Annotated in this window: 56 protein-coding genes (2 of these 56 running past the window's edge); 40 read left to right on the top strand and 16 right to left on the bottom strand. The window is 70.2% G+C overall.

The features are described 5' to 3' along the window. The 5 genes in view from ugpA to KTR66_RS15560 are tightly spaced (at most 53 nt apart) and all read left to right on the top strand, a layout consistent with a single transcriptional unit that may run on beyond the window. Positions 1–722 carry the 3' portion of a sn-glycerol-3-phosphate ABC transporter permease UgpA gene (ugpA, locus tag KTR66_RS15580; RefSeq protein ID WP_213614013.1) on the top strand. It extends 160 nt beyond the left edge of the window, so the window shows 722 of its 882 coding nt (coding positions 161–882); its start codon lies off the left edge, out of view; it ends in the stop codon at positions 720–722. Next, entirely contained in the window at positions 722–1,603 is an 882-nt protein-coding gene (gene ugpE, locus KTR66_RS15575) for a sn-glycerol-3-phosphate ABC transporter permease UgpE (RefSeq protein ID WP_213614011.1), read from the top strand. Before ugpA ends, ugpE begins: the two co-directional genes overlap by 1 nt. Continuing rightward, positions 1,603–2,676 carry a sn-glycerol-3-phosphate ABC transporter ATP-binding protein UgpC gene (ugpC, locus tag KTR66_RS15570; protein WP_213614009.1) on the top strand — a complete coding sequence of 358 codons (1,074 nt, stop codon included), beginning with the start codon at positions 1,603–1,605 and terminating at the stop codon, positions 2,674–2,676. Before ugpE ends, ugpC begins: the two co-directional genes overlap by 1 nt. Positions 2,677–2,729: 53 nt before the next feature. Continuing rightward, the gene (locus KTR66_RS15565) at positions 2,730–3,725 is read left to right on the top strand and encodes a tripartite tricarboxylate transporter substrate binding protein (protein WP_213614007.1); all 996 of its coding nucleotides are present in this window, start codon (positions 2,730–2,732) and stop codon (positions 3,723–3,725) included. Between the two features lie 5 nt (positions 3,726–3,730). Continuing rightward, complete coding sequence (locus tag KTR66_RS15560) at positions 3,731–4,024, top strand: DUF1330 domain-containing protein (protein WP_213614005.1); 294 nt, start codon at positions 3,731–3,733, stop codon at positions 4,022–4,024. A 25-nt stretch (positions 4,025–4,049) separates the two neighbouring features. Here KTR66_RS15560 and KTR66_RS15555 read toward each other — a convergent pair whose 3' ends face one another. Further along, on the bottom strand, positions 4,050–4,487 hold the full coding sequence (locus KTR66_RS15555) for a thioesterase family protein (RefSeq protein ID WP_213614004.1): 438 nt from the start codon (positions 4,485–4,487) through the stop codon (positions 4,050–4,052). An 82-nt stretch (positions 4,488–4,569) separates the two neighbouring features. Between KTR66_RS15555 and KTR66_RS15550 the strand changes: the two genes are divergently transcribed. Next, positions 4,570–5,523 carry a tripartite tricarboxylate transporter substrate binding protein gene (locus tag KTR66_RS15550; RefSeq protein ID WP_249732169.1) on the top strand — a complete coding sequence of 318 codons (954 nt, stop codon included), beginning with the start codon at positions 4,570–4,572 and terminating at the stop codon, positions 5,521–5,523. 71 nt (positions 5,524–5,594) lie between these two features. Next, positions 5,595–6,566, top strand: coding sequence for a tripartite tricarboxylate transporter substrate binding protein (locus KTR66_RS15545; protein ID WP_213614000.1), 972 nt, complete (start codon positions 5,595–5,597; stop codon positions 6,564–6,566). Positions 6,567–6,573: 7 nt separating this feature from the next. Here KTR66_RS15545 and KTR66_RS15540 read toward each other — a convergent pair whose 3' ends face one another. The 5 genes from KTR66_RS15540 to KTR66_RS15520 all read right to left on the bottom strand — a co-directional run bounded on the left by KTR66_RS15540 (position 6,574) and on the right by KTR66_RS15520 (position 12,734). Beyond that, positions 6,574–7,551 carry a hypothetical protein gene (locus KTR66_RS15540; RefSeq protein WP_213613998.1) on the bottom strand — a complete coding sequence of 326 codons (978 nt, stop codon included), beginning with the start codon at positions 7,549–7,551 and terminating at the stop codon, positions 6,574–6,576. 58 nt (positions 7,552–7,609) lie between these two features. Beyond that, the gene (locus KTR66_RS15535; protein ID WP_213613997.1) at positions 7,610–8,518 is read right to left on the bottom strand and encodes an outer membrane protein; all 909 of its coding nucleotides are present in this window, start codon (positions 8,516–8,518) and stop codon (positions 7,610–7,612) included. Positions 8,519–8,585: 67 nt separating this feature from the next. Next, positions 8,586–9,860 (bottom strand): DNA polymerase IV, encoded by a 1,275-nt coding sequence (locus tag KTR66_RS15530; protein WP_213613995.1) that lies wholly within the window; start codon positions 9,858–9,860, stop codon positions 8,586–8,588. A 31-nt stretch (positions 9,861–9,891) separates the two neighbouring features. Beyond that, positions 9,892–11,820, bottom strand: a complete 1,929-nt coding sequence (locus tag KTR66_RS15525; protein ID WP_249732168.1) for a PhoX family phosphatase — start codon at positions 11,818–11,820, stop codon at positions 9,892–9,894. 35 nt (positions 11,821–11,855) lie between these two features. Next, entirely contained in the window at positions 11,856–12,734 is an 879-nt protein-coding gene (locus KTR66_RS15520; RefSeq protein ID WP_213613993.1) for an ROK family protein, read from the bottom strand. Between the two features lie 61 nt (positions 12,735–12,795). Between KTR66_RS15520 and KTR66_RS15515 the strand changes: the two genes are divergently transcribed. The 6 genes from KTR66_RS15515 (at position 12,796) to KTR66_RS15490 (ending at position 17,939) form a co-directional block, all read left to right on the top strand. Continuing rightward, positions 12,796–13,032: a sulfurtransferase TusA family protein gene (locus KTR66_RS15515; RefSeq protein WP_213613992.1), complete on the top strand. Its 237-nt coding sequence runs from the start codon at positions 12,796–12,798 to the stop codon at positions 13,030–13,032. Then, the gene (locus tag KTR66_RS15510) at positions 13,029–13,958 is read left to right on the top strand and encodes a histone deacetylase family protein (RefSeq protein WP_213613990.1); all 930 of its coding nucleotides are present in this window, start codon (positions 13,029–13,031) and stop codon (positions 13,956–13,958) included. The genes KTR66_RS15515 and KTR66_RS15510 overlap by 4 nt, the downstream gene beginning before the upstream one ends. 111 nt (positions 13,959–14,069) lie before the next feature. After that, positions 14,070–14,333, top strand: a complete 264-nt coding sequence (locus tag KTR66_RS15505) for an exodeoxyribonuclease VII small subunit (RefSeq protein WP_213613988.1) — start codon at positions 14,070–14,072, stop codon at positions 14,331–14,333. Between the two features lie 14 nt (positions 14,334–14,347). Beyond that, entirely contained in the window at positions 14,348–15,268 is a 921-nt protein-coding gene (locus KTR66_RS15500; RefSeq protein ID WP_249732167.1) for a polyprenyl synthetase family protein, read from the top strand. Then, complete coding sequence (gene dxs / locus KTR66_RS15495) at positions 15,269–17,194, top strand: 1-deoxy-D-xylulose-5-phosphate synthase (protein WP_213613986.1); 1,926 nt, start codon at positions 15,269–15,271, stop codon at positions 17,192–17,194. It abuts the gene before it with no gap. A gap of 7 nt (positions 17,195–17,201) precedes the next feature. Further along, complete coding sequence (locus KTR66_RS15490; protein WP_213613984.1) at positions 17,202–17,939, top strand: TlyA family RNA methyltransferase; 738 nt, start codon at positions 17,202–17,204, stop codon at positions 17,937–17,939. Between the two features lie 3 nt (positions 17,940–17,942). Here KTR66_RS15490 and KTR66_RS15485 read toward each other — a convergent pair whose 3' ends face one another. Further along, on the bottom strand, positions 17,943–18,278 hold the full coding sequence (locus tag KTR66_RS15485) for a hypothetical protein (protein WP_213613982.1): 336 nt from the start codon (positions 18,276–18,278) through the stop codon (positions 17,943–17,945). Positions 18,279–18,348: 70 nt separating this feature from the next. Next, the gene (locus tag KTR66_RS15480; RefSeq protein WP_213613980.1) at positions 18,349–19,014 is read right to left on the bottom strand and encodes a substrate-binding domain-containing protein; all 666 of its coding nucleotides are present in this window, start codon (positions 19,012–19,014) and stop codon (positions 18,349–18,351) included. 69 nt (positions 19,015–19,083) lie between these two features. Here KTR66_RS15480 and KTR66_RS15475 point away from each other — a divergent pair, with 69 nt between their 5' ends. The 15 genes from KTR66_RS15475 (at position 19,084) to KTR66_RS15405 (ending at position 31,848) form a co-directional block, all read left to right on the top strand. Continuing rightward, positions 19,084–19,467: a VOC family protein gene (locus tag KTR66_RS15475; RefSeq protein ID WP_213613978.1), complete on the top strand. Its 384-nt coding sequence runs from the start codon at positions 19,084–19,086 to the stop codon at positions 19,465–19,467. A gap of 23 nt (positions 19,468–19,490) precedes the next feature. Next, entirely contained in the window at positions 19,491–20,903 is a 1,413-nt protein-coding gene (gene rfaE1, locus KTR66_RS15470; protein WP_213613976.1) for a D-glycero-beta-D-manno-heptose-7-phosphate kinase, read from the top strand. After that, a complete protein-coding gene (gene mepA / locus KTR66_RS15465; RefSeq protein WP_213613975.1) occupies positions 20,900–21,721 on the top strand; it encodes a penicillin-insensitive murein endopeptidase in 822 nt (273 codons plus the stop codon). Before rfaE1 ends, mepA begins: the two co-directional genes overlap by 4 nt. 45 nt (positions 21,722–21,766) lie before the next feature. Continuing rightward, entirely contained in the window at positions 21,767–22,555 is a 789-nt protein-coding gene (gene lgt, locus KTR66_RS15460) for a prolipoprotein diacylglyceryl transferase (protein ID WP_213613973.1), read from the top strand. Beyond that, entirely contained in the window at positions 22,555–23,529 is a 975-nt protein-coding gene (locus KTR66_RS15455; RefSeq protein WP_213613971.1) for a class I SAM-dependent methyltransferase, read from the top strand. Before lgt ends, KTR66_RS15455 begins: the two co-directional genes overlap by 1 nt. Next, on the top strand, positions 23,529–24,263 hold the full coding sequence (locus tag KTR66_RS15450; RefSeq protein WP_213613969.1) for a polyphenol oxidase family protein: 735 nt from the start codon (positions 23,529–23,531) through the stop codon (positions 24,261–24,263). The genes KTR66_RS15455 and KTR66_RS15450 overlap by 1 nt, the downstream gene beginning before the upstream one ends. A 62-nt stretch (positions 24,264–24,325) precedes the next feature. After that, complete coding sequence (locus KTR66_RS15445) at positions 24,326–25,192, top strand: hypothetical protein (protein WP_213613967.1); 867 nt, start codon at positions 24,326–24,328, stop codon at positions 25,190–25,192. Between the two features lie 96 nt (positions 25,193–25,288). Continuing rightward, a complete protein-coding gene (locus tag KTR66_RS15440) occupies positions 25,289–26,221 on the top strand; it encodes a ribose-phosphate pyrophosphokinase (protein WP_213613966.1) in 933 nt (310 codons plus the stop codon). Between the two features lie 74 nt (positions 26,222–26,295). Further along, on the top strand, positions 26,296–26,913 hold the full coding sequence (locus KTR66_RS15435; protein ID WP_213613964.1) for a glutathione S-transferase family protein: 618 nt from the start codon (positions 26,296–26,298) through the stop codon (positions 26,911–26,913). Positions 26,914–26,977: 64 nt separating this feature from the next. Further along, positions 26,978–27,595, top strand: a complete 618-nt coding sequence (locus KTR66_RS15430; protein ID WP_213613962.1) for a glutathione S-transferase family protein — start codon at positions 26,978–26,980, stop codon at positions 27,593–27,595. Continuing rightward, the gene (locus tag KTR66_RS15425) at positions 27,592–28,206 is read left to right on the top strand and encodes a glutathione S-transferase family protein (RefSeq protein ID WP_213613960.1); all 615 of its coding nucleotides are present in this window, start codon (positions 27,592–27,594) and stop codon (positions 28,204–28,206) included. The genes KTR66_RS15430 and KTR66_RS15425 overlap by 4 nt, the downstream gene beginning before the upstream one ends. After that, the gene (locus tag KTR66_RS15420) at positions 28,203–28,769 is read left to right on the top strand and encodes a histidine phosphatase family protein (protein ID WP_213613959.1); all 567 of its coding nucleotides are present in this window, start codon (positions 28,203–28,205) and stop codon (positions 28,767–28,769) included. The genes KTR66_RS15425 and KTR66_RS15420 overlap by 4 nt, the downstream gene beginning before the upstream one ends. A 4-nt stretch (positions 28,770–28,773) precedes the next feature. Further along, a complete protein-coding gene (locus KTR66_RS15415) occupies positions 28,774–30,291 on the top strand; it encodes an amidohydrolase family protein (RefSeq protein WP_213613957.1) in 1,518 nt (505 codons plus the stop codon). Positions 30,292–30,627: 336 nt separating this feature from the next. Beyond that, on the top strand, positions 30,628–31,590 hold the full coding sequence (locus tag KTR66_RS15410; protein ID WP_213613955.1) for a tripartite tricarboxylate transporter substrate binding protein: 963 nt from the start codon (positions 30,628–30,630) through the stop codon (positions 31,588–31,590). Positions 31,591–31,674: 84 nt separating this feature from the next. Beyond that, complete coding sequence (locus KTR66_RS15405; protein WP_213613953.1) at positions 31,675–31,848, top strand: hypothetical protein; 174 nt, start codon at positions 31,675–31,677, stop codon at positions 31,846–31,848. Here the strand turns inward: KTR66_RS15405 and KTR66_RS15400 are convergent. After that, complete coding sequence (locus tag KTR66_RS15400; RefSeq protein ID WP_213614092.1) at positions 31,845–32,969, bottom strand: anhydro-N-acetylmuramic acid kinase; 1,125 nt, start codon at positions 32,967–32,969, stop codon at positions 31,845–31,847. The genes KTR66_RS15405 and KTR66_RS15400 overlap by 4 nt on opposite strands. Before the next feature lie 52 nt (positions 32,970–33,021). Between KTR66_RS15400 and tyrS the strand changes: the two genes are divergently transcribed. Continuing rightward, positions 33,022–34,251, top strand: coding sequence for a tyrosine--tRNA ligase (tyrS, locus tag KTR66_RS15395; RefSeq protein WP_213613951.1), 1,230 nt, complete (start codon positions 33,022–33,024; stop codon positions 34,249–34,251). 11 nt (positions 34,252–34,262) lie between these two features. Here the strand turns inward: tyrS and KTR66_RS15390 are convergent, their stop codons facing one another. Then, positions 34,263–39,206, bottom strand: a complete 4,944-nt coding sequence (locus KTR66_RS15390) for a PAS domain S-box protein (protein WP_213613949.1) — start codon at positions 39,204–39,206, stop codon at positions 34,263–34,265. 25 nt (positions 39,207–39,231) lie between these two features. Further along, positions 39,232–40,395 (bottom strand): HD-GYP domain-containing protein, encoded by a 1,164-nt coding sequence (locus KTR66_RS15385; RefSeq protein WP_213613947.1) that lies wholly within the window; start codon positions 40,393–40,395, stop codon positions 39,232–39,234. Between the two features lie 193 nt (positions 40,396–40,588). On the opposite strand from KTR66_RS15385, the gene KTR66_RS15380 reads away from it, so the two are divergent. The 4 genes from KTR66_RS15380 (at position 40,589) to KTR66_RS15365 (ending at position 43,633) form a co-directional block, all read left to right on the top strand. Further along, the gene (locus KTR66_RS15380; protein ID WP_213613945.1) at positions 40,589–41,569 is read left to right on the top strand and encodes a tripartite tricarboxylate transporter substrate binding protein; all 981 of its coding nucleotides are present in this window, start codon (positions 40,589–40,591) and stop codon (positions 41,567–41,569) included. After that, complete coding sequence (locus KTR66_RS15375; RefSeq protein WP_213613943.1) at positions 41,566–42,303, top strand: hypothetical protein; 738 nt, start codon at positions 41,566–41,568, stop codon at positions 42,301–42,303. Before KTR66_RS15380 ends, KTR66_RS15375 begins: the two co-directional genes overlap by 4 nt. 3 nt (positions 42,304–42,306) lie before the next feature. Next, complete coding sequence (locus KTR66_RS15370; protein WP_213613941.1) at positions 42,307–43,284, top strand: tripartite tricarboxylate transporter substrate binding protein; 978 nt, start codon at positions 42,307–42,309, stop codon at positions 43,282–43,284. Between the two features lie 112 nt (positions 43,285–43,396). Then, positions 43,397–43,633 (top strand): hypothetical protein, encoded by a 237-nt coding sequence (locus KTR66_RS15365; protein WP_213613939.1) that lies wholly within the window; start codon positions 43,397–43,399, stop codon positions 43,631–43,633. Positions 43,634–43,696: 63 nt separating this feature from the next. On the opposite strand, the gene KTR66_RS15360 is transcribed toward KTR66_RS15365, so the two are convergent. Continuing rightward, complete coding sequence (locus KTR66_RS15360) at positions 43,697–45,631, bottom strand: AsmA-like C-terminal region-containing protein (RefSeq protein ID WP_213613937.1); 1,935 nt, start codon at positions 45,629–45,631, stop codon at positions 43,697–43,699. Between the two features lie 89 nt (positions 45,632–45,720). Between KTR66_RS15360 and KTR66_RS15355 the strand changes: the two genes are divergently transcribed. Further along, positions 45,721–46,101, top strand: a complete 381-nt coding sequence (locus tag KTR66_RS15355) for a RidA family protein (RefSeq protein ID WP_213613935.1) — start codon at positions 45,721–45,723, stop codon at positions 46,099–46,101. Continuing rightward, positions 46,098–46,541, top strand: coding sequence for a GNAT family N-acetyltransferase (locus KTR66_RS15350; protein ID WP_213613933.1), 444 nt, complete (start codon positions 46,098–46,100; stop codon positions 46,539–46,541). Before KTR66_RS15355 ends, KTR66_RS15350 begins: the two co-directional genes overlap by 4 nt. A 3-nt stretch (positions 46,542–46,544) precedes the next feature. Here KTR66_RS15350 and KTR66_RS15345 read toward each other — a convergent pair whose 3' ends face one another. Further along, positions 46,545–47,090: a histidine phosphatase family protein gene (locus KTR66_RS15345; RefSeq protein ID WP_213613932.1), complete on the bottom strand. Its 546-nt coding sequence runs from the start codon at positions 47,088–47,090 to the stop codon at positions 46,545–46,547. Between the two features lie 44 nt (positions 47,091–47,134). Next, positions 47,135–47,611 (bottom strand): substrate binding domain-containing protein, encoded by a 477-nt coding sequence (locus tag KTR66_RS15340; RefSeq protein ID WP_213613930.1) that lies wholly within the window; start codon positions 47,609–47,611, stop codon positions 47,135–47,137. A 180-nt stretch (positions 47,612–47,791) separates the two neighbouring features. Here KTR66_RS15340 and KTR66_RS15335 point away from each other — a divergent pair, with 180 nt between their 5' ends. Genes KTR66_RS15335 through KTR66_RS15325 form a run of 3 tightly spaced genes read left to right on the top strand, consistent with a single transcriptional unit; the run spans position 47,792 to position 52,121 of the window. After that, positions 47,792–49,489 carry an amidohydrolase family protein gene (locus KTR66_RS15335; RefSeq protein WP_213613928.1) on the top strand — a complete coding sequence of 566 codons (1,698 nt, stop codon included), beginning with the start codon at positions 47,792–47,794 and terminating at the stop codon, positions 49,487–49,489. Next, positions 49,489–51,183 carry an amidohydrolase family protein gene (locus tag KTR66_RS15330; RefSeq protein ID WP_213613926.1) on the top strand — a complete coding sequence of 565 codons (1,695 nt, stop codon included), beginning with the start codon at positions 49,489–49,491 and terminating at the stop codon, positions 51,181–51,183. The genes KTR66_RS15335 and KTR66_RS15330 overlap by 1 nt, the downstream gene beginning before the upstream one ends. Next, positions 51,183–52,121, top strand: a complete 939-nt coding sequence (locus tag KTR66_RS15325) for a tripartite tricarboxylate transporter substrate-binding protein (protein ID WP_213613923.1) — start codon at positions 51,183–51,185, stop codon at positions 52,119–52,121. Before KTR66_RS15330 ends, KTR66_RS15325 begins: the two co-directional genes overlap by 1 nt. On the opposite strand, the gene KTR66_RS15320 is transcribed toward KTR66_RS15325, so the two are convergent. After that, positions 52,118–52,387 (bottom strand): accessory factor UbiK family protein, encoded by a 270-nt coding sequence (locus KTR66_RS15320; protein ID WP_213613921.1) that lies wholly within the window; start codon positions 52,385–52,387, stop codon positions 52,118–52,120. The two genes, KTR66_RS15325 and KTR66_RS15320, sit on opposite strands and share 4 nt — an antisense overlap. Positions 52,388–52,435: 48 nt before the next feature. On the opposite strand from KTR66_RS15320, the gene rfaD reads away from it, so the two are divergent. Then, the gene (gene rfaD, locus KTR66_RS15315; RefSeq protein ID WP_213613919.1) at positions 52,436–53,404 is read left to right on the top strand and encodes an ADP-glyceromanno-heptose 6-epimerase; all 969 of its coding nucleotides are present in this window, start codon (positions 52,436–52,438) and stop codon (positions 53,402–53,404) included. 23 nt (positions 53,405–53,427) lie between these two features. Here rfaD and KTR66_RS15310 read toward each other — a convergent pair whose 3' ends face one another. Continuing rightward, positions 53,428–54,216: an enoyl-CoA hydratase/isomerase family protein gene (locus KTR66_RS15310; protein ID WP_213613917.1), complete on the bottom strand. Its 789-nt coding sequence runs from the start codon at positions 54,214–54,216 to the stop codon at positions 53,428–53,430. Positions 54,217–54,320: 104 nt separating this feature from the next. On the opposite strand from KTR66_RS15310, the gene KTR66_RS15305 reads away from it, so the two are divergent. Next, positions 54,321–54,966, top strand: the 5' portion of a protein-coding gene (locus tag KTR66_RS15305; protein WP_213613916.1) for a tripartite tricarboxylate transporter substrate binding protein. The gene runs 326 nt beyond the window's last position; the window shows 646 of its 972 coding nt (coding positions 1–646); it begins with the start codon at positions 54,321–54,323; the stop codon falls past the right edge of the window.

Below are 54,966 nucleotides of genomic sequence, written 5' to 3'. Positions count from 1 at the left end.
GCTTCGAGAATTTCGTGGATGTGCTGAGCGACCCGACCTGGCTGGATTCCGCCTTCCGCACGCTGATCTTCTCCGCCTCGGTCGCTGTGCTGGCATTGGGCGTCGCCTTGTTTCTGGCCGTCCAGGCGGACAAGCACATCCGGGGTGCGGATACCTACAAGACGCTGCTGATCTGGCCCTATGCGGTGGCCCCGGCCATCGCGGCCGTGCTCTGGCTCTTCATGTTCCACCCCAATATCGGCATTTTCGGGCGGATGCTGAACGCGCTCGGCGTGCCTTGGGACTACAAGCTGAATGGCAACCAGGCGATGCTGCTGATCATCTTCGCCGCCGCCTGGAAGCAGGTGAGCTACAACTTCATCTTCTTCCTGGCCGGGCTGCAGAGCATCCCGAAATCCGTGCTGGAGGCCGCCGCCATTGACGGCGCGCGCCCCATGCGGCGCTTCTGGACGGTGGTCTTTCCGCTGCTTTCGCCGACCGCCTTCTTCCTGCTGGTGGTGAACCTCGTCTACGCCTTCTTCGACACCTTCGGCATCATCCACTCGCTGACCCAGGGCGGGCCGGGCAAGGCGACGGAGACCCTGATCTACCGCGTCTACACGGATGGCGTGATGAACCTGAACTTCGGCTCGAGCGCCGCGCAGAGCGTGATCCTGATGATCCTGGTCATCGTCCTGACCATGGTGCAGTTCCGCTATGTCGAGCGGAAGGTGCACTACTGATGAGCGTCTCGGTCACCGAACTCGCCGACCGCACCCGCCGCCGCCAGCGGCGCGAGGCCTTCGTCACCCATGCCTGCCTCGTGCTCGGCGTGCTGATCTTCGCCTTCCCGATCTACCTGACCATCATCGGCTCCACCCATGACGTGAACACGATCGGCCGCGGCGACGTGCCGCTGGTGCCGGGTGGCGAGGCGGTGGCCAACTACACCCAGGCCTGGGGGGTTGGTGGCGGCCGCTTCATGGGCGTGCCGGCCGGCGTGATGCTGCTGAACAGCATCATCATGGCCATCTGCGTGGCGGTCGGGAAGATCGCGATCTCGCTCACCTCGGCCTATGCGGTGGTGTTCTTCCGCTTCCCGCTGCGCATGCTGTTCTTCTGGCTGATCTTCATCACGCTGATGCTGCCCGTCGAGGTCCGCATCATTCCCACCATCCAGGTGATGGTGGACCTCAACATGACCAATTCCTACCAGGGGCTGATCATCCCGCTGGTGGCGAGTGCCACGGCCACGCTGCTGTTCCGCCAGTTCTTCCTGACCATCCCGGATGAATATGTGGAGGCCGCGAAGATCGATGGCGCGGGGCCCATCCGCTTCTTCCTGGACGTGATCCTGCCGCTCAGCCGGACCAATATCGCGGCGCTCTTCGTCATCCTCTTCATCTATGGCTGGAACCAGTATCTCTGGCCGCTGCTCATCGTGAACGACCGCAGCATGGAGACGGTGGTGGTGGGCCTCACCAAGATGATCGGCAGCGGTGATTCCCAGAATGAATGGAACGTGATCATGGCGACCGCCGTGCTGGCCCTGCTGCCGCCCGTCGCCGTGGTCGTGCTCATGCAGCGATGGTTCGTGAAGGGCCTGACGGAGACGGAAAAGTAATGGCGACGCTGACCCTTCGCGATGTGAAGAAATCCTTCGGACCCACCGCCGTGCTGCACGGCGTGAACCTCGATGTGCGCGATGGCGAGATGATCGTGATCGTGGGCGCCTCGGGCTGCGGCAAATCCACCCTGCTGCGCATCGTGGCCGGCCTCGAGACCGCCACCTCGGGCGGCGTCATCATCGACGGCCAGGACGTGACACCGCTGGAGCCGGCCGACCGCGATGTGGCCATGGTGTTCCAGAACTACGCGCTCTATCCGCACATGTCGGTCTTCCAGAACATGGCCTATGGCCTGAAGATCCGCGGCATGGCGCGGGAGGAGATCATCCGCCGCGTGGATGAGGCGGCGAAGCTGCTGGGCATCGGCCAACTGCTGGAGCGCAAGCCGCGCCAGCTTTCCGGTGGGCAGCGGCAGCGCGTGGCGATGGGTCGCGCCATTGTGCGCAACCCCAAGCTCTTCCTCTTCGACGAGCCGCTCTCCAACCTCGATGCCAAGCTGCGCGTGCAGATGCGCGCCGAGATCCGGCAGCTCCAGCGGCGCCTCAACGTCACCAGCCTTTTCGTCACGCATGACCAGGTGGAAGCGATGACGCTGGGCGATCGCCTGGTGGTGATGCACGCCGGCCATGCCGCGCAGATCGCGACCCCCATGGAGATCTGGGCGCGCCCGGCCGACACCTATGTGGCGGGCTTCATCGGCAGCCCCTCGATGAACTTCCTCTCCGCCACGCTGATGGAGGGCGGCGCCGCCGCGCGGCTCGACACCAACGGGCTCGTCCTGCCCTTCGCCGATGGGCCGCGCGCGGGGGCTGCCGGGCGCAAGCTGACGCTCGGCATACGGCCGGAGCATCTGCAGATCGGTACGGGCGGCCTCGACATCCATGTCGAGCTGGTGGAGCCACTGGGGGGCGAGAGCGTGCTGCATGGCCGCCTGCCGGACGGCACGGCGCTGACGGCGCGCCTGCCGGGCGCGACCTATGCCGATGGGCCGATGGGCGTGATCCTGCCGCTGGAATCGCTGCACGTCTTTGACGGCGAAACCGGCAAGCGGCTCGACCCGCGGGATTGACCCGGGCGGCGGAAGCCCCAATCTCCCGCGCAACCAAACGGGAGACACGATCCATGCTGAACCGCCGCGCCCTGGCGCTATCCGCCCTCGCCACGCCCGCCCTCATCGCGGGCGCCCGCGCGCAGGTCGCGACCGACTGGCCCACCGCGCCGGTGCGCTTCATCGTGCCCTTCGCCGCCGGCGGGCCGACCGACATTCCGGCGCGCATGATCGCCGAGGAAATGTCGAAGACACTGCCCAACCGCATCGTCGTCGAGAACCGCACCGGCTCGGGCATCATCATCGGCACGGATCTGGTGGCGAAGGCGCCGAAGGACGGGCTGACGGTGCTCTACACCACGGTCGGCCACGCCGTGGTGCGCGCGCTCTTCGACCGCGTGCCCTTCGACCCCATCGCGGATTTCACGCCGGTCGCGCTCGTCGGCCAGATCCCGATGATCATGATGGTGAACAACAACTTCCCGGCGCGCACCCTGCCGGAGCTGATCGCCCTCGTCCGCGCCAATCCGGGCCGCTTCGACTATGCGAGCAGCGGCAATGGCGGCGCGGTGCACCTGGCGTCCGAGCTGTTCCTCCATATGGCAGGGGGGCCGCAGGGGCCGCTGCGGATGAACCACATCGCGTTCCGCGGCTCCTCGGCCGCGATGCCGGATGTGCTGGCCGGCCGCATCCCGATGATGCTGGACGTGGCGGCCGCCACCATCCCCTATATCCAGCGCGGCGAGCTGCGGCCGCTTGCCATCTCGACCAGGGAGCGCAGCCCGCTGGTGCCGCAGGTGCCGACCTTCATCGAGCAGGGTGTGGCGGGCTACGAGGCCTATACCTGGCACATGGTGCTGGTGCCCTCAGGCACGCCCGCGCCGGTGGTGCGTGCCATCAACGCCGCGGTGAACCGCGCCGTCGCGCTGGAGGCGATCCGCAACCGCCTGACGGAGATGACCATGCAGGTGGTGGCCGACAGCACGCCTGACAGCGCCGCCGCCTTCCTCCGCGCTGAGATCGGCAAGTGGGAGCCCATCATCCGCGCCGCCGGCATCAAGGTGGAGTGAGCGACATGGCCGCCTATCTCATCGCGAACATCACGGTGAAGGATCCCGCGCGCTTCGCGGAATACCGGGAGAAGGTCGCCCCCATGATCGCGGCCCATGGTGGCCGCTATCTGATCCGCGGCGGCGCGGTGACGGTCGTGGAGGGCGAGCCCGGCCTGGACCGCGTGGTGGTGCTGGAATACCCCGACATGGAGACGCTGAAGCGCTTCTATCACGGCGCGGAATATGCGCCGCTCATCGCGCTGCGCGCATCCTGCACGATCTCCAACGTCGCCCTGGTCGAAGGCTACGCGGGTTAGCGACCGGCGGGGCGCCGGAGGGATCTCACCCCGCCTTCGCCCCGTCCCTCTCGATCATCAGCTTGCGTGCCACCTCCGGAATCGGCGTGCTCACGCCGTTCTGCACGCAGACCAGCAACGCCTTGCATTCGAAGCAGAGGCCGTTCTTCCACATCGCGTATTCGTGCACGAAGCTCGTGTTGCGCAGGCTCGGCACGCGCAGTGTCAGCAGCACCTCATCCTCGAAACCCGTCGCGCGCACGTAGCGCGCCTCGAGCTTCGCGACGACCGGCCCCGGCTGGTCGGCCTGCAGCACCTGTCCGAGGGAGCGCCAGTGCTCCACGCGGAGATCCTCGAACATGACGAGATAGGCCGCGTGGTTCACATGGCCGTAGAGGTCGCATTCGGCCCAGCGGATGCGGTGCCGCACCGCGACGTTCCATTCGCCCTCGACGCCGAATTCCTCCAGCAGCGATCCATGCATGCGCGCTCTCCTCGTGACCTCCCCAAGCTGGACGAAAACCGCCCGGGCATCCACCCTTGCCCGAAGACAAGGGAGGGTGGGGATGCGGCGCAGGACGCTTCTGGCAGTGGGGGGCCTCGCCGTCCCTGGCATCGCGCATGCGGCCTGGCCGCAGGAACGCCCGATCGAGGTCATCATCCCCTTCCCGCCCGGCGGCGGCGTGGACCAGATGGGGCGCCTCGTCGCCCATCACCTGCCGCGCCACCTGCCCGGCGCGCGCATGGCGGTGATCAACCGGCCGGGAGCCGGCGGGCATATCGGCTTCGAGACCTTGTTCAACGCGGCGCCCGATGGCTACACCATCGGTGCCGCCACCAACACCGCCATGCACGCCATCGCCATCGAGCGGCGGCCGCGCTACCGGCCGGATGAGTTCACGCTGATCGCCAATGTGGTGGATGATCCGGGCGCCTTCTGGGTGACCGCGCGCAGTCCCTGGCGGACGCTGGAGGATTTGCGCATGGCGGCACGGGGGCGGCCCGGCGAGATCGGCGTCGGCACCGCCGGCATCGGTTCGGATGACCACATGCTGCTGCTGGCCTTCGAGGCGGCGGCGGGGGTGAACCTGCTGCATGTGCCCTATGCCGGCACCGCGCCCATCCAGCGCGACCTGCTGGTCGGCACGCTGGCCGTCGGCGCCTTCAACGGCAGCGAAGCGCTGAACCTGCTGCGCGATGGGCGCATCCGCGGCCTCGCGCAGGGCGGGCCGGAGCGCTGGGCGCCGCTCGGCCCCGTGCCGACCTTCCGCGAGGCGGGGTTCGACGTGCTGGGCGGCTCCTCACGGGGCATCGCGGCCCCGCCCGGCCTGCATCCGGAGATCACGCTGCAATACGAGCTCGCCTTCACGGCGATGCTGGCCGACCCCGACTTCCTCCGCGATGCGGCGCAGCAGGGCTTCCCGATGCGCCCGCTGGTGGGGCGCGCCTATCGGCAGATGATGGCGGCGGACTACGCCAACCTCCGCGCGCTGTGGCAGCGGCGGCCCTGGCGCGAGTAGCGCCCGCGAAACATTCCTTGCCTCGCCGAAGCCGGATGCCGCACCCTCCCGGCCAAAAGGGGAGGATGAGAATGATCCAGCGTCGTACCTGGCTCGCGGGGTCCGCCGTGAGCCTGGCCATTCCTGCCGTCACGCGTGCACAGCCTGCCTGGCCGAATGACCGGCCGGTGGAGATCATCGTTCCCTTCCCGGCAGGCGGCGGCGTGGATGTGATGACGCGCCTCGTCATGCCGCTGGTGGCGGCGCAGATCCCGGGCATGCGGCACATCGTCACCAACCGCAGCGGCGCCGCCGGGCAGATCGGGCTGGAGGCCACCTTCAACGCGGCACCCGATGGCTACACGCTGGGCGCCACCACGCTGCCCGCGCACAACGCCATCCCGATGGAGCGGCCGGCGCGCTTCCGCGCCATGGACTTCACCTTCCTCGCCAACATCGTCGAGGATGCGAACTGCTTCTACGTCCGCGCCGACAGCCCGCTGCGCTCGGTGGCCGACCTGATCGCGGCCGCCCGCGCGCGCCCCCGGCAGATGACCTATGCGACGACGGGCGTGGGCTCGGACGACCATCTCTTCATGCTGGCCTTCGAGCAGCTGGCCGATGTGCCGCCGCTGGTGCACGTGCCCTTCGCGGGTGCGGCCCCCCTCGTTCCGCAATTGCTGGGCGGCCATGTGGACCTGGCCGCCATCAATGTGGGCGATGCACTGCAGTTGAAGCGCGAGGGCAAGCTGCGCATTCTGGCCCAGGCCAGCGCGAGCCGGAGCCCCGAAGCTGCCGATGTGCCGACCTTCCGCGAAGTCGGGCTCGACATCCTGCATGGTGCGGCGCGTGGCATCGTGGGCCCGCCCGGCCTGCCGCCCGCCATCACCGAGCGCCTGACCCAGGCCTTTGCGGTGGCCCTGCGCGATCCGGAGTTCCTGCGCGAGGCGCAGCGCCAGTTCATGCCGCTCAACCCCATGATCGGCGCCGATTACCGCGCCATGGCGCAACGCACCGAGGACAATCTGCGCGCCCTCTGGCAGCGCCGGCCCTGGCGCGAGTGACCGCGCCTCACAGCGCGTCGTAAAGCTCCTTGAGGGAGAGCCGGCGCAGCGCGTTGCGGCAGAGCAGGTCAATCTCCTGCCGGTCGGTCAGCTTCGGATGGACACTGGCCCAGGCCGCGGCCAGGCGCCGCCAGAAGATGCCCATCTCGATCAGCCGGTCGCGATAGACGCCCTGCGCATGGGCGAGGCGCGCCGCATCGCCCAGCGTGCCCCCGGCCTCCAGCAGGGCGGCGGCATTGGCGCGAAGCTGCTCCGTCGCCTCACGCGGGCGGGAGATGATGGGCGCGATCTGGCGCAGCCCATGCGCCAGCAGGTCCCGCGACCATCCCGCATCATTGCTCATGGCGCGCGACGTGGCGGCCACCATGCGCTCCATGCCGGCATAATCGGGTCGCGTCGCCTCGGCGGCCAGCACCTCCGCATGGGCATTGGCCAGGCGCTGCAGGCCGCGGGCCAGGTTCGCGATGCGCTCCAGCCCGAAGCCGCTCTGGCGGATGCATTGCGCCGCCGCCGCCTCGAACATGCCCACACCGGGGGGTGTGCGGCGCAGCGCATCGAGGAAGGCGCCGCCCGCCTCTCCCGCGCCGCGCTGCAGGGCCGCGACCAGCGCAGTGGTGGCGGCATAGACATGGTGCTCCTCCGGCGGCGCAGGTGGCAGGCCGCGCAGGCTGGGCGGCACGGGATCCCCCGGCGCCACGGTCTCGACAAGGCAGAGGGCGGAGGGAACCAGGCGCAGCAGCCGGAAATCCCGGCTGCGCGGCGCCACATCCAGCGCGGAATGCGCGGTCTCGATGTCGAGCACGAGGCGCAGCTCGTCATAGCGGCGGACCAGGACGACCTCGCCCGACTCGCCGCGCTCGAAAGCCAGCTCCCGGTGGCGCAGCCAGGGGGCGGTGAAGTCGAAGGCATCGGGCGGCCAGACCTCGCCGGGGGCGAGACCGGGGAAGCGGACGGGGTCGAAGCTGAACGGATCGGGGCGCGGCACGCCCGGAGAATGGGGCGGGCGGGTTAAGCCTTCCTCACCCGCCCCGCCGGGGTTGCCCTCAGAAGCGCCGGTTCAGGGTCAGCATGGCGCCCTGCGAGACGAGCGGCGCGCTGGAGGAATTTCCGATCAGCGAACCCGTGGTGACAGTGCCGCCCGGGCCGCCGGCATTGGTGAAGCTGCTGAAATACTGGCCGGTCTGCCGCTGCGTGGTCGAGGCCGTGTAGGTCAGGTCCAGGAACCAGTCGCGGTCGATGAAATAGGTGACGCCGGCCATGAACATCGCGCCCCAGACCCAGCCGGCGCTCGAGAAGTTCTGCGGGGGGCCGGAGATCTCGCTGCGATTGCCGTTGATGTCGGCGAAGCCCACCAGACCGTTCATCTGCGTGCTGAGGCGGGTCAGCGTCGGCCCGCCACCCAGGTAGAGGAAGCCCCGCTGATGGGCATGGCCGATGAAGGGCGTCAGTGTGATCTGGTGCTCGGCCTTCTGCTCGAAGGAGCGGACGACGGCATTGCCGACGAAGGGCGTGCTCGCGCCCGTCCGCGCATCGGTGAAGGCGCCGGCCTGGGGCAGCAGCGCATTGGGCGTGCTGGCCGAGGTGCCGAGGTAGCTGTAGGAGGCCTTCACACCCCAGAGCCAGCGGCTCTCCGCGAAATTCTGGAAATAGCCGATCTGCGCCGCCGGGGCGAAGCCCGACTCGCTGCCGAGCGGAACGCGCGCGGGGCCCGCAGCCGATCCGCTCGAGACCCGCACACCGTTCTGGTAGACGTCCGAGAGGCCGAGCGCATAGACGTTCTGCGTCCCGAAGCGGGTGATGTTGAAGGCGCCGCCGGCGCCGATATAGAGGCCCTGGGTGGGAACGGCGAAGCCGCCGGCGGGTGCCTGGGCCGCGGCGCCCGAAGCGCCGGCGAGGCCCAGCATCGCCATCGCCGCCAAGGCCGAGGGCCGGTTTCGCAATGCACGTGACATGGTGAGGTCTCCTAGTTTCGCAAACGAGGCACCGGAGACGGTATGAAGTCAAATCCTTCCGATCTGATTACGATTTCTTGTGCTCTCGCAGGGATCGCCCTGCCACCACGCTGGCCGCGCCGAAGCGCTCGCGCAGCGCCTCCACGGCGCGCCATTTCGCCGCGCGCCGCGGTGCATTCGGGTCCGCGAGGTCGCCCTGGTCCGCCTCCTCCGCCGGGCAGAGCGGAGATGCGCCGAGGCCGAGCAGGCGGTAGCGCGTGCCATCCGCGGCCCGCGCGAGGAGCGGCCGCGCGGCGTCGAAGAGCGTTTCGGGAAGCAGGGTGGGGCCCGGCAGGCGGGCGCTGCGGGTCAGCGTCTCGAAGCCCGCGGTCTTCAGCTTGAGCACCACCCCGCCGGCCGAGAGCCCCTTCCCCGCGAGCCGCCCGGCCAACTTCTCGCTCATCCGCCACAGCACGGCCTCCAGGACGTCCCGCTCAGCGAGGTCCTCCTCGAAGGTGGTCTCGGCACTGACGGACTTGGTCTCGCGCTCCGGGTTCACCGGGCGGTCATCCTCGCCACGGGCGCGGGCGGCCAGCGCCGGGCCATCGGCGCCGAGGCGCGCGACGGCAGCCTTCGCGTCCAGCGCCGCAAGCTGGCCGAGGCGGGTGATGCCCGCCGCTTCCAGCCGCCGCGCCGCCGCGGGGCCGATGCCGGGCAGCAGCCCCACGCGCTGGGGGGCAAGCCAGCCGGCGGCCTCGGCCCCACCGATCACGGCGAAGCCGCGCGGCTTGTCCCGCCCCGCCGCAAGCTTGGCCATGAGCCGGTTGGCCGCGAGGCCGATGGAGATGGTCACGCCCACCTCCCGCTCCACTTCGCGCGCGAGGCGCGCAAGGGTGACGGCGGGCGGCGCCTTGTGCAGCGCCTCAGTGCCGGCCAGGTCCAGCACGGCCTCGTCAATCGAAAGCGGCTGCACCAGCGGCGTCAGCGCCTCCATCAGGGCACGGATGCGGGCGCCTTCGCGGGCGTATTTGGCCATGTCGGGCTTGAGGACCACCGCATCCGGGCAGGCGGCGAGCGCCTTGAACATGGGCATGGCGGAGCGGATGCCGTACCCGCGGGCGATGTAGCAGCAGGCGGCCACCACGCCGCGCCGCCCGCCGCCGACGAGGACGGGCTTGGTCGCGAGTTCCGGGCGGTCGCGCTTCTCGACGCTGGCATAGAAGGCGTCGCAATCCACATGCGCGATGGTGAGAGTGAACAGGTCGGGGTGGCGCAGCACGCGCCGCCCGCCGCAATGGCGGCAGGCCGCACCCGGCCCCGGGTCGGTGCTCAGGCAGTCGCGGCAGAGGGCCGGGTCGGGCATGGGCGGAGGATGCGGCCCAGGCCGCGGCGGTTCAACTGCCGATGGCGCGCCCCTCGCCATGGGTGATGACGATCACCGAGGGGCGCGGCGGCATCCCCTCCGCGAAATCAGGCCAGCGGGTGGAGGGCGCGTCGAAGCTGCTGCCGGCGTTCTGCCCCGGGTGCTGGATGGCGAGGAAGAGCGCGCTGTCATCCGGCAGGATCCAGGGGCCGCAGACTTCGGCGCCGGTGGGCGCCTGGTAGAACAGCCGGGTCAGCGCCCGGCCGCCGCCCACCGTATCCGCCGCCCAGACGCCATCCGCGATGCCGGCCGCGCCGCCGGAATCGGTCGCGATCCAGATGCGGCCCTTGCTGTCGAAGGCGCAATTGTCGGGGCTGGAGAGCCAGCCCTGGTCGCTGGTGGCGCGGTGGTATTCGGCGCCGGCGTCCATGCCGGGCTTGCCGGCGCGCAGGAAAAGGCCCCAGCGCATGGTCTCGGCCGCGTGGTCCGGGCGGTCTGGCACGCCGGGCGGGATGAGTTCCACCACATGGCCATGCGCGTTCTCCGCGCGCGGATTGGCCGGGTTCACCTGCGCGGCCGTGCGATTGGCGTTGTTGGTGAGCATGACATAGACGCGGCCATTGGCCGGATTGGCCTCGACATCCTCCGGCCGGTCCATGGGCGTGGCGCCCAGCAGATCGGCCGCGCGGCGGGCCTGGATGACGACGTCGCCCTGGTTGTGGAAGCCGTTCTCCGGCGTCAGCGGGCCGCTGCCCTGGATGAGGGGGAGCCAGCGCATGGTGCCATCGGCCTCGAAGCGCGCGACGGAGAGCGTGCCCTCGTCCAGCAGGTTCCGGTCGGGGTTGGCGGGGTTGTGCGGGCGGGCGGTGACGAAGCGATAGACATAGTCGAAGCGCTGATCGTCGCCCATGTAGATGACCATGCGGCCATCCGGCGCGAGGGCGTAGGCCGCCCCCTCATGCTTGAAGCGGCCCAGCGCCGTGCGCTTCACCGGCAGGCTCTCCGGATCATAAGGATCTATCTCAACGACCCATCCAAAACGATTGGATTCATTTGGTTCCTGCGTGCGATTGAAGCGTTGCACGAAGCGATGCCAGGCATAGGGCGGGGTGTCGGTCATGCCGAAGCGGCGCTGGGATTCGGCCTGAGTTGGATCATGGAGCGCGCCGCCGAAGGCGAAGTTGATGTTCTCCTCGCATGTGAGAATCGTCCCCCAAGGTGTTATACCGCCTGCACAATTGGCCAGCATCCCAAGGACATTGCGTCCCTCGGGGTCGGCGCTGGTCCGCATCCAGGGGTGCCCTGCGGCCGGGCCGCTGATCCGCATGGGGGTGGTCGCCGTGATGCGGCGGTTGAGCCGGCCGGGCGGGGCCAGCTTCCAGCCGCGGCCGTCGCGCATGATCTCCACGAGGCTTCCGCCATGGGCCATCAGTTCCACCTCGACCTGCTCGGCCGTCATGCGGGTTCGCGCCTGGGAGGGGGAGCCGAGGCCGGGGAACATCAGGTTGGTGTTGGTGTATTCGTGATTGGCCCAGAGCAGGGCGCGCTCGCCGATGGGCTCGCCAGGCCGCATGGGAAGAACGGCAATGAAGTCATTGTTATAGCCGAATTGACGGGCCTGGGCGGCGGCGGTCTGGCGGCGCGGATCGAAGGCGGGGGCGTCGGGCAGCACGGGATCGCCCCAGCGGATCAGCAGGCGGCTCTCATGGCCCTCGGCCACCGCATCGGTCTGGGCGAGCTGCTGACGCAGCTCCGGAAAGGTCAGCGTCGAGGGGCCGCCCCGCATCGGCACGGCCCCGGCCGGGCCCGCCAGCGCGGCGGCGAGGCCCCCCAGCAAGGCGCCGCGGCGCGAATAGCGCTCGGCGATCACCTCGCCAATGGTCGCGCGCGGCGCAGGATTGCTCGGGGTGTTCTCGGAATCGAAATCCATGGGGTCCGTCGGAATTGCCGCATGGATCATGCCGCATCACGCCGCCCCTGCGAATCAGCGCTGGATTACGAATCCCACAGCCGCGCGGCGCCCAGCACACCGGAGCTGTCCCCATGCCGGGCCGGCAGGATGCGCGTGCGGACCACGTCGGAAAACACGTGGCGCGGCAGCAGGCGGGGCAGATCTTCGTAGAGATGCGCCATGTTGGAGAGCCCACCCCCCAGGATGATCACCTCCGGGTCCACCAGGTTCACCACCGCGGCCAATGCCCGGGCCAGGCGATCCGTGTGGCGAGCGAGCGCCGCCCGGGCCGCTTCATCCCGGCGCGCGGGCAGGCCGGAGGCGTCGCGCGCGCCCGGGCCATCGGCATCGGCCGCCAGGGCAGGCCCGGAGAGGAAGGTCTCGATGCAGCCGCGCTTGCCGCACCAGCAGGCGGGGCCGGGAAACTCGGCCTCCGTCATCCAGGGGAGCGGATTATGCCCCCATTCGCCGCCGATCCGGTTGAAGCCCTCCACCAGCCGTCCACCGATCACGAGGCCGCCACCCACGCCGGTGCCGAGGATGACGGCGAAGACGCTCGACGCCCCTGCCCCCGCGCCATCCGCCGCCTCGGACAGTGCCAGGCAATTCGCATCATTGGAGAGCCGCACCGGCCGGCCCAAGGCGGCGGCGAGGTCCACATCGAGGCGCCCGCCATTGAGCCAGATGGAATTGGCGCCGCGCACCAGCCCCGTGGCGGGAGAGAGGCTTCCCGGGATGCCCACGCCGACCGTACCGCGCGCGCCCAGTTCGGCCTCGGCGCCCTGGACCAACGCCGCGATGTTCTGGATCACGCCGGCATAGTCAGGCGGCGTGGGCTGGCGGCGGCGCAGCAGCACTTCGCCGGACACCCCCAGGGCCACCACCTCGGTCTTGGTCCCGCCCAGATCTATCCCGATGCGCATCGGGCCACGCTGCGGCGCGCGAGGCTTGCGGGCAAGCCCCCGCCGGTGCTGGATTGGCAGGATGGGAGACACAACGACACTCGACGTCCGGGGCATGACCTGCCCCCTGCCCGTGCTCAAGGCCAACAAGGCGCTGCGTTCCATGCCCGCCGGCGCCACGCTGGCCGTTCTGGCGACCGACCCCGCGGCCGTGAAGGATTTCCACGCCTATGCCCAGGAGACGGGGCATGAGCTGCTCGCCTGGGCCGAGGAGGGCGAGGGCTTCCGCTTCGTCCTGCGCCGGAGGGCCGAGCCGTGAGCGTCCTGCTCCTCACCCATCGCGACTGCCTGGCCCATGAGATGGGCGAAGGCCATCCGGAATGCCCCGACCGGCTGCGCGCCGTGCTGCAGGCGCTGGACCGCGAGGAATTCGCCGAGCTCATCCGCGACCAGCCGGAGGAGGCGACGGAGGAACAGCTCTGCCGTGCCCATCCGGCCGATTATGTGGCGGCCATCCTGGGCGTGCGCCCCGCCCCCGGCGATTATGTGGCGCTCGATCCCGACACGGTGATGTGCCACGGCAGCGCGCGGGCCGCGTTGCTGGCGGCCGGTGCGGCGGTGCGCGCGGTGGACGAGGTCTGCACGGGCCAGGTGCGGCGCGCTTTCTGCGCCACCCGCCCGCCCGGCCACCATGCCGAGCATCGCCGCCCCATGGGGTTCTGCTTCTTCGCCAATGCGGTGATCGCGGCGCGCCACGCCCAGGCGGCGCACGGCCTCTCGCGCATCGCCATCTGCGATTTCGACGTGCATCACGGCAATGGCAGCCAGGATTGCACGGAGAACGACCCGAGCATCCTTTTCGCCTCCAGCCACCAAATGCCGCTTTATCCGGGCACGGGGGCGGCCAGCGAAACGGGCGTGGGCAACATCCACAACGCTCCGCTTCCCCCCGGCGCCTCGGGCGTCGAGTTCCGACAAGCGTGGTCGGAAAAGCTGTTGCCGGCGATCGAGAATTACGCTCCCGAACTGATCGTGATCTCCGCGGGATTCGACGCGCATGCGCGTGACCCGCTCGCGCAGCTGCGCCTGAGCGAAGCCGATTTCGCTTGGCTGACCAGTGAGTTATGCGCCATCGCCGAGCGGCGCTGCGGCGGCCGGGTGGTCAGCCTGCTGGAAGGCGGCTATGACCTTCAGGCGCTCGCGCAGTCTGCCGCGGCCCATGTGCGGGCTTTGTTGCAAAGCTGACAGAACGTCTTGGTTGTGTTGCCCGCTGAATTTCGGTTTGCTGCGTCTTGCCGGGGTCATCAGGCTGCAAACATCCGAAGCCGGAGTGCAGTTTGGTTTAGGGAGCGTTCGATGTCTGCGCATCACGCATCGCATCCGCCCGAGCTGGCGGATTCCGATGTCTCGGAACTTTCCTTCGAAGAGGCCTTGAGCCAGCTCGAGGGAATCGTGAAGTCGCTCGAGGGCGGGCGGAGTACCCTCGCCCAGGCGATTTCTGAATATGAGCGGGGCACCGCATTGCGTCGCCATTGCGAGGCGAAGCTCGCCGAGGCCGAGGCCAAGGTTCAGGCCGTGGTCGAGGGGAGCATGGGCCTCACCCTGAGGGATGTGGAATAGGATCAAGCGTTCGAATGACCATGGTGATCGGTGGCGCTTCCGCCGCCTCTCTCGCGGCTGCCCTGACCGAAGCCGCCCAGGATATCGATGAGGCCCTGGACCAGCTCCTCCCCGTCGTGGAGGGGGATGAGGCCCGGCTTTTCGAGGCGATGCGCTATTCCACCATCGGTGGCGGCAAGCGCATGCGCGGCTTCCTGGTGCTGGAGGGGGCGAAGCAGTTCGGCGTCTCGCGCAGCGCGGCGCTTCGCGTCGCCTCCGCGATCGAGATGATGCACGCCTACAGCCTCATCCACGACGACCTGCCGGCCATGGACGACGACGATCTGCGGCGCGGCAAGCCGACCAACCACAAGGCCTTCGACGAGGCGACCGCCATCCTCGCTGGCGATTCCCTGCAATGCCACGCCTTCACCGTCCTGGCCGACGAGGCGACCCACCCGGACCCCGCCGTGCGGATCGAACTGGTCCGCATGCTGGCCCGCGCATCCGGGCCGCGCGGCATGTGCGGCGGCCAGATGCTGGACATCATGGCCGAGCAGGCGAGCGCACCGCTGGATGAGCCTGCCATCGGGCGTCTGCAGCTGCTCAAGACCGGCAAGCTGATCGAGTTCTCGGCGGAAGCCGGCGCCGTCCTCGGCAAGGCCGCCGCTGCACAGCGCCATGCGCTGGCCGCCTATGGGCGAGACCTGGGGGCTGCCTTCCAGATCGCTGATGACCTGCTGGACGCGACCGCTTCGGCCGAGGACATGGGCAAGGCGACAGCCAAGGACGCCGCTGCAGGCAAAGCGACCCTCGTCGGCCTGCTCGGCATCGAGCGCGCGCGCATGCAGGCCGAGCGCCTGGTGGCGCAGGCGCGGGACCATATCGAAATCTTCGGGGAGCGCGCCGATCTGCTGCGCGCCCTGGCCGACTACGTGATCGAGCGGAGAAGTTAAATGCAAGACCGCCCCGCAACCCCTTTGCTGGACCGTGTCCGCGTCCCCGCCGACATGCGCAACTTTTCCTCGGACCAGCTGCGGCAACTGGCCGATGAACTGCGCGCGGAGACGATCAGCACCGTCTCCGTCACGGGCGGGCATCTCGGCTCCTCGCTCGGCGTGGTGGAACTCACCGTCGCGATCCATGCCGTCTTCGAGACGCCGCATGACCGGCTGATCTGGGATGTCGGCCACCAGTGCTATCCGCACAAGATCCTGACCGGCCGGCGGGACCGCATCCGCACGCTGCGCCAGGGCGGCGGCCTCTCGGGCTTCACCAAGCGCAGCGAGAGCGAATACGACCCCTTCGGCGCCGCGCATTCGAGCACCAGCATCTCGGCCGGCCTCGGCATGGCGGTCGCCAGCGAATTGCAGAAGGAGCCGCGCAACGTCATCGCCGTGATCGGCGACGGCTCGATGTCCGCCGGCATGGCCTATGAGGCGATGAACAATGCGGGGGCCGAGAAGGCGAACCTGATTGTCATCCTGAACGACAACGACATGTCCATCGCGCCGCCCGTGGGCGCGATGTCGGCCTATCTGAGCCGCACCATCTCGTCGCGCCCCTTCCTCTCGGTGCGCGATTTCGCGGCCAAGATCGCGAAGAACTTCCCGGGGCCCATCGAGCGGGTCGCCAAGCGCGCCGATGAATATGCCCGCGGTCTGCTGACGGGCGGCACGCTCTTCGAGGAGATGGGCTTCTACTATGTGGGCCCGATCGACGGCCACAACATGGACCACCTGCTGCCCGTGCTGCGCAACCTGCGCGACACGGACCACAAGGGCCCCTTCCTCGTTCATGCCGTGACGCAAAAGGGCAAGGGCTATGCCCCGGCCGAGACGAGCGGCGACAAATATCACGGCGTGCAGAAGTTCAACGTCGTCACCGGCGAGCAGCAGAAGGCCCCGCCCGGCCCGCCGGTCTATCAGAAGGTCTTCGCGCAATCGCTGATCGCGGAAGCCGAGCATGACGAGCGCATCGTGGCCGTGAACGCCGCCATGCCGTCCGGCACCAGCCTCGACATGTTCGCCAAGCGCTTCCCCGATCGCTGCTTCGATGTGGGCATCGCCGAGCAGCATGCCGTCACCTTCGCGGCCGGCATGGCGACCGAGGGGATGAAGCCCTTCTGCGCCATCTACTCGACCTTCCTGCAGCGCGGCTATGACCAGGTGGTGCATGACGTGGCCCTCCAGGGCCTGCCCGTGCGCTTCGCCATGGACCGCGCGGGGCTCGTCGGCGCCGATGGCGCGACCCATGCGGGCAGCTTCGACATCGCCTATCTCGGCTGCCTTCCCGGCATGGTGCTGATGGCGCCGAGCTGCGAAGTGGAGCTCGCGCACATGATCGCGACCATGGCGCAGATCGATGACGCACCGTCGGGCGTGCGCTATCCGCGTGGCGAGGGCTTCGCGCTGGAGCCGCTGCCCGCGCGTGGCAGCCTGCTGCCCATCGGCAAGGGCCGTGTCGTGCGGGAGGGCAGCAAGATCGCCATCCTCAGCTATGGCGCGCGCCTGCAGGAATGCCTGAAGGCGGCGGATGAGCTGGCGAGCTTCGGCCTCTCCACCACCGTCGCCGATGCACGCTTCGCGAAGCCGCTCGATACGGAGCTGGTCGAGCAGCTGGCGCGGAACCACGAGGTGCTGATCACCATCGAGGAAGGCAGCGTGAACGGCTTTGGCGGCCTCGTCATGCATCATCTGGCGCTGCGCGGGCTGCTCGATCACGGGCTGAAGTTCCGCCCGATGACGCTCCCGGACATCTGGATCGATCACGACAACCCGAAGAAGCAATACGACCTGGCCGGGCTGAACGCGCCGCACATCACCGCGATGGCGCTGGCCGCACTCGGCAAGGAAGCGCTGATGGAGCCGGCGCGGGCCTGATCCGCGCATGGCTTCCAAGCAGCGGGCCGACCTCGCGCTGGTCGAGCGCGGGCTCGCGGAATCGCGGACGCGCGCGCAGGCGCTGATCATGGCGGGCCTCGTCTATTCGGGCGAGGTGCGGATCAACAAGCCGGGCGACATCATCGCCGAAGGCCGGCCGCTGGAGCTGCGCGGGCAGGATCACCCCTGGGTCTCGCGCGGCGGCGTGAAGCTCGCCCATGGGCTTTCGCATTTCCGGCTCTCGCCCGAGGGGAAGACCTGCCTGGATCTGGGCGCCTCCACGGGCGGCTTCACGGATGTGCTGCTGCATCATGGCGCCGCGCATGTGTATGCGGTGGATGTCGGCCATGGGCAGCTCGCCTGGAAACTGCGCAACGACCCGCGCGTGACGGTGATGGAGCGGGTGAACGCGCGCCACCTGGAAGCGGGGCAAGTCCCTCCTCTCGACGTGCTGGTCTGCGATGCGAGCTTCATCGGCCTGCGCGTGGTGCTGCCCGCCTCGCTCGCCCTGTGCCGGCCCGGCGCCTGGGCCATCGCGCTGATCAAGCCGCAATTCGAGGTGGGGCCCGCCATCGCCAAGGGCGGCGTGGTGCGGGATGCGAATGTGCATCGCCGCGTCTGCCACGAGATCAGCGCCTGGTGGGCCGAGCAGCCCGGCTGGCGCGTGCTGGGCGTGGAGGCGAGCCCCATCCTCGGCCCCGAGGGGAACCGGGAATTCCTGATCGGGGCCGTGCGCGAGGGTTAAGCCCTACGCAGGCTCCACCGCGCGGCCATTCACGCGGATTTCCTCGGCCGGGTTCTCCACCGTCACATGGGTGTCGTACCAGGTGAGGCGCGGACGCACGCCAAAGCGTTCGGTGAGCTGGGCGATGCGCTCCTCGGTGAACCAGGCCTCGGCATCGGCGCGGCTTTCCCAGAAATAGACGCCGCCGGTCCCGGCATCGCCGTTCAGATAGTTCTTGCGGATCAGCCCCTTGCGGGCGAGCTCGCGATAGATCGGCGCGGTGGCGACGGCGCCGCGGATGGCCTGCTCCTCGCTCCGCTTGGGCAGGTCGAACTGCACGATGACGATGCATTGGCTCATGGCCATTTCCTTCCCTGAACCCGGCGGCGCAGGATGCGGCGCGCATGCGCGCCGCCGCAAGGAAAAAGCCTCAGGCGGGGTCCAGCCCATGGGCAGCGAGGCGCTCGGGCGTCATCGCCGCCGCCATGCGGTCCAACAGGGCCTGCGCGCCGGACTGCGCCGCGCTGAAGCGGGCGGTGGAAAAGACGGCGTAGGTGTTGGCGCCCTCGGGCAGCTTGCCCACCATTTCGATCCCCGGGACGGCCATGAGCTCGCTCACCTGCTGGATGGCGAGCAGCGCCTCGCCGCGCGCCGCGACCTCGGCCGTGAAGCCCTGCGGGATGACGATGGCCTTGGCGTTGACCTCTTCCGCGATGCCCAGGCGCTCGATCAGCTCCGCGAAGAAGATGCCGCTGGCCCCCGCGCGCGAATAGACGAGGCTGGGCGTGGCGAGCAGCGTGGCGCGCAGCGCCTCCACGGTCGAGATGTCGGGGTGCGGCGTGCCGGGGGCCACCGCCATGCCGATCGCCGAGCGCGCGAGATCGCGCCGCGTGCCCGCTGCCAGCACGCCCTTTGCCGTCAATTCCTCAATGCCCGCCTCGGTGAGGATGGCGATGTCGCCCGTCAGACCCTCGGCGATCTGCTGCATCAGGCGGGCGGTCGGGTTGAAGACCACCTCCGCGCCCTGCCCAGGCAGCCACTCCTTCAGCAGGCCCGCGACGGCGAGGGTGGAAAGAATGTGAAAGGGCTGGCTCATGGCCCGCACTCTACCCACACCGTGAAACTCCTCTACCCTCCCGGCGCACCATCCCTGGAGGAATCGCCCATGTCCGCGCTCAGCTTCGACCACATCCACCTGCGCTGCCCGAGCCCGGAGGCCACCGCCCTCTGGTTCGAGGAGATGCTGGGGGCCGAGGTGATCCGCTCCATGCAGCAGGGCCAGCCGCGCGTGGACCTGAAGCTGGGCGGGATCAACATCTTCCTGCTGCCCGAGGGCAAGGACGCGGCCCCTGCCCCCTCCGCCCCCTATCTCGGCATTGACCATTTCGGCTTCTCGGTGACCGGGCTCGATGCCTATGTCGCCAAGCTGAAGGCCAAGGGCGTGGTCTTCACCATGGAACCCAACGAGCCGCGCCCTGGCATCCGCATCTGCTTCATCCGCGGCCCCGAGAACATCTCGATCGAGATCCTGGAACGCTTCCCGGTCTAAGCCGGGCGGCGTAGAAGCCCGCCATGCTCGATCTCTCCGGACGCCGCATCATCTGCCTCGGCGATGTGATGCTGGACCGCTTCCTCTATGGCGACGCGAACCGGCTCTCGCCCGAGGCGCCGGTCCCTGTCGTGCGCCTCAAGCGCACGCAGTCCATGGCGGGGGGCGCGGGCAATGTCGCGCGCAACATCCAGGCGCTGGGCGGCGAGGCGGCGCTGATCGCGCTGACGGGCGAGGATGCGGAAGGCGCCGAGATCGCGGCCCTGCTGGGCGAGGCCGGGCATCTGCTGCGCAGCGCCGCGCGCCGCACCACGGTGAAGCTGCGCGTCATCGCCGCCCGCCAGCAGGTGGTGCGGGTGGATGAGGAAGAGCGGCGCGATGCCGACGCCGCTGAGGAGGCGGCCGTCACGGCCCGGCTCGCTGCGCTGCTGCCGGGGGCACAGGCGCTGATCCTCTCGGACTATGGCAAGGGCGTGCTGACGCCGGCCGTGCTGCAGGCGGCCATCGCCGCCGCGCGGGCGCAGGGCATTCCGGTGCTGGCTGACCCCAAGGGGCGCGACTTCACGCGCTATGCCGGCGCCACCTGCCTCACCCCCAATGCGAGCGAGCTGGCCGAGGCCACGGGCATGCCGGTCGGCTCCGATGCGGAATGCGAAGCCGCGGCCCGGGCGGTGCTGGCCGCCGTGCCGGTGGAGGCGGTGCTCGCCACCCGCAGCGAGAAGGGCATGATGCTGGTGCGCCGCGATGCGCGCGCCGTCGCCGTGCCCGCCATGGCGCGGGAGGTCTTCGACGTCTCGGGCGCCGGGGATACGGTGATCGCCACGCTCGCGCTTGGCGTGGCGGCCGGCCTCGGGCTCGAGGGGGCGATGCGCGCGGCCAATGCGGCCGCCGGCGTCGTCGTCGCCAAGCTCGGCACCGCCACCTGCTCGGCGGCTGAACTCGACCACGCCATGCGCGAGCTGGACGGAGCGACGGGCGAGATCCTCACCTGGCCCGCGGCGCAGCGCCTGGTGCAGTCCTGGCATGAGCAGGGGCTGCGCGTGGGCTTCGCCAATGGCTGCTTCGACATCCTGCATGCCGGCCACACCCGCATGCTGCGCGCCGCCCGCGCCGAGTGTGACCGGCTGGTGGTGGCGCTGAATGACGACGCCTCGGTCACGCGGCTGAAGGGCGCCCCACGCCCGGTGAACCCGCTGGAGGATCGCGCGGCGGTGATCGCGGCCCTGGCCAGCGTGGATGCCGTGATCGCCTTCCCTGAGGACACGCCGCTGGAGGCCATCCTGGCGCTCAGGCCCGACCGGCTGTTCAAGGGCAGCGACTACACGATCGAGCAGGTGGTGGGCGCGCCCGAGGTCGCCTCCTGGGGCGGCCGCACCGTGCTGCTCGACCTGCTGCCGGGCCGCTCGACGACGCGCATCCTGGAGCGCGGCCGATGAAGCGCTGGCTGCTGGCGCTGCTGCTGCTCGCGCCGGCGGCGCAAGCGCAGCCGATGAGCCCCTGGGCACAGGTCAGCACGCCCTCGCCCGGGCCGGCCAAGGTGATCGGCGGGACCACGCTGGGCTGCCTCGCGGGCGCCGTGCAGTTGCCCTCCGAGGGGCCGGGCTATCAGGCGGTGCGCATCTCGCGCAACCGGCATTGGGGCCACCCGGACCTGATCCGCTTCACGCGGGATCTGGCGGCGCGCACGCGGGCGGCGGGCATGCCCGACCTCTGGATCGGCGATCTCGCCCAGCCGCGCGGCGGGCCCATGCCCAACATGCACGCCAGCCACCAGACGGGCCTCGATGTGGACATCTGGCTGGACCTCACGCCCAAGCCCGCCATGAGCCGCGCGGCGCGGGAGGATATCGACGTGCCGAGCCTGGTGCTGCCGGACCAGACGGGGGTGAACGCGCGCTTCACGCCGCAGCATGCGCGGCTGATCCGCATGGCGGCCGAAAGCCCGGGTGTGCACCTCGTGCTGGTGAACCACGGCATCAAGCGCAGCCTGTGCGAGATGCATCGCGGCGAGGGATGGCTGCACCGCGTGCGGCCCTGGCGCGGGCATGACAGTCACATGCATATCCGCATCCGCTGCCCCGCGGGCTCGCCCGAATGCCGGGAGGCGAACCCCATCCCGGCCGGGGATGGCTGCGATGCGAGCCTCGAGTGGTGGCTTTCCGAGGAAGCGCGCCGCCCCCCGCCGCGGCCCCGCCCCCCCGGCCCGCCCCCTGCCCTGCCGGCGGCCTGTTCGGCCGTGTTGCGCGCACCCTGATCGCCCCGCCGTGACTTGCCGGCCCGGCCGGGCTACGCATCCGCCATGCTTGAATTCCCGCAGATTGATCCGATCGCCATCCAGATCGGCCCGCTCGCCATCCGCTGGTATGCCCTGGCCTATATCGCCGGCATCGTGCTGGGCTGGCGCATCCTGCGGCGGCTGGCGCAGGCCGAGCCGCAGGCGGCCACGGCGCAGCAGGTGGATGACTACATCACCTGGGCCACGCTCGGCATCATCCTGGGCGGGCGTCTGGGCTATGTCCTGTTCTACCGGCCGGGGCATTATCTTTTCCATCCGCTGGAAGCGCTGATGGTCTGGCAGGGCGGCATGGCCTTCCATGGCGGGGCGCTCGGCGTGATCATCGCCACTCTGTTGTTCTGCCGCAGCCAGAAGCTCGATCCGCTGCGCTTCGGGGACCGCGTGGCGGTGGTGGTGCCGATCGGACTGTTCTTCGGGCGTGTGGCGAACTTCATCAATGGCGAGCTCTGGGGCCGGGCCACGGATGTGTCCTGGGCCATGATCTTCCCGGCCGACCGGCTGCAGCTGCCGCGTCATCCGAGCCAGCTCTACCAGGCCGGGCTGGAGGGGATCGCCCTCTTCGCGCTGATGCTGATCCTCTGGAGCAATGCGGCCAACCGCGCGCGCTCCGGGCTGCTGACCGGCGCGCTGCTGGCCGGCTATGGCGCCGCGCGCCTCGTGGGCGAGATGTTCCGCGAGCCGGATGCGCATCTGGGCTTCCTGCTGGCCGGCGTGACCATGGGCCAGCTGCTCAGCCTGCCCATGGTGCTGGTGGGCAGCTGGCTGATCTGGCGGGCGCGCCGGGCCGGCTGATGGAGCGGCTCGACGCCTTCATGGCCCGCGCCGCCGCCGCCTATTACGCGCGGGGCGAGGGCATCGGGCGGGACTTCACCACCGCACCGGAGATGAGCCAGGCCTTCGGCGAGTGCCTGGGCCTCTGGGCCGCCGTCACCTGGCAGGCCATGGGCGCGCCGGGCCGCGTGGTGCTGGCGGAGCTTGGGCCGGGGCGCGGCACGCTGATGGCGGACGCGCTGCGCGCGGTGGACCAGATGGTGCCGGCCTTTGGCCGCGCGCTGGAGTTGCACCTCGTCGAGACCTCGCCGGCGCTGCGCGCGGCGCAGGCGGGCAAGCTCGGCGGACGTGTCGCGGCCTGGCACGCGGATGCGCGCGAGATCCCGCCGGGGCCCGCGATCCTGCTGGCCAACGAGTTCTTCGACGCGCTGCCCATCCGGCAATTCATCCGGCGGGCAGAGGGCTGGCGCGAGCGCTACGTGCTGGAGGGCAGCTTCATCGAGCAGCCTTGCGACCATGCGGAGGCGGCGCCCGAGGGCAGTATCCGCGAGATCGGCCAAGCCGCCCGGGAGATCGCGGCGCAGCTCGGCGCGCGGCTCGCGGCGCAGGGCGGCGCCCTGCTGGCGCTGGACTACGGCCCGGCCGAGAGCGGCCTGGGCGAAACGCTCCAGGCGCTGCGCGACAATGCCGCGTGCGATCCGCTGAGCGAGCCCGGCACGGCCGACATCACCGCGCATGTGGATTTCGCGGCCCTGGCGGCGGCGGGGCGGGCCGCGGGCGCCGCCGCGCATGGCCCGCTGCCCATGGGCGTCTTCCTGCAACGCCTCGGCCTCATGGCGCGCAGCGCCATGCTGGCGCAGTCGGAACCCCGCCAGGCGGGGAGCATCCTGGCGGCGGCGCAACGCCTCGTGGCGCCCGAGGGCATGGGGCGGCTGTTCAAGGCCCTGGTCCTGGCACACCCTGCCCTCCCCACCCCAGCCGGATTCGAGGCGTGATGGCCGAATTCCTGACCCATGCGGGCCTTGCCGCGCGGCATGGCTTCTTCACGCGGCGCGGCGGCGTCTCGGCCGGGGCCTATGCCACGCTGAACTGCGGCCTGCGCAGCGAGGACGACCCCGCCGCCGTGGCGGAGAACCGCGCCCGCGCCGCCCGCGCGCTGGGCGCGGAGCCCAGGGGCCTGCGCGGCCTGCGCCAGGTGCACGGCCCGGCCGTGGTCGAGGCCGGCGCACCGTGGGAGAGCCTGCCCGAGGCCGATGCGATGGTGACGCGCACCCCGGGCGTAGCGTTGGGCATCATCACCGCCGATTGCGCCCCGGTGCTGTTCCATGACGGCGCGGCCGGGGTGATCGGCGCCGCCCATGCCGGCTGGAAGGGCGCCGTCTCGGGCGTGCTGGAAGCCACCATCGCGGCCATGGAGGCACTGGGCGCCGAGCGCGGGCGCATCACCGCCGTGGTCGGCCCCTGCATTGCCCAGGCGAGCTACGAGGTGCGGTCCGACCTGCGCGATGCGGTGGGCGATGCGCGCTTCTTCGCCCCCGGCCGCGATGACGCCCATTTCCAGTTCGACCTGCCCGGCTATTGCGTCGCGCGGCTTGAGGCGGCAGGTGTGGCGGGCGAGGCGCTCGGGTTGGACACGCTGGCGGATGAGGCCCGCTTCTTCAGCCACCGGCGGCGCACCCTGGCGGGCGGCGGGCCGCTCGGGCACCAACTCTCCGCCATCATGCTGTGAAGGCGCCATGCCCTACGTCATCATGTTCCTCATGCTGCTCATCGTCACCATGATGGTGTCCTGTGTCTTCGCGTAGGGCCGCCCTTCTCGCGCTCCTGGCGCTGCCTGCCTGCGGCGATCTGCCGCAGCCGCATCGCGGCCGCCCGGGGGGCCTCGCCGGTGGCCTGCGCATCCCCCTCGCCGTCCGGCTCGCCATCCTGCCACCGACCGAGGCACTGATGACCGATGACGCGGCCCGCCGGTATGCGGAGGCGCTGAGCGAGGCGCTGCAGGCGGCCGATGTGCCGGCCACCGCCACTTCCACCCCCCTGCCGCTCGACTGGCGCCTGATCGTGACCGCGCAGAACACCGGCGCCACCGTCATCCCGCGCTATGTCATCACCAATGCCGATGGGCAGGAGCAGGGCGCCGTCGCCGGCCCGCCCGTTCCCATCCGCGCCTGGGCGGAGGCGACGACGCCCACGCTGCAGGCCGTGGCGCAGCAGGCCAATCCGCGCGTGACGCAGATGCTGCTCTCGATCCAGGCGGCCCGCGCCTCGGCGGACCCCTCGGCCATCCGCACCGGGCCGCCCCGGCTGCGGCTCATCCCGGTGCGCGGCGCGCCGGGGGATGGGAACAGCTCCCTCACCGCGCGCCTTCGCGAATTCCTCACCAATCGCGGCTATGTGGTGCAGGAGCTGGCCGATGGCGCGGCCTTCGCCGTGACGGCGGAGGTGACGGTGCAGGCGGTGAGCACGACCGTGCAGCGCGTCGAGATCCAGTGGATCGTCTCGCGGCGGGATGGCTACGAACTGGGCCGGGTGCTGCAGTTGAACGAGGTGCCGATGGGCAGCCTCTCCCGCGCCTGGGGCGACATCGCCTATGCCGCCGCAGAGGAGGCCGCGGGCGGCGTGCAGCAGATCATCCGCAATGCGAGCTCGACCAGCTAGGGCATGCGCTTGACGCGAATGTCGGCGGTGAAGTTTACAGCGCGGCGGCGGGGCGCTATCGCTGCCACGCCAGCCGGACAGGGGTGAGATGGCTCGATGAAGATCGTCGCGTGCAACAGCAACATGCCCCTGGCCAAGGCCGTGGCCGACAAGATCGGCATTCCGCTGACCAATGCCTCGATCCGCCGCTTCGCGGATATGGAAATCTTCGTCGAGATCCACGAGAACATCCGCGGCGAGGATGTCTTCGTCATCCAGTCCACCAGCTATCCGGCCAATGATCACCTGATGGAGCTGCTGATCACGCTGGATGCGCTGCGGCGCTCCTCCGCGCGCCGCGTCACCGCCGTGATGCCCTATTTCGGCTATGCCAGGCAGGACCGGAAGAGCAGCCCGCGCTCGCCCATCTCGGCCAAGCTCGTCGCGAACCTGATCACCCAGGCGGGTGCCGACCGCGTGCTGACGATGGACCTGCATGCGGGGCAGATCCAGGGCTTCTTCGACATCCCGGTGGACAACCTCTATGCCGCCCCCCTCTTCGCGCGCGACATCAGCGAGCGGTTCAAGGGGCGCGAATTGATGGTCGTCAGCCCCGATGTGGGCGGCGTGGTGCGCGCCCGCGCCATCGCGCAGCAATTGCATTGCGACCTCGCCATCATCGACAAGCGGCGCCCGCAGGCCGGTGTTTCCGAAGTCATGAACGTGATCGGCGACGTGTCGGGTCGCGACTGCATCATCGTGGATGACATCATCGACAGCGGCGGCACGCATTGCAACGCGGCCGAGGCGCTGATGAAGAACGGCGCCAAGTCGGCCAGCGTCTATGTGACGCATGGCGTCTTCTCGGGGGCCGCTGTCGAGCGCGTGGGGAAATCGCCCATTGAGACGATGATCGTGACCGACAGCATCGCGGCCACGCCCGCGGTACAGGGGGCGCGCAACATCCGGCAATTGCCCATCGCGCCGCTGCTGGCGGAAGCCATGCGCCGCATCAGCGAGGAACGCTCCGTCTCGTCGCTCTTCTGTTAGCGGTCCGATCCCGGCACCGTCTTTTGGGTGCCGGGTGAATCGGCCCGTCGGGAAAGTCCAAAAGGGGTCCGCCCATGAAGCTCTTCTATTCGCCCGGTGCCTGTTCGATCGGCATCCATGTGATCCTGGAGGAGATCGGCAAGCCCTTCGAGACGCAGGTGGTCTCGACGCGCGACGGCTCGAACAAGAAGCCCGAATACCTGGCCATCAACCCGAAGGCCAAGGTGCCGGCGCTGCTGCGCGATGATGGCAAGGTGCTGACGGAATTCCCGGTCATCGCCTGGTGGCTGGCCAAGGCGAACCCGATGTCCAACCTCATCGCCGTCGAGTTCGAGGCGGAGGCGCGGACGCTGGAATGGATGGACTACCTGTGTGGCACCGTGCATCCGCAGGGCTTCACCCGGCAGTTCCGCCCCGGCAACTTCGCGAAGGACGCCGAGGATGAGGCGCGCGTGATCGCGCAGGGCAAGGCGCTGGCCGAGGGCTACCTCCAGGTCATCGAGAAGGGCCTGGCGGGCGACCCCTGGCTGCTTCCCTCGGGCTACAGCGTCGCCGATTGCGCGCTCTTCTTCATCACCGGCTGGGCGAGCGGGCGGGCGGGCATGACGCTGCCGCCCAAGCTCGCGCGGCACCATGCGGCGATGCTGGCGCGGCCCGCCGTGCAGCGCGCCTTGGCGCGCGAAGCCAAGTGAATCCGCAGCGCGCCTTGGCGCGCGAAGCCAAGCCGGCGTGAACCATCAAGCAAGGAATATTCCCATGAAGCTCTACTACGCCCCTGGCGCCTGCTCGCTCGGCATCCACGTCCTCCTGGAAGAGAGCGGCGCGGCCTATGAGCCGACCATCCTGAACATCCGCGAGGGTGCCCAGTTCAAGCCGGAATTCACCAGCATCAACGCCAAGTCGAAGGTGCCGACCCTGGTGCGGGACGACGGTTCGGTGCTGACCGAATTCACCGCCATCGCCTATTGGATCGCGGCGAAATATCCGGCGGCGAAGCTGATGCCGGCCACCGCCGAGGGCCAGGCGTCGGCGCTGGAGGCCACCGATTACGCGGTCGCCACCATCCACATGCAGGGCTTCTCGCGCATGTTCCGCCCGGCGAATTTCGCCCCCAGCGAAGCCGACCACGAGGCGGTGAAGGCGCGCGGGCTGGAGCTGTTCAACAAGGGCCTCAACTGGCTGGACCGGGCGCTGGAAGGCCGCGACTACATCTGCGGCGATTTCAGCTTCGGCGATGCGGCGCCCTTCTACGTCACCTTCTGGGCGGCAGCGCGCCTCAAGCTCGACCTGCCGAAGAACGTCGCCGCCCATTACGAGCGGATGAAGGCGCGCCCGGCCGTGCAGCGCGTGATGGCGCGCGAAGGACTCGCTTGATCCTTCTCGTCTCCGCGCGCACGTCGAGCCTGGCGTGCCGCCTTGCCTTCGCCCTCGCCGGCCTGCCCGGCGAGGTGCGGGATTTGAGCCTGCGCCAGGGCGAGCACAGGACGCCCGAGATGCTGGCGCTGAACCCCAAGGGGCAAGTGCCGGCGCTCATCCTCGACAGCGGCGAGACCATCACCGAGACGCCGGCCATCCTGCTCGCCATCGGCGAGATGGCGCCGGCGAGCGGCCTGATCCCGGCGGAGGGCGTGGCCCGCTGGCGGGTCATGGAATGGCTCTCCTGGTACGCCTACCAGTTCCCGCGCGCCTTCCAGCCGGCCTTCCGCCCGGCGATCTTCGGCCCGCCGCCGGCCGAGAACCAGATCCGCGAAGGTGGCCTCACCCGCGTGGGCGAGGCACTGGCCCTGATCGAGACCAGGCTCGGCAACCGTGACTGGCTCGTCGGAAACGCGGTGACAGCCGCCGATCTCGTCGTCGCCATGATGACCACCTTCGCGGGCTTCGTGGGCGTCGTGCCGCCCGATGCGCTGATGGCGCATCGCCGGCGCGTCTTTGCCCTGCCCGCCCTTGCCGAAACGCTCCAGGCCGAAGGCTTCGCTGCATGAATCTCAATCCCATCCCCTTCTGGTTCCTGCGCCATGGCGAGACGGATTGGAACGCGGAGGGGCTGAGCCAGGGCCAGACCGATATCCCGCTGAACAAGGTCGGCCAGATGCAGGCGGAGCGCGCGGCGCGCAGCCTGGCCGGGACGAAGATCAGCACCATCGTGGCGAGCCCGCTGAGCCGCGCGCGGGTCACGGCCGAGACGGTGGCCGCCGCGCTGAACCTGCCGGTCCAGCTCGACCCCGAGCTGATGGAGGTGAACTTCGGCGAGCAGGAGGGCAAGCCGATGGGCGACTGGTATGATGACTGGATCGCCGACACCTATACGCCGGCCGGCGCCGAGCCCTTCGCCGTGCTGCGCGCGCGGGCCGTGCGCGCCATCAACCGCGCGACGGCGCTGCCGGGCCCCGTGCTGGTCGTGGCGCATGGGGCGCTCTGGCGCGCCTTCCGCTACGAGGCGGGGCTGCCCTCCAATGTCCGCACGCCCAATGCGCTGCCCCTTTATGCCGAGCCCGGGCCCGATGCCTGGAGCCTGACCGCCCTCGAACTCGCGCCGGAGGTCTGACCCCATGGCGAAGGCGGAACCCGGCTGGCAGCTGATCCAGGGGGGCCGCCTGACGGACCCCGCCCAGCGGCGAGCGCCGCTGACCGATATCCTGATCCAGGACGGCATCATCCGTGAGGTGGGCGCCAATCTCGTGGCACCCGAGGGCACGCGCGTGGTGGATGCCAGCGCCTGCCTCCTGCATCCGGGCCTGATCAATGCGCATACCCATGGCCATGGCGGCCTCGCGCGCGGCCAGGGTGATCGGATGAGCCTGGAGACGCTGCTGGCCGCGGCCCCCTGGTTCGGCGGCGGGCGCACGCTGGAGGATAAGCGCCTCTCCACCCTGCTCTGCGCGGCCGAGATGGTCGCGAAGGGCTGCACCGCCGCCTATGACCTCAGCATGGAAGTCCCGCTGCCCAGCGTGGACGGCCTCGATGCCATCGCCGATGCTTATGCGACGGTCGGCATGCGGGCGATGATCGCGCCGATGGTGGCCGACCGCTCGCTCTATGAGGCGATCCCGGGGCTGATGGACGCCCTGCCCGACAAGCTCCGCGCCGAAGCCGACAAGATCCGCTTCAAGCCATGGCAGGAGACCATCGCGGCGATGGATGCGGCCTTCCGGGGCTGGCGCTGGGCGAACCAGGACATCCGCTTCGCCGTCGGCCCCACCATTCCGCATCATTGCAGCCAGGAATTCCTCTGCGGCTGCCGGGATCTCGCGCGCAAGCATGGCGTGGGCCTGCACAGCCATGTGGGCGAGAGCAAGGTCCAGGCCGTGGTGGGCATGCAGAAATACGGCATGACGCTGGTGCATTACATGGACAGCCTGGGGCTGATCGGGCCGGACTTCACGGTCGCGCACGGCATCTGGCTGGATGATGACGATTTCCGCCTGCTGGCGGATCGCGGTGCCTCCATTGCGCATAACCCGGCGTCGAACATGAAGCTCGGCAATGGCATGTTCCGGCTGAAGCGGGCGCTGGAGCTGGGCGTGAATGTCGGTATCGGCACCGATGGCGTGAGCAGCGGCGACAATTCCAACATGTACGAGGCGATGCGCCTCGCCTCCCACACCTCGCACGTCCAGAAGCCCGATCCCTATGAATGGGCGACGGCGGAGCAGGTGTTTCGCGCCGGCACCATCGGCTCGGCGCGCGCGCTCGGGATCGAGGGCATCGGGGAAATCGCGCCGGGCAAGAAGGCCGACATCGTCTTCCTCGACCTGCACAAGGCGCAGTGGATGCCCCACAACGCCACGCTCAACCAGATGATCCATGCCGAGGATGCGACGGGCGTGCGGCATGTGATGATCGGCGGGCGCTTCGTCTATCGCGACGGCCGGCACACCACGCTGGACATGGCAAAGCTGGCCAGCGAGGCGGAAGCCGCGCGGGAGCGGCTGGAGGCGGCGGCGACCGGCGCCAAGGCGCTGTTCGAAGCGCTGGAACCGGTGGTGGCGAGCTTCTGCTCGGGCCTGGCGGCGCGCCCCTACCACCTCAGCCGCTACATGTGCGACGCGCCCAATTCGGGCCTCTAGAGCAGCGTCCGATCAAGTTGAACCGCTAATCGGTTCAACTCGATCGGACATAAGCTGCTCTAGCAGTTACGTTTCTAGAGCACGACCTTCCGATCAGCTTGATTCAAGCTGATCGGAACGTGCTCTAGGGCCCGAATTGGGTATTCGTTGATGCCCTCAAACGCCGGGCGCCGCCTCCGGCGGCTTGGCTTCGGATCGCTGGCGCGATCCGCCGGGCCTGTTCGGCCCGGATTCTCGATGGGCGGCGCTGGTCTGGGATAGGCGCTTCTTTCCCATGGATTACGGCACGGTAATTGCTGACCCTCCGGCTCAGTCTTCACCAGCCGGGAAATCCGCATGTTTCGCCGTTCGCTCCTGCCGCTTTTCGCGGCGACTGCCCTGCCTTTCACCGCAACTGCCCAGGCTTGGACGCCCGATCGCCCGATCCGCCTCATCGCGCCCTTCGCCGCCGGCGGGGCGGCCGACATCATCTCGCGCATCGCCGCGGAAGAACTGGCCCCCATCCTCGGCCAGCAGGTGGTGGTGGAGAACCGCACCGGCGCGGGTGGTGCCATCGGCACGGAGTTCGTCGCCCGCGCCCGGCCGGACGGCTACACCCTGCTCACCGCGAGCCAGGCGACGCATGGCATCACGCCCGTCCTCACCCGGCTGAACTTCGACCCGGGCACCGACACCACGCCCATCGCCAATTTCGCGGGCGTGCCCGCGGTGCTGATCGTGAACAATGACCTGCCCGTCCGCACCTTGCCGGAATTCCTGGCGCTGGTGCGCGCCCGGCCAGGGCAGTTGGCCTATGGCTCGGCCGGAATCGGCTCCTCCACGCACATGACGCTGGCGCTGCTGGCCCACAAGGCGGGGCTCGACCTCACCCATGTGCCCTATCGAGGCTCGGCGCTCGCCATGCCCGATCTGATCGGCGGGCGGCTCGCCGCCATGACGGATACGATCAGCAGCGCATTGCCCTTCATCCGCGACGGGCGGGTGCGGGCCATCGCCGTCTCCACCAAGTCAAGGTTGGCCGTTCTGCCCGACGTGCCCTCCGTCTCCGAGACCCTGCCGGGCTATGAGGTGCTGAACTGGTACGGCATCTCCGGCCCCGCCGGGCTGCCGCCACCGGTCGTCGCCACGATCCACGCGGCGGTGCAGAGCATCCTCGCCCGCCCCGCCTTCCAGCAGCGCATGGCCAGCGGGGGCATGGAAGTCCTGCCGATGAGCACGGCCGACTACGCCGCCTACATCGCGCGCGACCGCGCGCAATGGGCCGAGTTGCAGCGGGCGACAGGGCTCCGTGCGGATTGAACATATTTTGCAAATGCAACGTTTTGGACTCGCAAACGTCAACCGCCAGGCCCATATCCGAGAACAACCCTAGGAGTATTCCTCATGGAACTCTCGCGCCGGGGCATCGCCCTCGCCACCGCGGCCTTGCAGGTCGCCGCCGCCAATCGTGCGGCGCGCGCCGAGCGCACGCCGCAGGTCAGGCCGGTGCGGCCCCGCCATGGCCGCCGCCGGACGCAGACCGCACCGCTGCGGGCCGAGGCCTCGACGAAGGCCTAGAGCAGCCCGCCCAGCACCTGCCCGCCCGTCATGGGGCGTGGCGCCCCCGTGGTCTCCGGGAAACTGATGGGCAGGCCGCGCGCCGTGCGGGCCGCCAGCACGGCGAAGCACTGCGCTTCGAGCGCATCGCCATTCCAGCCCGCCACCTCCACCGGGCGCACCGGCTCACTCAACGTGGCCGAAAGCGCCCGCATCATGGCCGGGTTGCGCCGCCCGCCGCCCGCCACCAGCCACTGCATCGGCGGTTCGGGGAAGTGCCGCGCCGCCGCCGCCACGCAGACGGCGCAAAAGGCCACCAGCGTCGCGGCGCCATCCTGGGGTGAGAGCAGATGCGCCCCCGCATCCCGCAAAGCGCGGTCGAAATCCAGACGATCGAGGGATTTGGGCGGGCTCAGCGCCAGATAGGGATGCGCCATCAGGCGCCCCAGCACCGCGCCATCCGCCTGGCCGGCCAAGGCCAGGTTGCCGTCCTTGTCGTAGTCCCGCCCCAGCGAGCGCTTGGCCCAGTCATCCAGCGGGCCATTGGCGGGCCCGGTGTCGAAGGCCTGCATCTGCCCATCCGTGCCGAGCCAGGTGACGTTGGCCACGCCGCCCAGGTTCAGCACGGCGAGCGGCTTCGGCAGGCTATGCGCCAGCGCTGCATGGGCCACGGGCACAAGCGGCGCCCCCTGCCCGCCCGCCGCCACATCGGCGCTGCGGAAGTCGAAGGCCACCGAGAGCCCTGTCGCCTGCGCCAGTGCCCGCGCATCGCCGATCTGCCAGGTGTGGCCGCGCGCATTGCGGGAGTCGCCGGGCCGGAGCGGCCGGTGCAGGATGGTCTGCCCGTGGAAGCCCGTGAGTTCCGCCTCGGGCAGCCCGGCGCGTCGCGCCTCCTGCTGCACGCGCAGCACGGCGGCCGCGTGCCGCTCCGTCAGGCGGGCCTCGCAGTCGAGCAGAAAGGGGTCCTCTGGCGAGATGGTGGGCGCCATCTCCAGAAGGCGGCGCAAGTCACGCCGAAGCGCCGGGTCATAGGGCAACGTGACCGTGGGGCCGAGCGTGCCCACGCGCTCGCCATCCGTCTCCACCCAAGCGGCATCCACCCCGTCGAGCGAGGTTCCGCTCATCAGCCCAATGATTCTCAACATGGGTCGAGTGTGCTACGGCGGGCCGCGAAACGCCAACCGGGTCCCTTGCATGTCAGCCTCCGACTTTCTCTCCGTCATCCGCGAGCGCGGCTTCGTCCATCAGGTGACGGACGAGCCGGCCCTCGCCCAGCATTTCGCCAAGGGCCCGGTCGCCGGCTATATCGGCTTCGACGCGACGGCGGACAGCCTGCATGTCGGCCATCTCGTGCAGATCATGCTGCTGCGCTGGCTGGCGAAGACCGGCAACCGGCCCGTGGTGCTGATGGGCGGCGGCACGACCAAGATCGGCGATCCTTCGGGCCGCGACGAGACGCGCCAGATCCTGACCGAGGAGAAGATCGAGCAGAACAAGGCCGGCATCCGCACCGCCTTCACCAACTTCCTCACCTTCGGCGACGGGCCGGGCACGGCCATCATGCTCGACAATGCCGAATGGCTCGATCCGCTGCGCTACATCCCCTTCCTGCGCGAGGTGGGGCGGCATTTCAGCGTGAACCGCATGCTGAGCATGGACAGCGTGAAGCTGCGGCTCGATCGCGACCAGCCGCTGACCTTCATCGAGTTCAACTACATGCTGCTGCAGAGCTACGACTTCGTGGAGCTGCGCCGCCGCCATGGTGTCACGCTGCAGCTGGGCGGCAGCGATCAATGGGGCAACATCGTCATGGGCGCCGACCTGGTGCGCCGCATGGATCAGGCGGACGCCTTCGGCATCACCGCGCCGCTCATCACCACCGCCTCGGGCGCCAAGATGGGCAAGACGGCGGCGGGTGCGGTCTGGCTGAACGCCGACCGCGTGAGCCCCTATGACTATTGGCAGTTCTGGCGCAACGCCGAGGACGCCGATGTGGGCAAGTTCCTCGCCCTCTTCACCGACATGCCGATGGACGAGGTGCGGCGCCTGGGCGCGCTGCAGGGCTCCGAGATCAACGAGGCGAAGAAGATCCTGGCGACGGAAGCCTGCGCCCTGCTGCATGGCCGCGCCGCCGCCGAGGCAGCGGCCGAGACGGCGCGCCTGGCCTTCGAGCAAGGCGCCGCGGCCGAGAGCCTGCCCACCATCACGCAAGCGCTCCCGGCCGCGATCGCCGACCTCATGGTCAGCGCCGGCCTCGCGGCCAGCAAGGGCGAGGCGCGGCGCCTGGTGGCGCAGAACGGCGTGCGGCTGAACGACGCGCCAGTGACCGATGCGGCGCTTGCAGTCACGATGGCCGATCTGCGCGATGGCGCGGCGAAACTCTCGGCGGGCAAGAAGAAGCACGTCCTGGTGCGGCCGGCCTGACCCGCCGCGCCTCAGGCGTGAACCTGCCGCAGCACGGCCAGTGCCTCTTCGAAGGCGAAGCTGTCGAGTTGGCGCCCGATCTCCAGCGCGGACGGGCCGAGGCTCGCGTGCAGCGAGGGCTCATGCGCATGGAAGAGGGCGAGCGCCGCCATGTCGTTCGCCTCAAGCAACGCCATGAGCTGACCGATCAGCTCCGGCGGAGCCGGAGCCGCCGGGCAGGCCAGCCCAGGGACGGCTTCCTCCGCCAGGGCGGCGGCCAGACGTGACTTCAGCGCGGCCAGTTCCATCTCGAGCGCGGCCGCGCGCGGCTGCAACCTCTCCAGCACGGCGTCCCCCTGCGCCAGGTCGGCTTCCAGCGAGGCTGCCCCATCGCGCAGCGTGGTCGCCCCGACCGTCGCCGCGGCCCCTTTCAGGGAATGCGCCGCGCGACGCGCCGCCGCCACATCGCCGGCGACCAGTCCGGCCTGCAGCGCAGCGACATCCGTGCTGTGCAGGAAGATCTCCAGGACGCGGCGGTAGAGTCTGGGCTGGCCATTGCTGGCCTTGAGACCGGCCGCCATGTCGAGCCCCGCCACCACGGGCAGCGCCGCCGTCGCCGGCCGGGGTGCCGAGCTTCCGGCGCCCTGTGCCGGCAGCCAGCGTGCCAGCGCGCCATGCAGTGCGGCCGGGTTCACAGGCTTCACCAGGTGATCATTCATGCCGGCCTCCAGCGAGGCGCGGCGGTCCTCCAGGAAGGCATTGGCCGTCATCGCCAGGATCGGTGTCCGCGCGTGGCGCGGCAGGTCGCGGATGGCCCGCGTGGCGGCGCGGCCATCCATCACCGGCATCTGCACGTCCATCAGGATGAGGTCGTAATCGGCGGCGGCGGCGCGCTGCACGGCCTCGGCGCCATCCCGCGCAACCTCCACGAGGAGGCCGACATCCTCGAGCAGCGCCGTCGCCACCTCTTCGTTCACCGGGTTGTCCTCCACCAGCAGGACGCGCTGTCCGGGGAAGCGCGGCGGTGTGGGGCTGAGCGGGGCCTCCTGCGCCGGCGGCAGAAGAGCGGCGGCGAGGCGCGAGGGCACGAGCGGCTTGGCCAGCACCGCCTCATACCCCGCCTGCAGGGCGGTTGCGGGGGAAACGGCATCTGATTCGGCGGAAACCAGGATACAGCGCGGCCGCCGGGCGAGGGGCAGCCCCCCCAGGCGACGACAGAGCTCCAGGCCATCCATCCCTGGCATCAGCCAATCCACGAGCACGACATTGAAGGGCGTGCCGGCCGCATCGGCTTCGTTCAGCCGCGTCAGCGCATCCTCGCCGCTGCCCGTCGCGGTGACGGCGAGGCCGAGCGCGCGCAGCGTGCCTGCCATCGCCTCCAGCGCCTCCGGCACGTCATCCACCACCAGGGCACGCTGCCCGGTCAGCGGCGAAGGCTCGGCGCCGGGGGAAGCGACCGGCGCCTCGCCCACCGGCACCTCCACCCAGAAGACGCTGCCCTCACCCGTCGCGCTCTCCACGCCCACCTCGCCGCCCATCAGCCCTGCCAGCCGATGGCAGATCGAGAGGCCGAGGCCGGTGCCGCCGTAACGGCGCGTGGTGGAGGCGTCGGCCTGCTGGAAGGGCTCGAAGAGCTGCGCCTGCTGCTCGGGTGAGATGCCGATGCCCGTGTCCGCCACCTCAAAGCGCGCGACCAGCCCATGGGCCGTCCGGCGCGCGACCCGGCCACTGAGGACGATGTGCCCCGCATCGGTGAACTTGACCGCGTTGGAGGCGAAGTTCAGCAGGATCTGGCTGAGGCGCAGCTCGTCGCCCAGCAACACCGGCGGCAGCTCATGCAGATCGACCAGCAGCTCAAGCCCCTTGGCTTCCGCCTTGTCGCGCACCAGCGCCCAGACGCGCTCCACCACGCGCTCCACCACGATGTCCGCCTGCTCCAGCTCGATCTTGCCAGCCTCGATCTTCGAGAGGTCCAGGATGTCGTTGATGATGTTCAGCAGGTGGTGCGCGGCGTCGGTGATGCGTCCCACCTGCTGCTGCTGGCGGGGCTCCTGCAAGCCGCGGCGGAGCAGGTGCGCAAAGCCGATGATGGCGTTCATCGGCGTGCGGATCTCGTGGCTCATGTTGGAGAGGAATTCGCTCTTGGCGCGGCTCGCCGCCTCCGCCTCCGCCTTGGCGCGGCGCAGCTCGGCCTCGGCGAGCTTGCGGCCGCCGATATCCTCGAAGGAGATCACCGCCCCCAGCACCGCGGTGCCATGCAGGATCGGCGCGACCGAGCAGGAGACGGCGAGCGGCGTGCCGTCGGCCCGCCAGAACACCTCCTCCCCGCTCGACATCGGCGCGTTTTGCGTCAGGGCGCGATGGATCGCGCCCTCGCCTGAATCGTCATCGGTGCCATCCGCGCGGCGCGGCTGCAGGACCCGCTGCGCCGGCAGGCCGGCCAGCACGCCCGGCTCCGGATGGCCGAGGAGGCGCGCCGCCGCCTGGTTCGCGAAGGTGATGCATCCATCCGGCCCCACGCCGACGATGCCGTTGGAGCTGCTCTCCAGCAGCAGGCGCTCCTCTTCCTCCTTGCGGGCCAGGGCCTCCATGGCCGCGGCGCGCGCCGAGATGTCACGGCCGATCACCAGGAACCCGTCGAAGGCGCCATCCGCGTCGCGCAGCATGGTCCGGGTGATGCTGTAGAGCCGGCGGGTGCCGTCGGGATGCGGCAGGATGCGCTCCATGCTGCGTACCGCGTCTCCGGCGGCGAGCTGCGCCTCCTCATCGGCCCTGACGATCGAGATCACTTCGTCCGGGAAGCTCTCCTCCGCCGTCCGGCCCACCATATCCTCGGCGCTGGCCTTGCCCGCCAGCTCGACGAAGGCACGGCTGCAGGCTTTGAGGCGCAGGTCGCGGCCCTTCAGCGCGATCAGGTCGGGCGAGCGGTCGAGCACGCGGAAGAAATCCTGCCCCAGCGCCTCGGTGGCCTGGCGGGCGCTCAGCAATTCGGCCGTGCGCTCTGCCACGAGCTCCTCGAGGTGGCTGCGGTGGCGTTCCAGCTCCACCGCCATCTGGCGGGTTGCGGTGATGTCCTCCTTCACGCCGACGAAATGGCTGATGGCGCCGTCCGGCCGGCGGATGGGCGCTATGACCGCCGCCTCGATGTAGAGGCTGCCGTCGCGTCGGCGGTTCACCAGCTCGCCCCGCCAGGTCTCGCCCTGCGGCAGCTTCTCCCACATCTCCTCGAAGACCGAGGAGGGTGTCTGGCCGGATTGCAGGATGCGCGGATTCTCGCCGATCAGTTCGTCCCGTCGGTAGCCCGTGGTGCGTTCGAAGGTCTCGTTCACGTATTCGATGCAGCCATGGACATCGGTGATGACGATGCTGGCCGGACTCTGCTCCACCGCGCGCACGAGGCTGCGTAGCCGTTCCTCCTGGCGCTTCTGCTCGGTGATGTCCTCCCACATCGCGAGGAAGTATTCCCGGTCGCGCTGGCGGATCATCTGGATGTTCACCTGCACATCCAGAACAGCGCCTCCCTTGTGGCGGTGTTGCGTCTCGAAGCGTGCGCCGCCGGCTTCGCGGATCTGGCGCGCCAGGGCCTCGAAGCCGTCCGGGGGCGGCGAAGCCTGAATGTCGGCCGGCGTCATCCGCCGGTACTCGTCGCGCGTGTAGCCGAGCAGCCGGCAGGAGGCGTCGTTCACCTGCACGAAGCGCAGCGTCTCGGCATCCACGATCTCGATCGCGAGCGGCGCCTCGTTGACGACGGCGGAGAAGAGGTTGCGGCTGTCGGCCTCGGCCATGGCCGCGCGGCGGCGCTCGATGGCGGCCCCCAGGCGCTCGGCGACGGCTTCGAGGAGCATGCGCTCCTCGGGCAGGAAGGCCTCGTCGAGCCCGGGCGGGAGCGGGCCCCCATAGGTGACGCGGACCACGCCCTCCGTCCCATCCGCACCGGGGAAGGTGACGCCGAGCGTGGGCCCCTCGGCCCGTCGCCCATGCAGGACGCCGGCGTGCTCGATGCTGCCGAGGGCAGCGGACGGGTGGCGCATGGCGGCCGGCAGCCGGGCGGCCACCGCCTCCAGCATCGCCGGGATCGTCAGGTCGGCCCGGTCGGTGAGGCGGGTGGTGTCGTAGAGGCAGGACAGCTCCTTCATGCGCTCGTGCAGCTCTGCCGTCGTCGCCTCGCGCGCCGCGAGCGCGTCCCGGAAGGCCACGGCGGCCAGGGCGATGTCGCGCAACAGGCCGGAGCGGCTGGCGGCCAGCGCCTCCACCTCCGGCATGCGCGCGGGCGCCGCCTCGCTGCCGGCAAGCCGGCGCAGCACTTCGGTCAGGCGGCGCAGCGAGCGCGTGAGCAGCCAGGCGAAGAGCAGCCAAAAGGCCAGGAAGCAGGTGACGACCCCCGCGCGGATGCGGGTGAGCTGGCCGGAGAGCGCCTCCAGCGCCAGGGCCTCCGCCTCGGAGCGGCGCAGCACCTCGGCCGAGGCGGCGGCAAGCAGCGCGTTGGTGACGCTCGTGACGTCCGCGAAGCGCGCTTCGGCCAGGGCGATGGCGCGTTGTGCAGCCGGTGGCCGGAGGCTGGATGGATCGGCCGCCGCGCGCAGGGCTGTACGATAGGCCTCAAGGCGCGGCATCAGGGGAAGGTGATCCCCGAGCCGGGCCGCGATCTCCTCCAGGCGCCCGGCCCGTTCGGTCAGTGCCGAGAGTTCCTGGGCCAGCGCCTCGCTCGATGGGTCGGCCTCCCGGCCGTCGGTGCGGCCGGCGCCGGCCAGTTCCAGCATCACGCGCCGATGAAGTTCCGACAGGTTGCTGTTGAACCGGGCGACGGCGGTCAGAGCGTCAAGGCCTTCGGCCTGGGTGGCGACGTAGGCCGCCTGGGAGTGCTGGATGTTCCGGTAGTGGTACTGGTTGATGAGGCCCAGCGCCAGGAGCGCCGCCATCATCGGCAGCAGGAAGATGAGGGAGTAGCGCGGCAGGCGCGGCCAGCGCCCTTTCATGGCATCGCGCCGCGGCCGGACACCCTCATGCGACCGCCGCGCCCTCCGGCGCGTCGGGCATGCGCTGTGCCACGGCGATGAAGGCGTCACGGCAGGCAAGGAAGGCCTCGACCACGTCCGGGTCGAAATGCACGCCTCGCCCCTCGATGATGAGGCGCGTCGTCTCCTCGATGCTCATGGAGGCTTTGTACACCCGCCGCGTGGTGAGTGCATCGAAGACATCGGCCAGCGCCATGAGCCGCGCCGAGACCGGAATGTCTTCCCCTGCCAGGCCATAGGGATAGCCCGAGCCGTCCCATTTCTCGTGATGCGCCAGCGCGATCTCCTGCGCGGTGCGCAGGAAGGCGAGCGCCCCTTCGGCCTGCTCCGCCGCGAGTTCATCCGCCTCCGCCAGCGCCTGCTCCATCGCGGCCTCGATCGCATGCGCGCCGATCTGCGCATGGGTCTTCATGACCGCGTACTCCTCGGCCGTCAGGCGACCCGGCTTGCGCAGGATGGCATCGGGGATGCCGACCTTGCCGATGTCGTGCAGCGGCGCAGCATGCACGACCATCTCGAGCCGGCGCCCCGCGAGGGCGGCGGCGAAGCGCGGGTGGCCCGCGAGGTGGCGCGCGAGGATGCCCACATAGGCCTGGGTGCGGATGATGTGGCGCCCCGTCTCCTTGTCCCGCGTGTCGCTCAGGCAGGCCAGCGCCCGGATGCAGAACTCCTGGATCAGCCGTGTCTCCGCCGTGCGGCGATGCACCTCCCCCTCCAGCCACTCGTTCTGCGCGGCGAGGCGCCGGCGGGCGCGGGCGAGTTCGAGGTGCGTGCGCACCCGGGCCAGCGCCACCGGGGGAGCGATGGGCTTGGTGATGTAGTCCACCGCGCCGAGGCTGAGACCCTGCTCCTCGTCGGCGGCGTCGTCGAGCGCGGTGACGAAGATGACGGGAATGTCCCGCGTGGCCGGATCGGCACGCAGATCGCGCAGAACCGCATGGCCATCCATGCCGGGCATCATCACGTCGAGCAGGACGAGATCGGGGCGCGGCTCGCTGCGGGCCACGCGCAGTGCGCGCTCGCCGGAATTGGCGGCGCGGACGTGATAGTGGGGCTGCAGCAATTCACCCAGCAGGAGCAGGTTCTGCGGGACGTCATCCACGACAAGGATCGTCGCCGCATCATCGGCAGGCCGGGTTTCAGGGCTCATCGCCGCCGGGGCATCCTTTCTTGCCCGGCCAAAGGACCGGACTGTCCAGCAACCTTCCTCTCATGTCGGGCCCGCAAGAAACAGGGCCGGCGCGCCTCGCTCGACAAAAGTCGGATGAAGAGGCCGCTGCTTTCGTTTGTTTTCTGCGACAGTGTTCACGATCATTACGCAGGCAGTCAGCGGAGTTGCACCCATGCTCATCAGTCGGCGGCTGACGGGCACGGTGCCCGGATCCCCTCCGCTTGTCCTGCCTGCGCAATCTACAGGGACGAACCCGGCCGCGCAGCGGCCGATCACGATCGTGGTGCCGCATGCCTCGGGCGGGCCGATCCATTTCGTCGGCCGTCTGCTGGGCGTGCGCCTCTCCCGCCTGCTGGGCGAACCGGTCGTCGTGGAGAACCGGCCAGGGCAGAGCGGCCTCTCGGGCGCCTGCTACGCAGGTGAGGCGGCGCCGGATGGGCGAACCCTGCTGCTCGCGACGAATGGGCTCTACGCGATCACGATGAACATCCTCTCCTGCCGCTTCGACTTCACATCGGGGCTGGCGCCTATCGGCTTGGTTGCGCGTACGCCGCTCGTTCTGTGCGTGCCCGCCGGCTCGCCGCTTACCAGCCTCACGAAGCTGACCCGGACGGCGCTGGCCGCCCCGGGCGCGCTGCGCTACGTCACGCCGCACGCCTATCACCTGCCTACGCTGTTGCTGGCCGATATACTCGAGATCAGCTTGACCAGCGTCCTGGTCAGCGGCGCCTTGCCCGGGCTCGAAGCGCTGGACAGGGGCGATGCCGAGTTCGCGCTGCTGGAGCTGGGCGCGGCCGTCCCCTTCGTCCATGGCGGTCGCCTGCGCGCGCTGGGCATCGCCGCGGCCGCACGCGCGGCCCAGTTGCCCGAGGTCCCCACCCTGGCCGAAGCCGGCTTGCCGGGCTTCGAGGTCGCCACCGATTTCGCCCTTTTCGCGCGCGCGGGTACGCCGGATGAAGCCCTGGCGCGGCTATCCGAGGCCAGCATCGCGGCACTCTCGGGCGCGGATGTGCGGGCCTTGCTGGCGCCCATCGGCGTCGAGCCCATGGGGGGCACGCGCGCCGCCTTCCCAGCCTATTTCGAGGCGGAGAACCGGCCCTGGCTCTCATTGATCCGCCAGTTGGACATCACCACGATGGAGCGGCCGCGATGATGGCCACGACCCGCCGCACGGCGCTGCTCGGCGCAGCGCTCGGCGCCCTCGCCGCCGAGGCGCAAGCCCAGACCGCAGCCCTCGCGCCCTTGCCCGGCAGCCAACGCGACCCGGCCGGCATCGCCGCGCGCATCGCCATCCTCCTCGACCGGCAATGGGATCACCAGCAGTGGGTCGCGCGCTCGGTGCAGGAGTTCTGGCCGCCCCAGGATGCCGAGGAACTGCGCTTCATCCTCGATACGGCGCATGACAATGCGCCTCACATCATCTGGATCGGCGTCGCGACCGTCGCCGATGGTCGGGTGCTGGCAACCACGCGGCGACGGCTGGAGGGCGATGACGTCACGCAGCGCCCCTGGTGCACGGCAGGCACGCGGCACGACGCGGCGGTGGACGTTCATGATGCCGTGCTGCTGCAGCGCGCGCTGAACCGCAGCGCCGCGCAAGGCATGCTTCGGCTGATCGACTTCGTCTCGCCCATCCGCGACCGCGACGGGACGATCGTCGCGATGATCGGCTCGCATATCCTCTGGGACTGGGTGGTGGGCGTGATCCGGCGCGAGGAAGCCCATGTCGGTGTGCCCATCGCGCTGGTCTCGGCCCGCGGCGAGGTCCTGCTGGCGCCCGAAGGCATCCCCGCCGAGCGGCTCGGCCGTTCGCCCCGCATCCCGGTGCCCCAGCGCGCCGACACCCCTTCCTTCGGATGGCAGCTGGCCGTCCTGACTGGAGCGTAGACGATGTCCCACCCCCTGCCCGTGCCGCGTCGCGCCTTGCTTGCCGCACCCTTCCTGCTTCCCGCAGCCGCGCACGCGGTGGATGCCTATCCCACGGGCCCGGTCACGCTGGTGGTGCCCTTCGCGGTGGGCGGCGCCACCCATTTCGTGGCCCAGATCCTGGCGCGGCGCCTCGCGGCCATTCTGGGCCAGCCCTTTCGGATCGAGGTGATCACGGGCGAGAGCGGCCTCGCGGCCATGGCGGATGTGGCGCGCGCGGCACCCGACGGCCACCGCCTGGTGCTCAGCCCGAACAGCACCTTCGCCATGGCGGCTCACTACCTGGATACGCCGCTCGTGATCGAGCGGGACTTCGCCCCCGTCTGCCTCGTCGCCAGCACGCCGATGGTGCTCTGCGTGCATACCGGCTCCAGGTTCCATACCCTGCAGGACCTGGTGGAGGCCGCGCGGCTCGCGCCCGAGCGGCTGCGCTACGGCTCGGCCGGCATCGGCGTCATCAATCACCTCGCGGTGGAACTCTTCGCCAAGGGCTTCGATCTCCGCTTCCAGCACATCACCTTCAGCGGCGGCGCGCCCGCGATGCACGCGGTGCTGCAGGACCAGGTGCAGTTCGCCTTCATCGACCTCGTCACCGCCATCCCCCGCATCGCGGGCGGCGGTCTGCGGCCGCTGGCCGTCTCCTCGGCGGCGCGCGCGGAGCCTCTGCGCCAGGTGCCGACCATTGCGGAGAGCGGCCTGCCCGGTTTCGCCGTGACGACGGATTTCGCCCTCTTCGCGCCAGCCAGGACCCCGGAACTCATCCTGGAGCGCCTTTGTCGCACGAGCACCGCGGTGATGCGCGCCGAAGCGACGCGCCAGATCCTGGCGCCCCTCGCCATCACGCCCACGACGGTGCGGCGCGAGGGCTTCCACGACTACCTCAAGGGCCAGGACCTGACGTGGCTTGCGGCCGTGCGGTGGCGGGAACGCCACACACCTTGAGAAAAATCCGACGGCCTTCCGGCCGCTCAAGGTGGCCCCGGCCCCCGCCGGACAGGATCGTGGCCGAGATGCCGCCGCCAGGGCCCGCGAAGCCAGCCTGCAGGATCCTTCCGTGATCGTCACCGCACCACCCCGGCTCCCCGCCCCGCCCATCCTGCGGATCCAGGCCGCGGCGGGCCGCGAGACGGCGCCGCTGCCGGAGGACTGGACGGCCTTCAAGCGCCGCTATGTGGCGCCCGACGGCCAGGTCTCGGCCGGCTTCGGCATCGAACTGGACGATGCGGAGCGCGAGGCGCGGCGCGTCTGCGGTGCGGGCGCGGCCTGCCAGGTCATCATCGCAGGCTGCTGAGCAGGTTGTAAGGCGGGCGGTGCGGTGCTGCGCACTCCCGGCCGGAGCAGGCCCCCCTCCCCGTCAGCGCCCACCGGCGAAGAAGCAAGGGCTGCGGCGCGCGTAATCGCGCAGCGCGGGCGGGATCGGCGCCATGTGGTCCGGCGCGGAGAGCCGTGCCCGGCCCGCGCTCGACCACTGCGCCGGCTGAACGCCGGGGTCCTCGAAGCTGCCGCTGACCCGCACCGGGATGTCGAGCGCGAAGCTGCCCGTCGTCTGGCGGTGGCTGCCGATGACGAGATCGAGCCGGTGGCGGTTGAGATCGAAGGTCGCAAGGCCACTGATCATGCCCTGGGCGGAGCGCAGGCGCAGCGGTGCGAGTTCCCCCACGCCGCCCTTCATGTCGAGCACGCCGATGGCGCAGGAGAGCCGCGTGCGCCCGCGCGCCGTCCGGAACAGGGAGCGGATGTCGGTCGAGGCCATCTCGATCACCTCCCGCGCGATGGAGCCGCCGGACATGAGCAGGACGGCGGAGACCTGCGCCTCCCGCGCGGCCGCGTTCAGGCTGCGCCCCTGCGCGGTGATGGCGAGCCGTCCCTCGACGCGGCCGGAGAGTGGAAGTTCGCGCAGGGCGAGCGCGCGGCGCAGTGGCTCCAGATCGGCCTCACCCATGGTCACATCGGCGGTGATCCGAAGATCCTCGTCATCCGCCTCCAGCAGGCCACTCGCGCTGATGCGCGCGCCGAAGGCCTGCATGGCGAGCGTGGGCACGCGCACCTGGCCCGGAACCAGCCTTGCCTCCAGCCGGGCATCCCGCGCGTCCAACGCGCCGTAGGTGAAGGCCTCGGCAGAGAGGCGCAGCTCGATGAGCGGGTCTGGCGCGGCAAAGACGGCGAGCGGCAGGTCCGCCACGCCATCCACCTCGTGCCCGCCCGCGCGCAGCACACGGTTGAGGTCGAGCCGCGTCAGCGCGAGGTCGAGCAGGATGGCGTCGGGCTGGCCGCGCGCGCCTTCTGTCAGCTGCAAGAGGCGGCCGGTGAAGGGCGCGCCGTCCAGTTGCCCGAACGGCGCACCGATGCGCCAGACATCGCCCTGCCGATCCAGGGTGCCGGAGAGTTCGAGGGCGATGCGCGGCACGCCCTCGACCGCTGCCCCACCCAGCGCCAGCAGCGCATCCGGAGTGGCGGCGCGCAGCTCGACCTGCCCCTGCACGCCGTCGAGCCCCAGTGGATCGCGCGCGGAGCCGAGGAGGGCAAGCGTCGTCTCGCCGGCGGTAGCGGTGAGATCCAGGCTGAACGGGGCGCTCGCGTCGCGCAAGGCGGCGATGCTGTCGAGCGGCCCCTCAAGGGTGAGGGGCACATTGTTGTAGCTGCCGGCGGCGCTGAGGCGCAGCGGCGCGTGCAGACCCTCGGAGGTCAGGCTTGCCGTCTCGATCCGCGTGGTGAGCGTCTGGCCGCTGGAGGTGCGGAACAGGATTTCCGCCCCGGTGGCGCGCAGCGCGTCGAAACGCGGAACCCAGGGACGGGCGCCGCTCGATGGGCCGGACGGGCCGAACTGCCAATTGGCCGCGCGCCCGGCATTGCGCTCCAGCAGCAGGGAAAGCCCCTGGAACGCGGCCTGGCCCAGGGCAACCTCGCCAGCCAGCAGGTCCATCAGGTCGAGCTCGGCGCTGGCATGGTCAAGGCGGAGCATCTCGGCCCGCGTGCCGCCCTCGATATTGGCGATGGTGACGCCGCTGACCGCGATGCCGAGATGCCTGCCGGGCGTGATGCGCAGGCTCTCGATGGTGACGGCACGGCCGAGGCGCGCGCTGGCCTGCTCGGCCGCGATCCCGGCGAGGTCGAAGCGCGGCAGCAGGAACCAGGCAGCGAGGGGAAGGCTTCCGAGGAAGAGGACGAGGCCGGCGAGCGTGAACAGCGCCCGGCGCAGCCAGCGCAGCCGCGGTGGCTGGGGCGCCTTGGGCTTTTCCTTCGCCTTGGTGGGTCCCTTGGCGGGTGGCTTGGTCTCGGCATCGTTCATGCGGCGCAGCATAGCCCGAAACGGGCCCGGGCGGGATGCCACCCGGGGCGCGATCCGGCAGAGTGGCGGAGGAAACCCATGAGGCGCCAATGAGCATCGAATTCTTCTACCCGCCGCAGCCTGGCGAGAGCCGCCCCTTCACCCGCGCCGTAAGGGCGGGTGGCATGGTCTATGTCTCGGGCCATTCGGCGCCGCATGACCCGGCGCGCGGCATTCATCGCGGCGCGACGCCCGCCGAGGAGGTCCGCAACGCGCTGACCTTCATCGCGGGCCTGCTGGAGGAGGCGGGCAGCAGCCTGGAGCGCGTGGTGCAGGTGACCATGCTGATCACCGACCGCGCCGACTACGCGGCCCTGAATGCCGAGTATGTGAAGCATTTCCCGAAGGGGCTGCCGGCGCGGCACACGGTGCTGTTCGGCGTGCCGACCGAGGCTCGGGTCGGCTTTTCCTGCGTGGCGCTGGCGGGATGAACCTGCGCTACGGCATGGAAATCCGTGCCGCGACCGCTGCCGAGGCGCCGGGCCTCGCGACCCTGCTGGCCGAGGCGGGGCTCAGGGTTGAGCCGCGCGCGCTGGCCGAGCGGCTGGCGGCACTGCGCCAGGGGCCGGGCACCGCGCTCGTCGCGCTGCAATGGGGGCCGCCCAGCGGCGTGGTGCTGCTGCATTGGCACACGGCGCTGATCTCGGGGCCGGTCGCGCAGCTCTCCCTGCTGCTGGTGGCGGCGGATCAGCGGCGGCAGGGCATCGGGCGCCTGCTGCTGAAGGCGGCCGCGCAGGCGGCGCGTGTCGCGGGCTGCGAGCGCATCGAGATCGCAGCCGAGGGCCCGGCGCTGGCGGAATTCTGCCGCGCCACCGGCTTCGCGGAGGCCGGGCCGCGCTTCACGCGCTCGCTGCGAAAGCAGGCGGGCTGAGCCTCACGGCCGGATTCGCCCCACCACCACCAGCTCCTCACCCTCGCGCCGCAGCACCACGCCCTCGCCCGAGGCGGGGACGATGCGGGTGAGCCCCGTGATGTTCACCTGATGCGTGCTGACGAAGAGCGTGCCGGGGCAGTTCCAGCCGAGCAGGAGGGCGCGCGCGGCTTCGGTCTGCGCCGGGCCGGTTCGGCGATCGGCGAAGAAGGAATTGAAGGCGGGCTCCTCGGTCGCGCGGCCCGGAAAGGCAAGGTCGGCGGTTTCCCGGGTGCGGCACCATTGCGAGGTCAGCACCGCGCCGACCGCGACACCCGCCTCGCGCAGCGCCTGGCCGATCCGCACCGCCTGGGCGCGGCCGGTGGCGTCCAGGTTGCGCTGCGTGGCGCAATCACCAAGCCGCATGCCGCCGGGATCGCCGCCGCCCGGCGCGTGGGCGTGGCGGAAGAGCACGATGGCGCCGCCGCGCAGGGCTGCCCAGGCGGCGGCGTCATCGGCCTGGGCGGACGTGGCCGGCCAGAGCAGGGCGAGGAGAAGGAGGTAGCGCATGCCCCGGCAGGTGTGGCCCCTTCCCGCCCCCGCAAGGGTCGCGCTTACTCCGAATAGGCGCTGAGCAGCGGGTCCAGCTCAAACTCGGTCGCGAGATGGTCGAGCATGGCGCGCAGCTTGGGGGCGACGAAGCGGCGCGTCGGGTAGACCGCATGGATCGGGTGCGGCGCCGGTTCGTGATCCGGCAGCAGCACGCGCAGCCGGCCGGTCTCGATCTCGCGGTCCACGAAATGCCAGACGGGCACCATGCCGATGCCCAGGCCCGAGAGGATGGCCGCACGCACGCCCTCGGTGCTGTTCACGGTCAGCCGGCCCTGAACGGGCACAGAGTTCGGCCCCTCACGTGCGGTGAAGGGCCAGTTCGCCCCGGTGGCGAGGCGCGTATAGAGAATGCAGGCATGCTCCCGCAGGTCCTGCGGGGTGCGCGGCTCGCCGTGCCATTCCAGGTATTCGGGTGTGGCCACGACGACGCGGCGCGAGGTGCCGATGCGCCGCGCTCTCTCCGGCGCCGGTTCCGGCATCGGCCATCCTGCTGGGCATTCCGCTGGCCGGCGAATGGCCGGGTGGGTTGCAACTGCTGGGACTGGGGCTGGTTTCGCTCGGGCTGCTGGTCGCGATGGGCGTCCTGCGGCGCGGCTGAGCCCTCTCTCCCTGGCGCATCACCGCCAGGGATGCGAGACTTCGGCCAGGGAGAAATATCCATGGCCGAAGCGAGCCTCATCATCCGCGGCGGAACCCTTGTGGACGGCACGGGGTCGGCACCTTTCGAAGCCGATCTGGTGATCAGCGGGGGCCGCATCACCGCCATCGGCAAGAAGCTGACGGTCCCGCGCGGCACGCCCGAGCTTGATGCGCGCGGGCACCTGGTCACGCCGGGCTTTGTGGACATCCACACGCATTACGACGCCCAGGCCACCTGGACCTCCGAGATCCTCTCCTCCTCGCTGCATGGCGTGACGACGGCGCTGCTGGGAAATTGCGGCGTGGGCTTCGCACCCTGCCGGCCCGAGGCGCGCGACATGCTGGTGAAGCTGATGGAGGGTGTGGAGGATCTGCCGGAGGTGGTGCTCACCGAGGGCCTGCCCTGGAACTGGGAGAGCTTCCCCGAATACCTGAACGCGCTGGAATCGCGCCCCTATGACATGGACATCGCGACCCAGGTGCCGCATGCGGCACTCCGCGTGCATGTCATGGGCCGCCGCGGCTTCGAGCGCGAGCCGGCGACGGCCGAGGACCGCGCCGAGATGGCGCGCCTCGCGCGTGAGGGGATCGCGGCCGGCGCGCTCGGCTTCTCCACCTCTCGTGCCATCGCGCACAAAACCCTGGCCGGCGAGCCCACGCCGACGCTGGGGGCCGCCGAGATCGAGTTGGCCGAGATCGCGGCGGGCTTGGGTGGCGGCTGGATGCAGCTGATTTCCGATTTCGACGATCCGGCGGAGGAGGAGTGGGAGCGGCTGATGCGCATCGCGCGTCTCGCCGGGCGGCCCATGACCTTCTCGCTGCTGCAGCGGGAATCGCGGCCGGATTTCTGGCGCTGGATCCTGCAGCAGGTGAGTGCCGCCAATGCCGAGGGCATCCAGGTGACGGGCCAGGTGATGGGCCGGCCCGTGGGCCTGATGTTCGGCTGGGAGCTGTCCCAACACCCCTTCCTGACGCGCGCGGGCTTCCGCGAGGTGGCGCATCTGCCCATCGCCGAGCGCGTGGCCGCGCTGCGCGACCCGGACCGCCGCGCCCGCATCCTGGCGGAACCCACGGAGCCGGCACTGCGCGCGCGCCTGAACAACTATGCCCGCATCTACAAGCTGACGCCCGACTACGAGCCGCCGCCCGAAGCGAGCGTGCTGGAGCAGGCGAAGCGCCTGGGCCGTGACCCGGAAGACCTCTGCTACGAATGGATGCTGGAAGAGGAAGGCCGCGCCATCCTCAACCGCCCGCTGCTGAACTACGCCGACGGCAATCTGGATGCGATCCGCGAGATGGTGACGCATCCGCACACGCTGATGGGCCTCGGCGATGGCGGCGCGCATGTGGGCTATATCTGCGATGCTTCCGCCCCCACGCACATGCTGACGCATTGGGCACGGGACCGCGCGCGGGGCGGCAGGCTGCCCGTCGAGTTCGTGGTCAAGCGGCTCGCCGCCGACAATGCCGCGGCGCTCGGCCTGCATGATCGCGGTCGTCTCAGGCCCGGCCTGCGCGCCGACCTCAACGTCATTGACTTCGACAATCTCGCCATCGAGCGGCCCAACATGCGCTACGACCTGCCCGCCGGCGGCAAGCGCCTGGTGCAGGGCGCCCGCGGCTATCGCGCGACCCTTTGCGCGGGCGAGATCGTGCATGAAAACGGCGCGGCCACGGGCGCCCTGCCCGGCCGCCTGATCCGGGGAGCGAAAGCCTGATGTTCGATATCGTCATTCGCGGCGGCACCATCCTGGATGGCACCGGCGCGCCGGGCTTCGCAGGCGACGTCGCCATCCAGGGCGGCAAGATCGTCCAGGTCGGTGAAGTGCGCGGCCGCGGCGCCGAGGAGATGGACGCGACCGGCCTGCTGGTGACACCCGGCTTCGTGGACATCCACACGCATTATGACGGCCAGGCCGTGTGGGACAGCCACCTGGCCCCCAGCGCCTGGCATGGCGTGACCACCGCGCTGATGGGCAATTGCGGCGTGGGTTTTGCCCCTTGCCGCGCCGAGGATCGCGACACGCTGATCGCACTCATGGAGGGCGTGGAGGACATTCCCGGCCCTGTGCTGCATGAGGGGCTGAACTGGTCCTGGGAGACCTTCCCCGAATACCTGAACGCCCTGGAACGCAAGGCGCGCGACATCGATATCGGCGCGCTGCTGCCGCATGGTGCGCTGCGCGTGCATGTGATGGGCGAGCGCGCGTTGAGCCTCGAGAACGCGACGCCGGACGAGATTGCGCGCATGCGTGCTCTGACGGCCGAGGCCGCCGCCGCCGGGGCCTTCGGCGCCAGCACCAGCCGCACCATCAGCCACAAGACCCTGGCGGGCGATCCGACGCCGACCTTGAAGGCCCAGGAGGATGAGCTGATCGGCCTCGCCGCCGGGCTGACGGAAGGCGGCGGCGGGCTGCTGGAAATGGTCTCCGACTGGAACACGCCGGACCCCGCCACCGAATTCGCCATGGTGCGCCGCGTGGCCGTGGCCTCCGGCCGGCCCATCGTGTTTTCGCTGACGGCGCGGCATGACCGGACCGAGGCGTGGAAGGAACTCCTCGCCCTCTCCGACGAGGCGGCGGAGAATGGGCTCGACATCCGGCCGGTGTTTCCGCCGCGGCCCATCGGCATCCTGCTGGGGCTGGTCGGCTCGCAAAACCCCTTCTCCGGCTGCCCCTCCTACAAGGAGGTGGCGCATCTTCCGCCGGCTGAGCGCGCCGCGGCACTTCGCGAGCCCGGCCGCCGGGCCCGCATTCTCGGCGAGGACCGCATCGCGGGCTCCAACTTCCCGCTGATCACACGGCTGCACTGGGCGCGGATGTTCCCCTTCGGCGCACCGCCCGACTACGCGCCGCCGCGCGAGAAGAGCCTGGAAGCCCAGGCCGAGCGCGAGGGCCGCAAGCCGGAAGAGGTCGCTTATGATCTGCTGACCGAGGGCGACGGCACCAACTTCATCTTCGCGCCGCTGACCAATTTCGCGGATTACACGCTCGATGCTTCCGCCGAATGCCTGCGGCACCGCAACGCCATCATCGGCCTCTCCGATGGCGGCGCGCATGTCGGCTTCATCTCGGATGGCTCCTTCCCGACCTTCGTGCTGATGCATTGGGGCAAGCAGGGCTTCCCGATGGAGGAGTTGGTCCGCCGACAGACGAGCGACACGGCGCGGGCCATGGGCCTCACCGATCGCGGCGTGCTGGCGCCGGGGATGCTGGCCGATGTGAACCTGATCGCCGAGAAGGAGTTGAGCCTGCTGCCGCCGCGCATGGTGCATGACCTGCCGGCGGGCGGGCGGCGCCTGTTGCAGGCGCCCTCGGGCTATCGCGCCACGATCAAGCGCGGCGTCGTCACCTACCGCAATGGAGTCGCGACCGGCGCGCTGCCGGGACTGTTGCTGCGGCGGGGGTCGTGATGCGCTGGCTGGCCCTTTTCCTCGCGCTGGTCGCGGGCCCGGCCTTCGCGCAGACGCGGCCCATCACGCTCATCGTCCCCTTCGCGGCCGGTGGCGCGACGGATGCCATCGCGCGCCTGGTTGGCGAGCATATGGGCCGCACGCTGGGCCAGGTGGTGGTGGTCGAGAATGTGGCCGGCGCCGGCGGCTCCATCGGCTCGGAGCGCGTGGCCAATGCTGCGCCGGATGGGCAGACCATCCTGATCAACCAGCTCGCCTTGCTCGCCGCACCCGGCCTGATCCCGAACCTGCGCTTCGACACGCGCACCGCCTTCGCGCCGGTGGGGCTGGTCAACACCGGCCCCACCGTGCTCTCGGCGCGGCGGGGGTTGGATCAGCCGCTCGCCTGGCTGCGGGCGCAGGGCGAGCGGGCCAATATCGGCCATGGCGGCCTGGGCACCAGCGGGCATCTCTGCGCGCTGCAACTGGCGCAGGCGCTCGGGATTCCCGTGACACTCGTCACCTATCGCGGCGGCGGGCCGGCGATGAATGATCTGGTGGCGGGCAGCATCGACCTGCTGTGTGACCAATCCACCAACGCCATCCCGCAGCTCACCGCCGGCACCATCCAGGGCGTGCTGGTGACGTCAGCGGCGCGGCTGCCCTCCATCCCGACGGTGGCGACCTCGGCCGAGGCGGGCGTACCGGGCGTGAATTTGCATGTCTGGCACGGGCTCTACGCCCCGCGCGGCACGCCGCCCGCCGTGGTGAACCGGCTCAACGCCGCGCTGCGGGCGGCGGTAGCCGACCCCGCCATCGTCGCGCGCTTCGCGCAGCTCGGCACCACGCCCTTCCCCGAGGCCGACCAGACGCCGGAGCGCCATGGCGACCTCTTCACGGCCGAGCTGGAGCGGATCACGAAGCTGCTGGCCGAAGCGGGCGTCCGCCCCGGAAACTAGGCGGCGGGCGCCTTCAGCGCCGCGATCTCGGCTTCCAGCGCCGCAACCCGCGCTTCCAGCGCCTCGGCCTGGGCGCGGGCGCGGCGGGCCACTTCCATGGCGGCGTCGAGGTCCTCGGCGCGGGCCAGTTCCAGCTTGCGCACCATGGCTTCGGCCTGGGCGCGGGCCATGGCCTCCATCTCCGCGCGCAGCCCCGCGAAGACCGAGAAGGCGCCCCCGGCCATCCCGGCCAGGTCATCCAGCCGCTGCCGTCCATCTCTGCGCATCGATCACCCCTTCTTGCTGCGACCCGGCGGGCGTTCTAACCCGCAATCATGATCCTCGTCACCGGCGGCGCCGGCTTCATCGGCTCGAACCTTGTCGCAGCTCTCACCGCCCGTGGCGAGGAGGTGGTGGTGCTCGACTGGCTCGGCAAGGACGAGAAGTGGCGCAACCTGGAGGGCGCGGTGCTGGCCGGCCTGCTGCCGCCGCCCGAGCTGGACGCGGCGCTGGCCATGCGCCCGCGCGCCGTGGTGCATATGGGCGCCATCAGCGCGACGACCGAGACGGATGGCGACCTCGTCGCCGCCTCCAACCTCACCCTCTCGCTCAGGCTCTGGGATTGGTGCGCCGAGCGCGGCGTGCCCTTCATCTACGCCTCCTCCGCCGCCACCTATGGCGATGGCGACCAGGGCTTCGAGGATGGCGAGACGCCGGAGGAACTGGCGCGCCTCAAGCCGCTCAACCTCTATGGCTGGTCCAAGCACGCCTTCGACCGGCGGGTGGCGCAGATGCTGGCCTTGGGCCGCCCGAAGCCGCCGCAATGGGCGGGTCTGAAGTTCTTCAATGTCTACGGCCCGCGCGAGGGCCATAAGGGCCGCATGGCGAGTGTGGCGCTGCACAAGTATCGCGAGATCCTGACCGGCGCCCCCGCGCGCCTTTTCGCCTCGGACCGTCCGGGCATCGCCGATGGCATGCAGTCGCGGGATTTCGTGAATGTGGGCGACTGCGTGAAGGTCATGCTCTGGCTGCTGGACAACCCCGGCGTCTCGGGCCTGTTCAATTGCGGCAGCGGCCAGGCGCGCAGCTTCCTCGACCTGACGCGCGCCGTCTTCGCCGCACTTGGCCAGCCCGAGCGCATCGAGTTCATGCCGATGCCGGGCGACCTCGCCGGCAAATACCAGTATTTCACCGAGGCGCCGATGGCGAAGCTGCGCCAGGCTGGCTACCCGCACCCGCCCACGCCGCTGGAGCAGGGTGTCGCGGAGTATGTGGCATGGCTTCGCAATCAGTCGGACGGCTGATTCACGCCTGCGGCGATCAGACGTCAGCGCCCTTTGAACACCGGCTTGCGCTTCTCGTTGAAGCTCGCAATGCCCTCGTGCCTGTCCTCGGTCCCGACCAGGCGGTTATAGGCCTCGATCTCGAAGCGGAGGGCGGTCCGCACATCCATCTGCAGGCCGTAATGGATGCTTTTCTTCGCCTGGCGCACCGAAAGGGGCGCGTTCTCGGCGATGCGTGAGGCCGTCTCGATCGCGGCCGGCAGCAGGTCATCCGGCGGATAGACGGCGTTCAGGATGCCCCAGTCCAACGCCTGCTGCGCGGTGAAGGGGCGGCCGGTCAGGATGATCTCCTTCGCGCGCCGCTCGCCCACCGCGCGCGGCAGGTTCTGCGTGCCACCGGCCCCCGGCATGATGCCGATGGTGACTTCCGTCAGCGCGAAGCGCGCCCCCTCCGCGCCATAGGCGAAGTCGCTCGCCAGCACCATCTCAAGCCCGCCCGCATAGGCATGGCCGTTGACCGCGGCGATGACCGGGATGGGGCAATCCATCAGCGCCCAATAGGCGCGCTCGAAGATCTCGTGCTGCGCCTGCCACTGGCTGTCCGTCATGCCCAGGCGCTCCTTCAGGTCGCCGCCCGCGCAGAAGGCGCGGCCGCCCGTGCCGGTGAAGACCACGCAGCGGATGCCGCGCGAATCCTCGGTCAGCGCGGTCCAGAGTGCCAGCAGGTCACGCCCCATCTGCGTGTTCAACGCATTGGCCACCTCGGGCCGGTTCAGACGCACGATCAGCAGGTGCGGCGCCTGGAACTCCAGCGCCAGCGTTTCGAATTGCATGAAGCTTCTTCCTTTGTCGCGGCGCGCATTTGGAGCGGTGCGAAGGCCCTTGCGCAAGCCGCCCCCCCGCCGCTATGCGCGCATGACATTCGGGAGAGAAACACATGATCCAGCGCCGCGCGGCCCTTGCCGCCCCCTTCCTGCTCGCCGCCGCTTCCGCCGGCGCCCAGCCGGCCTGGCCGAGCCGCCCGGTGCGCGTCGTGATCCCCTGGCCGCCCGGCCAGGCGACCGATCTCGCGGCCCGCATCGCTGCCCAGCACCTCACCGAAACGCTGGGCCAGCCCTTCGTGGCGGAGAACCGCGCGGGCGCGGGCGGCATGATCGGCACGGACCAGGTGGCCAAGGCGGCCCCTGACGGCCACACGCTGCTGGCGGCCTCGACCGGGCCGATCGTCACCTCGCCGCTGGTGCAGCGCACCGCCTATAATGCCGAGCGCGACTTCGCCGAGATCTCCATCACCGGCATGTCGCCCTATCTGCTGGTGGTGCCGCCCAACTTCCCGGCCCGCACGGCCGAGGAATTCGTGGCCCTTCTGCGCGCCCGCCCGGGCCATTACAGCTTCTCCTCCTCCGGCACGGGCGCCACCGCGCATGTCGTCGCTGCCTGGTTCCATGCGCTGGCGGGCGTGGATGTCGTGCATGTGCCCTTCGCGGGCAGCGGCCCCGCGCTGACCGCCGTGGTGGGCGGCCATGTGAACTACTCGGTCGAGACCCTGGCGGCGACCGGCCCGCTGATCCGCAATGGCCAGC

Source organism: Roseococcus sp. SDR (assembly GCF_019083995.1).
GTDB lineage: Bacteria > Pseudomonadota > Alphaproteobacteria > Acetobacterales > Acetobacteraceae > Roseococcus.
Note: the sequence above shows the minus strand (reverse complement) of the source record. Positions and strands in the feature narration are given on the sequence as shown.

Excerpts from the sequence above, each read along its gene's own strand:
- ugpE (WP_213614011.1), top strand. The coding sequence starts at position 722 with ATGAGCGTCTCGGTCACCGAACTCGCCGACCGCACCCGCCGCCGCCAG.
- ugpC (WP_213614009.1), top strand. The coding sequence starts at position 1,603 with ATGGCGACGCTGACCCTTCGCGATGTGAAGAAATCCTTCGGACCCACC.
- KTR66_RS15565 (WP_213614007.1), top strand. The coding sequence starts at position 2,730 with ATGCTGAACCGCCGCGCCCTGGCGCTATCCGCCCTCGCCACGCCCGCC.
- KTR66_RS15560 (WP_213614005.1), top strand. The coding sequence starts at position 3,731 with ATGGCCGCCTATCTCATCGCGAACATCACGGTGAAGGATCCCGCGCGC.
- KTR66_RS15555 (WP_213614004.1), bottom strand. The coding sequence starts at position 4,487 with ATGCATGGATCGCTGCTGGAGGAATTCGGCGTCGAGGGCGAATGGAAC.
- KTR66_RS15550 (WP_249732169.1), top strand. The coding sequence starts at position 4,570 with ATGCGGCGCAGGACGCTTCTGGCAGTGGGGGGCCTCGCCGTCCCTGGC.
- KTR66_RS15545 (WP_213614000.1), top strand. The coding sequence starts at position 5,595 with ATGATCCAGCGTCGTACCTGGCTCGCGGGGTCCGCCGTGAGCCTGGCC.
- KTR66_RS15535 (WP_213613997.1), bottom strand. The coding sequence starts at position 8,518 with ATGTCACGTGCATTGCGAAACCGGCCCTCGGCCTTGGCGGCGATGGCG.
- KTR66_RS15530 (WP_213613995.1), bottom strand. The coding sequence starts at position 9,860 with ATGCCCGACCCGGCCCTCTGCCGCGACTGCCTGAGCACCGACCCGGGG.
- KTR66_RS15525 (WP_249732168.1), bottom strand. The coding sequence starts at position 11,820 with ATGATCCATGCGGCAATTCCGACGGACCCCATGGATTTCGATTCCGAG.
- KTR66_RS15520 (WP_213613993.1), bottom strand. The coding sequence starts at position 12,734 with ATGCGCATCGGGATAGATCTGGGCGGGACCAAGACCGAGGTGGTGGCC.
- KTR66_RS15515 (WP_213613992.1), top strand. The coding sequence starts at position 12,796 with ATGGGAGACACAACGACACTCGACGTCCGGGGCATGACCTGCCCCCTG.
- KTR66_RS15505 (WP_213613988.1), top strand. The coding sequence starts at position 14,070 with ATGTCTGCGCATCACGCATCGCATCCGCCCGAGCTGGCGGATTCCGAT.
- KTR66_RS15500 (WP_249732167.1), top strand. The coding sequence starts at position 14,348 with ATGACCATGGTGATCGGTGGCGCTTCCGCCGCCTCTCTCGCGGCTGCC.
- dxs (WP_213613986.1), top strand. The coding sequence starts at position 15,269 with ATGCAAGACCGCCCCGCAACCCCTTTGCTGGACCGTGTCCGCGTCCCC.
- KTR66_RS15490 (WP_213613984.1), top strand. The coding sequence starts at position 17,202 with ATGGCTTCCAAGCAGCGGGCCGACCTCGCGCTGGTCGAGCGCGGGCTC.
- KTR66_RS15485 (WP_213613982.1), bottom strand. The coding sequence starts at position 18,278 with ATGAGCCAATGCATCGTCATCGTGCAGTTCGACCTGCCCAAGCGGAGC.
- KTR66_RS15480 (WP_213613980.1), bottom strand. The coding sequence starts at position 19,014 with ATGAGCCAGCCCTTTCACATTCTTTCCACCCTCGCCGTCGCGGGCCTG.
- KTR66_RS15475 (WP_213613978.1), top strand. The coding sequence starts at position 19,084 with ATGTCCGCGCTCAGCTTCGACCACATCCACCTGCGCTGCCCGAGCCCG.
- rfaE1 (WP_213613976.1), top strand. The coding sequence starts at position 19,491 with ATGCTCGATCTCTCCGGACGCCGCATCATCTGCCTCGGCGATGTGATG.
- mepA (WP_213613975.1), top strand. The coding sequence starts at position 20,900 with ATGAAGCGCTGGCTGCTGGCGCTGCTGCTGCTCGCGCCGGCGGCGCAA.
- lgt (WP_213613973.1), top strand. The coding sequence starts at position 21,767 with ATGCTTGAATTCCCGCAGATTGATCCGATCGCCATCCAGATCGGCCCG.
- KTR66_RS15455 (WP_213613971.1), top strand. The coding sequence starts at position 22,555 with ATGGAGCGGCTCGACGCCTTCATGGCCCGCGCCGCCGCCGCCTATTAC.
- KTR66_RS15450 (WP_213613969.1), top strand. The coding sequence starts at position 23,529 with ATGGCCGAATTCCTGACCCATGCGGGCCTTGCCGCGCGGCATGGCTTC.
- KTR66_RS15440 (WP_213613966.1), top strand. The coding sequence starts at position 25,289 with ATGAAGATCGTCGCGTGCAACAGCAACATGCCCCTGGCCAAGGCCGTG.
- KTR66_RS15435 (WP_213613964.1), top strand. The coding sequence starts at position 26,296 with ATGAAGCTCTTCTATTCGCCCGGTGCCTGTTCGATCGGCATCCATGTG.
- KTR66_RS15430 (WP_213613962.1), top strand. The coding sequence starts at position 26,978 with ATGAAGCTCTACTACGCCCCTGGCGCCTGCTCGCTCGGCATCCACGTC.
- KTR66_RS15420 (WP_213613959.1), top strand. The coding sequence starts at position 28,203 with ATGAATCTCAATCCCATCCCCTTCTGGTTCCTGCGCCATGGCGAGACG.
- KTR66_RS15415 (WP_213613957.1), top strand. The coding sequence starts at position 28,774 with ATGGCGAAGGCGGAACCCGGCTGGCAGCTGATCCAGGGGGGCCGCCTG.
- KTR66_RS15410 (WP_213613955.1), top strand. The coding sequence starts at position 30,628 with ATGTTTCGCCGTTCGCTCCTGCCGCTTTTCGCGGCGACTGCCCTGCCT.
- KTR66_RS15405 (WP_213613953.1), top strand. The coding sequence starts at position 31,675 with ATGGAACTCTCGCGCCGGGGCATCGCCCTCGCCACCGCGGCCTTGCAG.
- tyrS (WP_213613951.1), top strand. The coding sequence starts at position 33,022 with ATGTCAGCCTCCGACTTTCTCTCCGTCATCCGCGAGCGCGGCTTCGTC.
- KTR66_RS15390 (WP_213613949.1), bottom strand. The coding sequence starts at position 39,206 with ATGAAAGGGCGCTGGCCGCGCCTGCCGCGCTACTCCCTCATCTTCCTG.
- KTR66_RS15385 (WP_213613947.1), bottom strand. The coding sequence starts at position 40,395 with ATGAGCCCTGAAACCCGGCCTGCCGATGATGCGGCGACGATCCTTGTC.
- KTR66_RS15380 (WP_213613945.1), top strand. The coding sequence starts at position 40,589 with ATGCTCATCAGTCGGCGGCTGACGGGCACGGTGCCCGGATCCCCTCCG.
- KTR66_RS15375 (WP_213613943.1), top strand. The coding sequence starts at position 41,566 with ATGATGGCCACGACCCGCCGCACGGCGCTGCTCGGCGCAGCGCTCGGC.
- KTR66_RS15370 (WP_213613941.1), top strand. The coding sequence starts at position 42,307 with ATGTCCCACCCCCTGCCCGTGCCGCGTCGCGCCTTGCTTGCCGCACCC.
- KTR66_RS15360 (WP_213613937.1), bottom strand. The coding sequence starts at position 45,631 with ATGAACGATGCCGAGACCAAGCCACCCGCCAAGGGACCCACCAAGGCG.
- KTR66_RS15355 (WP_213613935.1), top strand. The coding sequence starts at position 45,721 with ATGAGCATCGAATTCTTCTACCCGCCGCAGCCTGGCGAGAGCCGCCCC.
- KTR66_RS15350 (WP_213613933.1), top strand. The coding sequence starts at position 46,098 with ATGAACCTGCGCTACGGCATGGAAATCCGTGCCGCGACCGCTGCCGAG.
- KTR66_RS15345 (WP_213613932.1), bottom strand. The coding sequence starts at position 47,090 with ATGCGCTACCTCCTTCTCCTCGCCCTGCTCTGGCCGGCCACGTCCGCC.
- KTR66_RS15340 (WP_213613930.1), bottom strand. The coding sequence starts at position 47,611 with ATGCCGGAACCGGCGCCGGAGAGAGCGCGGCGCATCGGCACCTCGCGC.
- KTR66_RS15335 (WP_213613928.1), top strand. The coding sequence starts at position 47,792 with ATGGCCGAAGCGAGCCTCATCATCCGCGGCGGAACCCTTGTGGACGGC.
- KTR66_RS15330 (WP_213613926.1), top strand. The coding sequence starts at position 49,489 with ATGTTCGATATCGTCATTCGCGGCGGCACCATCCTGGATGGCACCGGC.
- KTR66_RS15325 (WP_213613923.1), top strand. The coding sequence starts at position 51,183 with ATGCGCTGGCTGGCCCTTTTCCTCGCGCTGGTCGCGGGCCCGGCCTTC.
- KTR66_RS15320 (WP_213613921.1), bottom strand. The coding sequence starts at position 52,387 with ATGCGCAGAGATGGACGGCAGCGGCTGGATGACCTGGCCGGGATGGCC.
- rfaD (WP_213613919.1), top strand. The coding sequence starts at position 52,436 with ATGATCCTCGTCACCGGCGGCGCCGGCTTCATCGGCTCGAACCTTGTC.
- KTR66_RS15310 (WP_213613917.1), bottom strand. The coding sequence starts at position 54,216 with ATGCAATTCGAAACGCTGGCGCTGGAGTTCCAGGCGCCGCACCTGCTG.